Genomic DNA, 56068 nt, shown 5'->3' with positions numbered 1-56068 from the left:
AGCAAAACCGACACGGTGCTTATTCTTGCCCTGTCACCCCATACCAGCGTCACTGGCAAGATCATCGGCAAGCCACAGGTGCAAACCTCGCCCGATCACGCGATGGAGACGTTTATCGACGGGTTTGGCAACGAACTGACACGGTTGCGCGCAGGCAATGAGGTTGTTTCTCTCTGGTCCGATTGCATTGTCGAGGTGGACGGCACCCCAGATCCCTATGACTGGACCGCAAAGCAGCACAATATCGCCGATCTGCCGTTCGAGACTCTGCAATTCCTGACCCCCAGCCGCTATTGCGATTCCGATCTGATCGCAGAGGAAGCCCGCGATCTGTTCGGCAATGTCCCACCCGGCTGGGAATTGGTGCAGACGATCTGCAACCACGTGCATAATCACCTGACCTTTGGCTATGGCTTTGGCCGCAGCACCAAGACAGCCACCGATGCCCAGCGCGAAAAGACCGGGGTCTGCCGTGATTTCGCCCATCTGGCCGTGGCATTCTGCCGGGCGATGAATGTCCCTGCGCGCTATGCCAGCGGCTATCTTGGCGATGTCGGCGTGCCCTACAGCGGTCCGGGCGATTTCTGCGCCTGGTTCGAGGCTTATCTGGGCGGGCGCTGGTACACATTCGACGCGCGCTACAATACCCCCCGGATCGGACGGGTGCTGATGGTGCGCGGCCGCGATGCTGCTGACGGCGCGATGATCACATCTTTCGGGGCCTATGACCTGAAATCCTTTCAGGTCTGGACCGACGAAGTGGATAGCAATGCGCCAGAGGCAGAGCTGGAAGAGATGCTGATGGAGCGCCCCAAGACACCCGCGCTGACGCTTGCGGGCTAGGTCACTTGTGGTCGAAAAAGCCCGGGCCGGCCTGTTCCAGCAGCTTGATCGCCATGGCCCGGCCCATTTCCGCCCCGTCCTCGATCGCCCCGGTCATGTCATCGGTCAGGACCTGACTGCCATCGGTGCGCAGAATCTCACCACGCAGCCGCAAATTGCCGCCATCAAGTTCCGCCAGCCCGCCAATCGGCGTTTCGCAGGACCCGTCGAGATGCGCGAGGAAGGCGCGTTCGGCGGCAAGGCGCTGGCCGGTCGGGCCGTCATGCAACGCTTCCAGCATCGTGGCCGCACGGCTGTCATCACCGCGCCGTTCGATCCCGATGGCCCCTTGGGCGATGGCGGGCAGCATGTCTTCGACCGAGATGGGGGTTCGCGGCACATCATCCATGTTGAGCCGGTTCAAACCTGCCATGGCCAGAAATGTCGCCTCTGCCACCCCATTGCCAAGCTTCATCAGCCTTGTCTGCACATTGCCGCGGAATTCCACGATCTTCAGATCGGGCCGTTTGGCCAGCAATTGCGACCGGCGGCGCAGCGACGATGTACCGACAATGGCACCCTGTTCCAGATCGTCAAAGCCCTTGGCGGTCAGGGATACGAAAGCATCGCGCACATCCTCGCGCGGCAGATAGGTGTCAAGCACCAGACCACCGGGTTGTTCCACCGGCATGTCTTTCATCGAATGGACGGCGATGTCGATGGAACCATCCAGCAGCGCCTCTTCAATCTCACGCGTGAACAGGCCCTTGCCGCCGATATCCTTCAACGCGCGGTCCTGAATGACGTCGCCGGTGACCTTGATCACGCAGATGGCAAAGGCATCTTCGGGCAGATCAAAGGCCGCCATCAGCCTTGCGCGCGTCTCATGCGCTTGAGCGAGGGCGAGGGGCGACCCACGGGTTCCGATGTTGAAGGGCGAGGCGGGTGTGGGCAGATTTATGTTCATGCGGCGATTGTTAGACGTGTCAACCTAGCCTGACAACTCCCTTGACAAGATGTTCTGCAATTGGGACCACAGGCGGGATCAAAAAGGACAGAATATGGCGCAGCAAAAGACGATCCTTCGGGCCCTTGCGGGCGAAACACTCCCTACTCCACCGATCTGGATGATGCGGCAGGCCGGGCGCTATCTGCCCGAGTATCGCGCAACACGGGCGCAGGCGGGGGATTTTCTGAAGCTGTGCTACAATCCCGAACTGGCCGCCGAAGTGACGCTGCAGCCGCTGCGGCGCTATGATTTCGACGCGGCGATTCTCTTTGCCGATATCCTGCTGCTACCGCAGGCGCTTGGCGCTGACCTGTGGTTTGTGACCGGCGAAGGGCCACGCCTGTCCACGATTACCACGGCAGAGGAGTTGGGGCGGCTGAAACCGGTTGAAGACATCCATGACACGCTGAACCCGATCTATGAGACGGTGAAAATCCTGTCCGAGGAATTGCCCAAGGAAACAACGCTGATCGGTTTCGCTGGCGCGCCGTGGACGGTGGCGACCTATATGATCGCGGGCCAAGGGACGCCGGACCAAGGTCCAGCGCACGCGCTGAAAGCGGCTAACCGCCCTGTGTTCGAAGGCATCATGCACCGGATCACCGAAGGCACGATCGCCTATCTGTCAAAACAGATCGAGGCCGGTGCGGAATGTGTGAAGCTGTTCGACAGCTGGGCCGGATCGCTGCAAGGCGATGATTTCACGGAATTTTCAATCAAACCGATGCAACGGATCACCGCGGCTTTGAAGGAAAAGCACCCCGGTATCCCGGTCATCGCCTTTCCGCGTGGCGCAGGCACGAAATATATCGGCACCCATGCGGCGACGGGCGCTGATTGCATCGCGGTCGATGACGGGGTCGATGCCGCATGGGTCGCCAAACACGTGCAGCCTGACGGCTGCGTGCAGGGCAATATGAAGTCATCCCATATGGTCACTGGTGGGCAAGGGCTGATCGACGAGACGCGCCGCATCCGCGACGCTTTGTCGGGCGGGGCGCATATCTTCAACCTTGGCCATGGGATCACACCCGATGCGGACCCGGCCAATGTACAATTGATGATCGATACATTGCGGGGCGCCTGATCCCGGCGCCCCCTCTTCTTTTTTCGAAAAATACTCCGGGGTAAGGGGCGGAGCCCCTTGTTCGGCTCCGCCGAAGCCTCCGGCGGGGATATTTATACTCGGACGATGATGAAGGGCGGTGCATAATTAGCACCGCCGCTTTTCAGACCCATTTGGCCAAAGGTGGCAGGCTCATCAGCACGGCATTCGCGTCATGGCCGGTGGTCAGGCCGAATTTGGTGCCCCGGTCGTAGACAAGGTTGTACTCGGCATAAAGCCCGCGGTGGATCAGCTGGATGTCCTTGTCGGCCTCATCCCAAGGCGTGTTGCGGCGCTTTTCGACCAACGGGAGATAGGCGGGCAGGAAGGCTTTGCCGATATCCTGTGTCAGGGTGAAATCGGCCTGCCAGTCGCCGGTGCAATAATCATCCATGAAGATCCCGCCGACGCCACGCGCGCGGTTGCGGTGCGGGATGTAGAAATATTCATCGGCCCAGGCCTTTAGCTTGGGGTAATGATCTGCGCCATGCGGGTCGAGATGCGCCTTTTGCGTGGCGTGGAAATGCGCTGTATCCTCGGCATATTCGATGCAGGGGTTCAGGTCTGACCCGCCGCCGAACCACCAGGCATGCGGGGTCCAGAACATGCGCGTGTTCATATGGACCGCTGGCGCATGCGGGTTCTGCATATGCGCCACCAGCGAAATCCCCGCCGCCCAGAAGCGCGGATCATCCGCCATCCCCGGCACGCCGCGCGCAGCCATCGCGCGTTGGGCGGCATCGCCCAATTGGCCATAAACGGTGGAGATATTCACGCCGACCTTTTCAAATACCCGGCCCCCGCGCATCACCGACATCAGCCCGCCACCGGCGTCTGATCCGTCATCGGCGTGGCGTGTTGTCTCTGTCACCTCGAATCGCCCGGGCTGTGCGTCGCTGGCATCGCTGTCTTCCAGCCCTTCAAAGGCGGTGACGATCTGATCGCGCAATGTGCGGAACCATGCCGATGCTGTGGCTTTTTCTGCCGCGAATTCTTCTGCCATGACTGCGTCTTGCCCCTGATATTGCATAACCGTTCGTGTTAATGTTCCATAACATAAAGCACAGAACCCGATGTGCCAGATCAAAACCGGAGAAGACGATGCGCCCTGCCCTGATCATTCTGCCCCTGCTGGCGCTTGCCGCCTGCGCCACGCCGCGCGAACAATGTATCAGTCAGGCGACCCGCGATCTGCGCGTCCTGAACAATCTGGTGAGCGAAACCCAGGCCAATCTGGCGCGCGGTTATGCGCTGGACGAACAACAGCAGGTCCGCACGATCCGCAAGACCTGCCGGGGCCAGAACAGCGATGGGACAACCTTCCGCTATCGCTGTGATGAAACGGAAAGCTTTACCACCACCCGCCCGGTGGCGATTGATCTCAATGTCGAACAGGCCAAGATGAATTCGCTGCTGCAACGCCAGCAACAGCAGCGCGCAGCCTCTGACCAGACCGTGCTGCAATGTATCGCGATCCACCCGGAATAATTAATGTGCCGACACGGCGGCAGGATCAATCAGCGTCCGGCCGCCATCGACGGTGACGATCTGCCCGGTGACAAAGCCTGCGGCATCAGAGGCCAGATATTGCACCGCGTCAGAGACTTCACCGGGGCTTGCGATCCGGTGCAGTGGCGTGTTTTCGACAATCGCATCGCGCATCTGGTCGTGGTCTTTCAGCGATCCTTTCAAACTCGCGCTCATCACGCTGCCAAAGGCCACGGCATTGACACGAATGCCATGCGGGGCCAGCGCCACCGCCATCGACCGTGTCATCTGGTCCAGCGCGGCACAGCTGACGGAATAGGCCAAAAGATCCGGGTGCGTGCGCCGCGCGGCGATGGAACTGATGTTCACGATGGAGCCTGCCGCGCCTTTGGTCTTGCCCGCCTGTTTGATCATCCGCCGCGCCACCGCCTGACTGACGCGCATCGCGGTCAGGGTGTTTTGTTGCAGCAATTCATCCATCGTGGTGTCATCAGGGTCCAGCGCATCGGTCGTCAGCACCTGACGCGAGGCATTGACGAGGATATCCACCCTTTCAAACGCATCAATCGTCGCGGCAAGAAGATTGGTGATCGTCAGTTTCTGGCGCAGATCACCGGCAAAAAGCCGGATCGCGGGGGTTTTGTCAGCCTCTTCGCCCATCTGCTGGCGCAGGGCTTTTTCATCCATATCGGCAAAGACGACATTGGCGCCGACTTCCACGAAATGCCGCGCAATCGCGAGGCCGACGCCATTGGCGGCCCCGGTCACGATGGCGGTCTTGCCGCTGATGGAAAAGGACATTTGTTTGCTCCGTGCTGTGGTCAGCGGATCGGTTTGGTCGCGTGAAATACCTTGAAGGCGCCATTGCCGCCGATGATATCGACGTTGCGGAAATGCTCGGCCATCGTGGTTTCATAAGGCAAATGGCGGTTTGCCACCATCCAAAGCTTGCCACCGGGCGTCAGCAGGCGGGCTGCCGCCGCAATGAAGGCGCGGCCCAACCCGGCATCTGCCGCGCGGCCAGTGTGAAACGGCGGGTTCATGACGATGCCGTCATAGGCAGGTTTGGCCGAAAATTGCAGCGCATCGGCCCAATGGAACACGGCGCGCGGGTCGGTCACGTTCAGCCGCGCGCAAGCCAGCGATTGGGCCTCAGCCTCGATCAGATCGAGCGAGACAACGCTGTCGCGGGTCAGTACGGCCTGCGCCAGATAGCCCCAGCCGGCACCCAGATCAGCCATCCTTTTGGGCAATTTGGGTGGCAGGGCGGCGGCCAGCAAGGCGGACCCCGCATCCACCGCGCCATCGGAAAACACGCCGGCGGCGGTGTATAACCCATGCGCGCCTTTTTCGGGTGGGCCAGCGGCCCAATCGGCAAAAGCATCGCTTGCCGGGAACCAGAACATCCGGCCATGCGCCTTGGTCACGCTGGGCAGATCGCCCAGCCGCGCCCGGCAGGATTTGAACAGGCTGTCGACACCATCGGTGCGCTGGCCGTCGACGATGACCAGATCGGCCTTGGCACAAGCCTCCGTGATCAATGCCTGGGCCAGGGCCTTGGCGCGCGGCAGCACGACGATGGCGGTGGTGCAGGCCGTCATGTCCTGACTGACGTCATAGCCAGCAGCGCGCCAATCAGCGACATCGGGGTAGTAGCCATGCATGATATGCACATTTTCGGACGGCAGTTCGGACACATCATAGGTCGCAGGTGGGCGCATGAGCGTGACCATGCCTGCGGGCAGGACAATGAGACCATCCTGAATGGCGGTGGTGAGACGGGATTGGGACATGGTGTTGCGAACAGGGCCGGAGCGCTATTCTTTCTCCATTGTGCATTGCAGCGGGTGCTGATGGCGTTGCGCGAAATCCATCACTTGCGCCACCTTGGTTTCAGCAATTTCATGGCTGAAGACGCCGACAACAGCAACGCCTTTTTTATGAACAGTCAGCATCAGCTCGAACGCCTGCGCATGTGACAGGCCAAAGAACCGTTCCAGCACATGCACGACGAATTCCATCGGGGTAAAATCATCATTCAGGATCAGCACCTTGTACATCGGCGGGCGCTTGGTCTTTGGCTTGGTCTCCAGCGCCACGCCAAGGTTGCCGTCGTCGCTGTCCTTTTTATCTGCCATCATGTGAAACGGTCTGTGCATCAAAAGCCTGTCCTCTTCGCGCCTACATATAACCTAAGCCTGACAAGAAAAAAGGCCATCATTGCAGAAAGAGAAAAGCCGCCCATCGCCTATCTTGCGGCTTGACTGCGCCGCGCTACCAGATGTTCGACGGACGCCTGAGCAACAATGGGAAAGTCTTTGAATTTAAGGTATTTTCGCGAAACGAAACTTGTGTTAGCGTTTTCGGATAATAATAAGACCACCGGAAAAATCCGGGGTCAGAGGCAGCAAGAGGCACACGACATGGCACGTCGTCCGGGACAGGCGGCCCAATTCGGGCTATATCTTTGCGTTTTGATTTTCATTCTAGTGTTGGCGCCGATCCGCGGGGTCGCGGCACCCTATGCGGCTTTGGTCATGGATGCGCGCACGGGCGAGGTGCTGCATGCGGAAAATGCGGATACCCGCCTGCATCCGGCGTCGCTGACCAAGATGATGACGCTTTACGTTGCGTTTCAAGCGATCGAGCGGGGCGAGATCACGCTGGATACCGAAGTCACCGTTACGGCAGCGGCTGCCAATGAGCCGCCTTCGAAACTGGGGCTGCGGGTGGGTCAGAAGATCCGCCTGCGCTATCTCATCCGCGCCTCTGCTGTCAGGTCCACCAATGATGCTGCGACCGCGATTGGCATCGCGATTTCCGGTTCGGAAGAAGCGTTTGCCGAACGGATGAACCGCACCGCAGCCGCGATGGGCATGACCAATACCACCTTCCGCAATGCGCATGGCCTGACCCAATCGGGCCATTTGTCGACAGCACGCGATATGTCCGTTCTTGGGCGCCATGTGATCTATGACTTCCCACAATATTACAATTTGTTTTCGCGCCGGTCCGCCGATGCAGGCATGGCCACGGTGCAGCATACCAACCGCCGCTGGCTTGATTCCTATCCCGGCGGCGACGGGATCAAGACCGGCTTTACCAATGCGGCAGGCTTTACGCTGGTGGCCTCGGCGCAGCGCGGCGATCAACGGATCATCGCAACGGTCTTTGGCGGCGTCTCGCAGGCGGCGCGCAATGCCCGTGTAACGGAATTGATGGATCTGGGGTTCCGCACCGCGCCATCGCGCGCCAATGTGAACCGCCCGACCCCACCTGCGATGGCCGAAGCACCAGCAGCGAACCAGAGCGTCGCGGCGGCGGATGCCGTGCGTGGCTCGGCAGGTCGCACGATCCGCGTCAATGGTCTGGTCACCCGCAGCTACCGCCCCGTGGGCCGTCCCGGCGCGGCAGCGGCAGAACCTGCGGTTGATGTCGCAGCCCTTGTCGTCGATCAGGATATCATCGACGCGATCCTCGCCGAAACGATCAATGGTGCAGTTGCTGCGGCGGTGGCCCCGGAACCGCAAGCGCCTGACCCTGCGCCCGTGCAAGTCGCCGCGGCGCCGCCTGTCGTGACACCACAAGCACGCCCAGAACCAGCAGCGGAAATGCAGGTTGCGGCCGCTGCTGTTGCAGCCCCTGCCCCGGCCCCACAGGTCGAAAGTTTTGATCCTGCAGAACCTGAGGTGGTGACACGGATTTCCACATCCGGTGGGCGGCATTGGGGCGTAAACGTGGGCCGCTACAACAGCCGCTTTGACGCGGAACGGGTGCTCTTGCAGGTCGCACTGAACGAGATGAGCGCGCTGGACGGGTCCTTGCGCCGCGTCGTGCAACGATCCGGTGGGTTTGACGCCAATTTCATGGGGCTGACCCGCGAAGGGGCCGATCTGGCCTGTCGCCGGTTGCAGGCGCGCGGCACGACTTGTTTCATGATCGGCGCGGAAGGGTAACCCGGGTCAAGACCCGGGTTACTTTCTGATTTCGAACATCGGTGTCTGAGGCAAAGACTTTCTGGCCTCCGGCGGGAGTATTTGCAGAAATAAGAAGCTGGGATCAGGCCGAAATGGCGCGCCCTTCGAAGGCGGCGGCCATCAATTGGCGTGTATAGGGGTCTTTGGGCGCGTCAAAGATCGTATCGGCAGTGCCAGCCTCAACCACGTCGCCTTGTTTCATCACCATCACCTTATGTGACAAGGCGCGCACGACCTTCAGATCGTGGCTGATGAAAAGATAGGCCAACCGGTGTTTTTGCTGAAGTTCGCGGAGCAGATGCACGATTTGCACCTGCACCGTCATATCCAGCGCCGAGGTCGGCTCATCCAGCACCAAGAGTTTCGGGCGCAGGATCATTGCCCGCGCGATGGCAATCCGTTGCCGTTGCCCACCAGAGAATTCATGCGGATAGCGGTCCATCATCGCAGGGTCGAGGCCGACCTCGGCCATGATTTCAGCCACCATATCGCGCCGGTTGCGTCCGGGGTCGACGCCATGCACGCCCAGACCTTCACTGATGATCTGTTCCACCGTCATGCGCGGGCTGAGTGAGCCGTAAGGGTCCTGAAATACGATCTGCATCTCGCTGCGCAATGGCCGCATCTGGCGTTGGCTGAACTGATGGATGTCCTGACCGTTGAAGGCGATCCGCCCTTCGGACCGGATCAGCCGCATCACGGCGAGTGCCAGCGTGGTTTTGCCTGAGCCGCTTTCGCCGACAACGCCCAGCGTTTCGCCCGCGCGCAGGGTCAGGCTCGCGCTGTTCACGGCCTTGATATGGCCGACGGTGCGTTTGAGCAGACCCGCATGGATCGGGAACCATATTTTTGCACCTTCGGTTTCCAGCACCACCGGAGCATCCGCAGGCACCGGCACCGGCACGCCGGTCGATTCGGCGGCAAGCAGGGTCTGGGTGTAAGGATGCTGCGGATTGGCGAAAAGATCGGCTGTTGGCCCCTCCTCCACGATCTCGCCGTTCTTCATCACGCAGACGCGGTCGGCGATCTTGCGCACGATGGTCAGGTCATGGGTGATAAACAACATCGACATCTGATCGCGTGTTTTCAGATCGGCGAGCAGGTCGAGGATCTGCGCCTGAATGGTCACGTCCAGTGCGGTGGTCGGTTCATCCGCGATCAGAAGGTCCGGCCCGTTCGCCAGCGCCATCGCAATCATCACCCGTTGCCGTTGCCCACCGGACAACTGATGCGGATAAGCGCCAAGGCGGCTTTCGGGATCGCGGATACCGACGCGGGTCAACAGCTCGATAATCCGCGCCCGCACGGCTGGCCCGCGCAGGCCCTGATGCAATTCGATACTTTCAGCGAGTTGCTTTTCCAGCGTATGCAGCGGGTTCAGCGATGTCATCGGTTCCTGAAAGATGAAACTGATATCGTTGCCGCGTACCTTGCGCAAGGCGGGTTCTTTTGCGCCAACCATCTCTACGCCGTTGTAGGTGATTGACCCCGACATCACCGCGCTGTCGCCCAGCAATTGCACAGTGGAGAGCGCCGTCACCGATTTGCCTGAGCCGCTTTCGCCGACAATCGCGACGGTTTCGCCGCGCCCGACATGGAAGGACACACCGCGCACCGCATGGGTCGTGGCCCCATCCTGCCGGAAGGCGACACGCAGGTCGCGCACTTCAAGAATGGGTTGGGTCATTTCAAGGCGGCCTTTTGGGCGGTGATCATGTCTTGCGGTGCGACAACCGCCACCGACCCGTCGGCGACAAAAGTCTTGCGCGGGTCAAAGGCGTCGCGGATGCCTTCAAAGATGAAGACCAGCAGCGACAACATAATCGCGAAGGTAAAGAAGGCGGTAAAGCCAAGCCATGGGGCCTGCAGGTTCTGTTTGGCTTGCAGCGTGAGTTCGCCCAGGGACGGGGCCGAGGATGGCAGACCGAAGCCCAGAAAATCCAGCGACGCCAACGTGCCGATGGCCCCGGTGACAAGAAACGGCAGCATCGTCACGGTCGCCACCATCGCATTGGGCAGCATGTGGCGGAACATGATCGTGCGGTCGGGCACGCCAAGCGCCTTGGCCGCGCGGACATATTCCAGATTGCGCGCGCGCAGGAATTCCGCGCGGACCACGCCAACCAGCGCGGGCCAGCCAAAGAGAACTGTGAGGAAAACAAGCAGCCAGAAACTTCGCCCCAAGATCGCGAAGACGATGATGATCACGTAAAGCGACGGTGTGCCGGTCCAGATTTCGATGAAACGCTGGAATGTCAGGTCGGTCCAACCACCGAAATAGCCTTGCACCGCCCCTGCCGTGATCCCAATGACCGAAGCCGATACAGTGACCAGCAGCGCAAAAACAATCGACAGCCGGAAGCCATAGATCACCCGCGCGGTGACATCGCGCTTGGTGTCATCGGTGCCGAGCCAATTGGTGGCGGATGGTGCCGCAGGCGCCACGCCCGGCACATCGACGATTGTGTTATAAGAATAGGGGATCACCGGCCAGATCATCCATCCGCGCTGAAACTCCTCACCCAGATCCTCGCCCGCTTGGACGGACGCGATCATCGCTTCAGGTTCGTAGAAACAATCTTCCATCCCGCCGGTGCGGATCAGGCATTGCACTTCGGCGTCTTGATAGCGGGCCTCGGTCGGGAAATCGCCGCCATAATCCTGTTCCGAATAGAATTGCGCGATCGGCATGCGCAATTCGCCCTGATAACTGACGAGGATCGGTTTGTCGTTGGCGATCAGTTCCGCGACCAGCGACAGGCCGAATAGTACGGAAAAGATGATCAACGACCATACCGCCCGCCGGTTGCGTTTGAAATTGCGCCAGCGGCGTTGGTTCAGGGGGGACAGGCGCATCAGTTCCGTGCCTCAAAATCAATGCGCGGATCGATCAGCACATAGGTGATATCGGTCAGGATGCCGACCACCAGCCCGATCAGCGAAAAGGCGAAGAGCGTGCCGAAGACGACCGGATAGTCGCGGGCCACTGCCGCCTCGAACCCCAAGCGCCCGAGCCCGTCGAGCGAGAACAGGGTTTCGATGATCAGCGACCCGCCAAAGAACACGCCGATGAACAGTGCCGGAAAGCCCGAAATCACGATCAGCATCGCATTGCGGAAGACATGGCCGTAAAGCACGCGGGATTCGGATAGCCCTTTGGCCTTGGCGGTGATGACATATTGTTTCTTGATCTCGTCGAGAAAGCTGTTCTTGGTCAGCAAGGTCAGCGTGGCAAAGGCCGAAATCGTGGATGCCAGCACCGGCAGGGTGATGTGCCAAAGATAATCGAGGATTTTGCCGATCAGCGACAGATCCGCGAAATTCGATGAGGTGAGGCCACGCAACGGGAAGATGCGGAAATAGGACCCGCCTGCGAACAGCACGATCAGCAGGATCGCGAAGAGAAAACCGGGGATTGCGTAGCCGATGATGATGGCACCCGATGTCCAGGTATCAAACGGGGTGCCATCGCGGACCGCTTTCTTGATGCCCAAAGGGATCGAGATCAGATAGGCGATCAGCGTGGACCACAGGCCCAGCGTGATCGACACCGGCATCTTTTCCAGCACCAGATCGAACACGCTGATCGAGCGGAAATAGCTGTCGCCGAAATCCAGCCGCATGTAATTCCACATCATGGTGAAAAACCGCTCGACCGGTGGTTTGTCGAAACCGAATTCACGTTCCAACTGGGCGATGAATTCCGGCGGCAGGCCGCGCGCGCCGACATAGTCACTGCTTTCGCCGCCGAAATCGGCATCACCGCCGCCGCCAGCGAAGCTTTGGAACACATCGCCGCGCCCTTCGAGATTGGCGAGGATCTGTTCAATCGGGCCGCCCGGCACGAATTGCACCAGTGCAAAGTTGATGATCATGATCCCGATCAGGGTCGGGATCACCAGCAGCAACCGTCGGAAGATATAAGCGCCCATGTTTACCGCAATGCGCCGGCGGCGATCAGGGCATCGTATTTGTCCTGATTGAACCACCAGTAATCCAGATGGCCGAGGCCAAATTCCGGCAGGTTTTCGGGATAGTCGAACATATCGAAATAGGCGACCCAGTTCTGGCCCAGATACCATGTCGGCACGACGTAATAATCATAGCGCATCACCCGGTCGATGGCGGCGACAGCGGCGGCCATCTCGTCATAATCGCTGGCGTTGATCACGAATTCAGCCAGAGCATCGACTGCGGCAGAACAATAGCCGGCAGGGTTGAACACATCATCACGGTCTTCACAGCCATAGCGTTGAGTGAGCCCGGTGCCTTCTTGTAAACCGGCACTATAGACACCAAAAAGCATGTCGAAATCATTGGACTGGGTGCGCGCCTGATATTGCGACGGATCGACGCGGGTATAGGTGGCATTTACCCCCAGCCTTTGCAGGTTTTCGATATAGGGCGTGATCACCCTGTCAAAGGACTGCCGGGTTTCCAGAAATTCGATATCCAGCGTATTGCCATCGGCATCGCGCAGCAGACCATCAGCACCGGGGGTGAACCCGGCCTGCGCCATCAGATCAAGCGCGCGGCGCAGATTACTGCGGTCCAGTGGACGGTCACCGCTGGTATGAGGCAGAAAGGCGTCTTGGGTAAAAATCTCTTCCGGCAATTGATCGCGCACGGTTTCGAGCAGTTCCAATTCCCGCCCCTGCGGCAGGCCAGTGGCGCGCAGGCGGTCATTTTCCCAGAAACTGGTGCGTTGCCGGAACAGCCCATATTGCAGGTTTTCATTGGTCCATTCGAAATTGAACATCAGCCCGAGCGCCATCCGGACATTGCGGTCCTGAAACTTCTCGCGCCGCAGGTTGAAGACAAAGCCAGTGGAGGCGGGTGGTGTGCCATCCTCAAGCGTGTCCTGCACGACCCAACCATTGCGGATCGCAGGAAAATCGTATGATGTCGCCCAGTTGATCGATGAGGTTTCCTGCCGGAAGGTGAATTCACCGGCCTTGAACGCCTCGAACGCGGCGGAACTGTCGGCGAAATATTCAACACGGATCGAGTCGAAATTGGACCGGCCAACCATCAATGGCACGTCCTGCCCCCAGTAATCAGGGTTACGCTGATAAATGATCTGACGGCCCGGATCGACATTGCCAACCATATAGGGTCCGGTGCCGGGGGATGTCTGCAAGCTGCTTTCGTCCATCCGCGCGCCGGTTTCCTCGAACCATGCCTTGGACATCACAATGGCATTGGCCATCTGGCTGACCCGGCCACGGCGCGGGGAGTCCGGATTGAAGGTGAATTTGACGGTGTAATCGTCCAAGGCTTCCCAACCCGTCACAAGCTGGGTGATGCCCGCGCGGAATGACGGTGTCGCCTGTTCGCGCATGATGCCATGGGTGAAGACCACATCTTCCGCCGTCATCGGCGTGCCATCGGAAAAGGTGACGTCATCGCGCAGATTGAAGATCACCCATGACTGATCAGCGGGATATTCCAACGTGGTGCAAAGCAGACAGTAATAGGACCCGACCTCATCTGCGCTCATATCCATCATCCGTTCATACATGATCGACGAAAGCGCCCCCGGTGTGCCGGACAAAGTGGCAAAAGGGTTCATGCTGTCGAACGAGCCATCGGCAGAGACGCTGATCTCGCCACCCTTGGGCGCCTCGGGGTTCACGTAGTCCAGATGTGCAAAATCGGCGGGATATTTCAGATCGCCATATTCGTTGAAGCCATGCGAGACGATCACGTCATCCTGAGCATCGACCTGCGCGGCGGCGAAGATGGCGGCGATCCCAACAAGCGAACCAGCGACCCAACAGGTCCGCCACCCGGCGGCGCGGGTCTGCGTCTGGGCTGTAGCGTGGACCTTGGGATGCTGTGGCATAGAAATCTCCGCGTTACTGAAATGTAAACTGAAGCTAATTCCCTCAAAGGCAAATGTTCAAGTTGCGAATGCGTGATCGGGCGATGATCCGTGCAATTGCCTATAAAAAAGGCCGCCCCTGACGGGCGGCCCTTGATGCAGTGAAATAGCCGATCAATCGTCGATGGAGTCCAGATAGGCGATCAGATTGGCACGATCCGTGACGCTGCGCATCCCGTTATAGCCCATCGACGTGCCCGGTGCGTAACCGCGGGGGTTCTCCAGAAAGGCGTTCAGCGATTCAGGGTCCCAGACATCGTTCACCTCGATCAAGGCACCGGAATAGGCGAAATCGTCATAAAACTGGACTTGCCGACCCACGACACCATAAAGCGCCGGGCCAGTACCATGCACTCCCGATTCCAGCGCATGGCAGGACCGGCAATTGCGCCACAATGCCTCACCATCCGCGGCAGAGGCAGAGGCCATGACTTCCGCGAAATCAACCTCTTCACCAGCTTCGCCTTCGGCCTCTTCCGCGCTTTCCACTGCAATCGCATAGGCCTGTTCAGCATCACCATGGCCACCGCCGAAATAAATCGACGACGCTAGCCACGCCCCCAGCAGATAAACAAGCAAAGTCGCGCAGAGCGCACCAACGGCTTTTGTAACGGTCATTGTGTCGAACATGTCGCGGTCCATCCAGTTCAAGGTTTGGGGTTATCTATCTGGTTCCCCCCCGCCGTTGCAAGGTATAGTGGCGCGACCAAGTGCCCATTTTTGTCGCTGCCGTCCGGAGAATACAATTTTGTCACCAAAAATCGCTTTCCAAGGAGAGCTTGGCGCCTACGGTCATGAAGCCTGCGCCAGCGCCCGCCCCGACCACCAGCCCCTGCCCTGTGCCACGTTTGAAGATGCGATTGACGCGGTGCGCAGCGGTGCCGCCGATCTGGGCATGATCGCGGTTGAAAACTCCACCTATGGCAGGGTTGCCGATGTCCATGCCCTGCTGCCCGAAAGCGGGCTGCATATCGTCGATGAAACCTTTGTGCGGGTGCATGTGAACCTTTTGGGCAAAAAGGCTGCGCAATTGTCAGATATCACGATTGCCACAGGCCATCCGGTGATCCTGCCGCAATGCGCAGGCTTTCTGCGCGCGCATGGCATCAAAGGCCGCACCAGCAGCGACAATGCCCGCGCCGCGCGTGAAGTTGCCGAAGGCGATGATCTGCATGTCGCCGCCCTTGCCTCGGAACTCGCGGCGGAAATCTATGGCCTGCAGGTGCTGGCGCGCCATATCGAAGACCATGACCGCAACACCACGCGATTCCTGATCATGGCGCGCGAGATGGATGCATCACGGCGCGGCGATCATGGCATGGTCACCAGTTTCGTGTTCCGGGTCCGCAACATTCCCGCCGCCCTGTACAAGGCGATGGGCGGTTTTGCGACCAATGGCATCAACATGACCAAGCTGGAAAGCTATATGGTCGGCGGCGTTTTTACCGCCACACAATTCTATGCCGAGATCGAAGGGCATCCCGATGACGCCAATGTCCAGCGCGCGCTGGAGGAATTGGGTTATTTCACTGACCATCTGCTGATCATGGGCGTGTTTCCCGCCGCCGCCCGTCGCCATGAGACAAATCCGAGTTAACCCGCCTGACGATAAGCCTCTGCAATGCCCTGAGCGTGCCCCCGGATGCGCGATCGCAACTGGTCGGACAGCCGTGTCCTGACCAGTTTCAGCGATTGCAGCACCAGCCGGGCCGATAGCTTGCGTGCCGAAATCTCGATTACCACGCAGGCGCGTGTCTGTTTGGGCGACAGCGCGACAAGGGTAAGCTGCGTCACAAAAACCAGCCCGTCAGTCTCAGTCGTGACAACATAACTGTCGGGTGCATCACAAGCCGTCAGCGTGCAGATGAAATGCCGCATCCGGCCACGAAACATCGCATTGACATCCCAGACTGACCCGACGCCGATCGGCCCCGACTGCCGCCGCGCGACGGTCGCCCCCGCGCGCATGACACGGCGTTCAAAACTTTCAAAATCGCTGGCCTGTGCGAAGACATGCGCAATCGGAGCGGCGATATCTTCGTGCGTGCTCAGTTTCATGCCACGCCCCTGCCATTGCGGTCAGCCAGCCAGTTTTCGATCAAAAAATGCGCGATGGCACCTTTGCGCGCGGGCTTGATGCCGGGATGCAGCCCGGCAAATGACAAAGCCATATCTTCACGGCTGACCCAGCGCGCATCTTCAATCTCGGTCTGATCGATGGTCAGATCCACGCCCAGCGCATCGCCCGCACAGCCAAACATCAAGGATGCCGGAAACGGCCACGGCTGGCTGGCCAGATAACGGACATCGCCCACTGCTATGCCCGCCTCTTCCCAGACTTCACGACGCACCGCAGCCTCGATCGTTTCACCGGGTTCGACAAAACCGGCCAGCAGCGAATACATCCCTTCGGGCCAGCCGGGGGAACGACCGACCAGCACATTATTGCCATGGGTGATCAGCATGATCACCACCGGATCGGTGCGCGGAAAGTGATGCGCGCCACAGGCCGGGCAATTGCGCTGCCAGCCCGCCATGGCCGCCACGCTTTGCGTGCCGCATCTGGCGCAGAACCGGTGCGAATCGTGCCAGCCGATCACCGCCTTGGCGGTCGCGGCCAATTCGGCATCGCGCGATGTCAGCCGCGTCATGATCGCGCGCAACTCAGCGAAACTGGCGGCCTTGGGCATTGCGGGATGTTTTTGTTCGGACGGGTCCAGAAAAGTATCCAGATGCGTGATATCCAGATCCGGCGGCGTCCAGCCGGACAGATCGGCGGCAAAGACAGGGCCAGTGTCGTCGCGTCCCAGCAAGATCAGATCAGGCGAAGTATCGGCCATGACCGGATGATCCAGTGGGACCCGGATCAAAGCATCATCCATCACCATCGGCTTGCCGCGCCACAACAGCACGGTTTGCGCACCGGGCAAGGCCATAGCCGCCGCCGGATCGGCACGCAGCGCCGCAGCCCGGTCCAAGGCGGACCCACCAAAAGTAACAGTTTCCGAGAACATCATGACGTCGAAATGCCACGCCACGGGGTAAAGTTCAATTTTTTCCGACACTTGGGTGTATGCGGCACTCAATTTCCACCTCTGATTGCATTCGGGCTGAGCGGCGCGGCAAAACCGGCCCGCGCCGTGTGACAGACCTTGTCATGGAAATGCTGCCATATGGTTACCAGGACGATCAGACAGCCACATTGCGATCTGATTCGCATGGGGCCGCGATAGCGGTCGATGATGGCGATTTTATGCAGGCCATGTTTGAGCACGACAGATCCCGCTTTTCGCCTTGTCACCGTCAAGCGGCGCCCAGCCCCCATCAATGATCGATTTAATCACATCGGGATTCCGCCCCAAGACCTTGCACTCATCCGGCATCCGCCTTAACTACACTTCCGAGAGGTTGGCGCGGGCGAGTGCCTCGCCAACCTGGTCAGGTCCGGAAGGAAGCAGCCATAACGAGCCCCACTTGGGTCGTTGTCCAACCTCTCACCCACCCTCCGGTCATGAAAGGGAGGACAGAATGACTGCCCTTCCGGTTACGTTTCTCTGATCGCCGCTGTCGGAACCGATCTGGCAAAAGGCCAGATCCCGCTGGCTGAACTGGGCTGGCAGGGTTTTCAGCTATCGCAACTTGCGCCCGATGATGCCGCGCTGATCCCCGCCCGTATCGCCAATGTGCACCGCGACCGTGTCGTCGGCCTGACCGAAACCGGGCCGCTGGAACTGACGCTCGATCCGGGCATCACCACCGCTGCCGTTGCCGTGGGTGATTGGGTGCTTTGCGCGCCTGCGCAATTCCGGCTGATCCGCGTTCTGGACCGCCAGACAGAATTGTCGCGCGGCACAGAATATCACACTGGCGACAAGCAATTGATCGCGGCCAATCTGGACACGTTGTTCATCACCACCTCCTGCAATGCCGATTTCAATCCGGCCCGGCTGGAACGCTATCTGGCATTGGCGCATGATGCGGGCATCACCCCGGTGATCGTGCTGACCAAGGCGGATCAGGCCGATGATCCGGCCAGCTTTGCCGAACAGGCCCGCGCCTTGGGCCGCGATCTGGACGTGCTGGTCGTCAATGCCAAAGGGCCCGATGTGGCAGCGCATTTCGCGCCTTATTGCGGACCGGGCCAGACCGTCGCGCTGGCGGGCACATCAGGTGTCGGCAAAACCACCATCGCCAATGCGCTGACCGGCGGCAATGCCGCAACCCGTGACATCCGCGAAGATGATGCGCGCGGGCGGCATACGACGACGGGGCGATCCCTGCACCGGATGCTGGCCGGTGGCTGGCTGATCGACACGCCCGGGATGCGCGGGCTGGGTCTGGCCGAAGTCGGGTTCGGCATCGACGCGACCTTCCCGGAAATCTCGGAACTGGCCAGCCAGTGCAAATTCCGCAATTGCGCGCATGAGGGGGAACCGGGCTGCATGGTGCAAAAAGCCGTGACGGCGGGACAGATCGACCCTGACAGGCTCGCACGGTTCAAGAAACTGACAACAGAGAACACCCAAGCGACCGAGGCCATCGCCCTTGCCCGCGACAAGGTCCGCAAGCAGGGCCGCACCGGCAAGGGCGGCAAGAAACCGCGGATCAAGTCCTAAGAATGATGGCTGGCGGCGGGATCTAACCCTTGGCCCAGGCCAATTGCGCCTCGGTCTCGACCGCGCAGGCGCGTACTTGTCGCAACCGGGTCAGGGCAGCATCGCTTTCCTCGCCCGCAGCGATCATCAGCCGCAGCGCCATCATCCCGGCCCGGCCACAACCGCCTTTGCAATGGGTCAGCACCTTGCCACCCCCGCGCAGAACGGCGACAGCCGCGTCTTCGATCGCGCGGATATCATCAGAATCGGGCGTGCCATAATCGACAACCGGCAGATGGTGCCAATCTATCCCGGCGTCGCGCAGAACCTGCCCCAGATCACCAGCGCCCAGATCCTCCATCTCGGCCTGCGAGGTCATGGAGACAACAAGATCAGGCTGCCAGTCCAGCAGATCCTGCATCGCTGCCCCACGCGGCACCGGCGATAGCGCCAAAGTGCCACCAGCGGCGGGAAGGGCGAAAATCTCATAATCAGACATGGCAAGGCTCCTTGATTTGCGCGCAGACTGCCCTGTGGCGACACGGGGTGCAATCCCCGTGGTAGACCTCTGCCGCGCAGGAGCCTAGGCTGCACTATCATCCGAATCCCGCCAAAGGCCGCCATGACCGACGAAATCCGCTATCAAGTGCTCGCCCGGAAATACCGGCCTGAAACCTTTGCCGATCTGGTCGGGCAGGATGCGATGGTGCGCACCCTGCGTAACGCCTTTGCCGCCGACCGGATCGCACAGGCCTTTATGATGACAGGCATCCGTGGGACGGGGAAAACCACTACCGCGCGGATCATCGCCAAGGGGATGAATTGCATCGGTCCGGATGGCACAGGCGGACCGACTACCGACCCTTGTGGGGTGTGCGAGCATTGCGTGGCGATCATGGAAGGCCGCCATGTCGATGTGATGGAAATGGATGCCGCGTCGCGGACGGGTGTCGGCGACATCCGCGAGATCATTGATTCGGTGCATTACCGCGCGGCATCAGCCCGCTATAAAATCTACATCATCGACGAAGTGCATATGCTGTCGAAAAACGCCTTCAATGCGCTTTTGAAGACGCTGGAAGAACCGCCCGAGCATGTGAAATTCATCTTTGCGACGACCGAAATCCGGCAAGTCCCGGTGACGGTCCTGTCACGCTGCCAGCGGTTCGACCTGCGCCGGATCGAACCCGAGGTGCAGATCGCCCTGCTGCGCAAGATCGCAAATGCGGAAGGGGCAGAGATCAGCGATGACGCGCTGGCCCTGATCACCCGTGCGGCGGAAGGGTCTGCGCGCGATGCGCAATCCCTGCTCGATCAGGCGATCAGCCATGGCGCGGGGGAAACCAGCGCCGAACAGGTCCGCGCCATGCTGGGGCTGGCGGACCGGGGCCGCGTGCTGGACCTCTTTGACATGATCCTGCATGGCCGTGCGGCAGATGCGCTGACCGAACTGTCAGGCCAATATGCCGATGGTGCGGACCCGATGGCGGTGCTGCGTGATCTGGCCGAGGTCTGCCATTGGGTCAGCGTGGTGAAAATCACGCCTGACGCCGCCAATGACCCCACGATCAGCCCCGATGAACGCGCCCGTGGTCAGGCGATGGCGGATGGTCTGCCGATGCGCGTGCTGTCGCGGATGTGGCAGATGCTGCTCAAAGCATTGGAAGAGGTCGCCATGGCCCCCAACGCCATGATGGCCGCCGAAATGGCGGTGATCCGGCTGACCCATGTCGCTGACCTGCCCAGCCCCGATGATTTGGTGCGCAAGCTGAAAGACGCGACACCGCCGCCGCCCGGCCCGGCACGCACGGCCCCGACCCCGTCAAGCAATGGACCAACGGCACGCAGCATTGTGTCATCCAGCGGTGCGCAGACCGCAACCGCGCTCGCCCCTGATGCCTTGCAGCATTACGCGCGGTTCGAGGATGTGGTCGAACTCATCCGTCGCAACCGCGATGTGAAACTGCTGGTCGAGGTCGAAACCGGGTTGCAACTGGTCGCCTATCAGCCCGGCCGGATCGAGGTGACACTCGCCCCAAATACCGCCAGTGACCTGATCGGTCGCTTGGGCGCGCGGCTGCAACTCTGGACCGGCAATCGCTGGACGATTTCCGTGGTCAGCGAAGGCGGCGCGCCAACGATCGCACAAACCCGCGACGCAGCCGAAACCGCCCTGCGCGATCAGGCCAATGCGCATCCTTTGGTGCAGGCCGTGATCAATGCCTTTCCCAAGGCCCGCATCACCGATATCCGCACCGCCGCCAGCAAGGCACAGGACGCCAGCGAAGACGCCCTGCCCGAGGTCGAAGATGAATGGGACCCGTTCGAAGACGACTGACCCGGTTGCGGGACGGCCCGCAACGCCCTATTTCAGATGAAACCAGATCAGGAGACAGCAATGCTCAAAGGCTTAGGCGGACTTGGCGATATGGCCAAGATGATGAAACAGGCACAGGACATGCAGGGCAAGATGGCCCAGATGCAGGAAGAGCTTGAGAACGTATTGGTTGAAGGCGTCAGCGGCGCCGGACTGGTCAAGGCGACCGCGACCGCCAAGGGCGAGCTGAAAAGCCTCGACATTGATCCATCCATCTTCAACGGCGAAGACAAGGAAGTCGTCGAAGATTTGATCCTCGCCGCGATTAAGGATGCGCAATCCAAAGCGACCGAGCGGGCGCAGGAAGAAATGAGCAAGATGGCCGAAGGTCTGGGCCTGCCACCGGGTATGAAACTACCTTTCTGACCATCGTCAGAGCCGTTGAAATCGCGCAAAGCGCGAATTCAACTACATATCCCCGCCGGAGGCATAAAAGTTCTTTTGGCCCCAACCGCAAAGACCAGCATGTCCAACGGCACCGAAGACCTCGACCACCTGATCGCGATGATGGCGAAACTGCCGGGGCTGGGGCCACGTTCGGCCCGCCGCGCGGTGCTGCATATGATCAAGAAACGCAGCCTCGTGCTGCTGCCCTTGGCGGATGTGCTGCATAAGGTGGGTGCGACAGTCCGCGAATGTCTCAATTGCGGCAATATCTGCACGGCGGATATCTGCGATATCTGCCTGTCGGAAAAACGCGCCACCGGCCAGATCGCGGTGGTCGAGGATGTCGCCGACCTCTGGGCGATGGAACGCTCCGGCGTGTTCAAAGGGCGCTATCATGTGCTGGGCGGCACGCTCTCCGCACTTGATGCGGTGGGTCCAGATGAATTGCGCATCCCCAAATTACTGGACCGGATCGCCGCGGAAAGCATCACCGAAGTCATCATCGCGCTGGGTGCCACAATCGACGGTCTGACCACGGCGCATTATATCGCCGATCAATTGCCCGGCGTGATGGTCACATCGCTCGCGCAAGGCGTTCCCGTGGGAGGCGAGCTTGATTATCTCGACGACGGCACGATTACTGCAGCATTGAATGCGCGCAAGGCATTGTGAAGAAAATCCCGTAAACTTGATTTTGCCACAGAATCATGCAAATTGTTTCCGGTAACGCGTATAATTCCTAAAAAATCCGGGATTACTGCATGCCAGACAACAAAAGTTCGAAAGAATTCGCAGAACGTCTGCGACGTATCGAACAGAAAAGACGGCAGTCCGGTCACAAGGCGCTCTCGCGGCAGACACAACCCGAGCACGAAAATCATGATTGGCGCAATATCTTCATCTGGCTCGCCTTCGGGATCATCCTGGGCACCGGCGGATATATCGCATGGCATGCCTTGTCACCCCACGATCCTGCGGTTGCCGGCGTCTCCCAGCCCGGCCCGTAACCGCCCGGCAAGCGTCTGATATCAATGCAAAACGCGCGCCCCACAGGACACGCGTTTGTCATTCCGCCAAAAGCCGTCTCAGCGGCGATCATCCTCATCATCGTCGTCATCATCGGGCAGGTTGAAAAAGCTGTCCGCGTCAGAAACGTCACGCTTGTCTTCTTCCTCTTCCTCGTCGCGCGGATCGCTGAGGCTGAAGGTTTCCAGCCCGGCCATCGCCGACGGCATCTTGGGTTCAGGCGCCATACCCAAAGATTGTTCGGTGCTGACCAGCTTGCGACGTTCATCATCGCTCATCGCGCCGCCTTCGCGGGCTTTCTTGGCATTGGCTTTTTGCACAGCGGCATCCAGTTCGGATTGCTTGCACAGGCCCAGCGCAACCGGATCAATCGGGTCCAGATTGTTGATGTTCCAATGCGTCCGCTCGCGGATCGCCAGAATGGTGGGCTTGGTCGTGCCGACCAGTTTCGAAATCTGGGCATCGGACAATTCCGGATGGAACTTCACCAGCCAATAGATCGAGGCTGGCCGGTCCTGCCGCTTGGACAAAGGCGTATAGCGCGGACCGCGGCGCTTTTCCTCGCCGGTCGCTGCGGCATAGAATTTCAGCTTCAGCTTATAGGCTGGATCAGCCTCACCTTTGGTGATCTCATCCTGCGTCAGCTGGTTATTGGCAACGGGGTCAAAGCCTTTGACACCGACAGCCACATCACCATCGGCGATGCCCTGCACTTCCAATTCGTGAAAGCCGCAAAATTCGGCGATCTGTTTGAAGGTCAGCGTGGTGTTGTCGCAAAGCCAGACGGCGGTCGCCTTGGCCATAATCGGTTTCTCAGTCATCGTGCTCTCCTGATCTGACAGACAAGCCACACCCGTGCCCTTGCAGGGGCTGACCGCTGGGGCCGGGTTCGCATTGTCGGGGAACTTGGCCCTTGTATACTAATTGCAACGCCAAGAGGAAAGATCAAAAATCCCGCATCGTCCGAGCCCAAATATCCCCGCCGGAGGCATTCATATTCCGCAGGAATGTGAACCCGTTACGCCAGAACCGCGCGGGTCAGGTCGCTGTCAGGCAGTGCCAAACCGTCGATCACATCAAAATGATGCCGCTCTGGCACCGTGACCAGCGGCGCATCCCACGCCTGTGCCAGCAGTCCTGCCTGTTCGATAAACACCGGCCGTTCCGCGCCCCCGACCCAGATTGTCACCGGCACATGTGGCACCGGCAGATGCACCGGGCTTTCGCTGTCCACCACATCCGGCGTGATCGCCAGGTCCGTGTTCATTGAGGTTTGCATCAAGGGCGCGAGATCCGCCACGGGCGAAATCGCCACCACCCGCGCCAACCTGTCCTGCCAGCGCGCGCCCGGACGCGGCGCAGTCATCCGCGCCACCAATTGCCCGCCCGCCGAATGCCCGACCAACCTCACCGGTCCCGGCACACGGTCAGCGATCACCTGCATCGCCTGCGCGATCTGATCGCCGATCTGCGCGATCCCGACATCCGGGCACAGATCATAGGACGGCATCACCACCGCCCAGCCCTGCGCCAAAGGTCCCGCCGCCAGATGCGACCAGAATGATTTGTCAAACCGCAGCCAATAGCCGCCATGGACGAAAATCACGACACCTTTGGCCAGACGGTTGGGGTGAAACAGATCGAACCGCTGCCGCGGGCTTTCGCCATAAGCCAGATCAATCTCGCATCTTGCGCCCGCGCGAAACGCCGCCGCCTGCGCGGCCCAACGGTCAGGATAATCCGCGCCACCCGGGATATAAGCCGCATTCGCATAAGCATCATCCAGCTCCATCGGTCAGACCCCCTTTACCTTTGCCCCTATGAGAGGCCACATTGTGCCAAAGTCAAAGGAGACTACCATGCTTGATGAAACCACCAACCTCAAATCCATGCTGGACCGTCCTGATCTGCTGTGTGACGCGGCCTTTGTCGGTGGCACTTGGGTGCAGGCCAAAAGCGGCAAAACCTTCGACGTGACCAATCCCGCGCGCGGCGATGTGATCGCGCAGATCCCGGACCTTTCCCGCGCCGAAGTCGCGCAGGCGATTGATGCGGCGCAGAAGGCGCAGAAACCCTGGGCCGCGCTTCCTGCCAAAGAACGCTCCAAAGTTCTGCGCAAATGGTTCGACCTGATGATGGCGCATCAGGAAGACCTCGCCATCATCATGACCGCCGAACAGGGCAAACCCTTGGCCGAGGCGCGCGGCGAAGTCGCCTATGGCGCGTCCTTCGTGGAATGGTTCGGGGAAGAGGCGAAACGCGTCTATGGCCAGACCATCCCCGGCCATATGGCCGATAAACGTATCACCGTGATCAAACAGCCCATCGGCGTTGCCGCAGGCATCACGCCGTGGAATTTCCCCAATGCGATGATTGCGCGCAAGGTCGCGCCTGCCTTGGCCGCCGGTTGCGCCTTTGTCGTGCGGCCTGCCTCGCTGACACCTTTGTCAGCGCTGGCCATGGCGAAACTGGCGGAAGAGGCGGGCGTGCCAAAGGGCCTGTTCTCGGTCGTGACCTCGACCTCAGCCTCGGACATCGGCAAGGAATTCTGCGAAAACCCCATCGTGCGCAAACTGACCTTTACCGGGTCCACCGAAGTCGGGCGTATCTTGCTGAAACAGGCCGCCGATCAGGTGATGAAATGTTCGATGGAACTGGGCGGCAATGCGCCTTTCATCGTGTTTGATGATGCTGATCTCGATGCCGCCGTGGAAGGTGCCATCGCCTGCAAATTCCGCAACAACGGCCAGACCTGCGTCTGCGCCAACCGGATTTATGTGCAAAAAGGCGTCTATGACGCGTTTTCCGCCAAGCTGAAGACCGCCGTTGAAAAGCTCCGTGTCGGTGATGGCCTGGCCGATGGCACCACGCTTGGCCCGCTGATCGAACCGGCTGCGGTCAAGAAAGTACAGGAACATCTCGACGATGCCTTGGCCAAGGGCGGCAAGGTCCTGACAGGCGGCAAACCGCATGATCTGGGCGGGCAGTTCTTTGAACCCACAATCGTCACCCATGCGACCAAGGACATGCTGGTCAGCACGGATGAAACCTTCGGCCCCTTCGCGCCGCTCTTCATGTTTGAAGATGAAGATGACGTGATCTTTCAGGCCAATGACACGATCTTCGGTCTGGCGTCCTATTTCTACGCCAAGGATCTGTCCCGCGTCACCAAAGTCGCCGAAGCCTTGGAATATGGCATTGTCGGCGTGAATACCGGCATCATCTCGACCGAAGTGGCGCCCTTTGGTGGGATCAAGCAATCCGGTCTGGGCCGTGAAGGCTCATCGCATGGGATCGATGATTACATGGAACTGAAATACATCTGCACCAGCATCTGACGCGGGTCGGGATGGGTGAAATCACCCATCCTACCCATCGCCGATCCGTAGGGCGGGGCTCGCCCCGCCTTACCCCATCCGGCTGCGCGCCACCGGGATCACGTCACCTTCGATCAACCGCATGATATCGCCGAAATGCCCACCCGACCGTGCCGGCAAATTCGGGTTCGACGTCAGCGCCAGCGTCATCTCCAGCTCTGGCACCGTGCAGATCACCTGCCCGCCATAGCCCCGCGCCAAGGCATAGCCGACCCCGTCCGCCTGCCCCAGAAACCAGCCATAGCCATAGCTGAGCCCGGAAAATTGCGACCGTGTGCGCGTCGCAAACGACTGCGCCACCCAATCAGCGCTCAGCACCTGCACGCCATTGAACTGGCCACCCTGCCGGTACATCTCGCCAAAGCGCGCCATGCCATCCAGCGTCAGCGCCATTTCATTACCGCCCAGATAAAATCCCTGCGGATCGCGGGTCCATGCGGGGATCTCGATCCCCAAAGGCTGGCCCAGACGGGCGCGGGCAAGCTCCAGCAAGCTTTGCCCAGACACTTCGGTCAAGACCGCACCCAACACATGGAACGATCCCGTGGAATAGAGCATCGGCCCGCCCGGTTCCGCCACAAAGGGCCTCCCCAGCGCATTGGCGACCCAATTGCCGCTGCTGACCCAGCCGCCGTAATTGCCACCTGATGTGCGTTCCAACCCGGTCTGCATGGTCACGAGGTTCTCAATCGTGATCCCCGCCACACGCGGATCAGCGCCAGACGGGATCAACCGCGGCGCCACCTCGCCCAAGGTCGCCTGCACCGAGGGCAATTCACCCCGGTCGATGGCCGCCCCCGTCAAAGCCGCGACAATCGTCTTGGATACGGATTTCACCGGCACCGCGCGGCCAAGTGCTGGGCCGCGAAAGGCCTGCGATACGACCTCTGCCCCCGATTGCCGGATCACCAGCGCATGGCATTGATCCAAAGACCGGGCGCGGTCAGCGACACCGGCCCAAGGGTCCGATTGCGCGATCAAGGGCGTGGCGAGGCTTGCGGCAGCCCCTAGCAAAACACTCCGGCGGTGGAAAAATGTCATGGCATATCCTTATTTTTAAACGAAAGGATAAGTCGTGACACCGGACAGACCAGTGACATTCGCGTGTGCGACTATCGTAGGGTGCGTGATATCACGCACCCTACGGCAATTCATCCGCGGGAATGATCGGGAAAAACGCGCCTTTTGACCGCACGCCAAACCAGTGCGCGCCGTCATGCTCCGCCTCTTCACCCATATCGACGAGGCGGTAAAACGACTTGCGATCAATCAATGCCTCCAGATTGGCGCGGACCAGCACATAGGGCGATGGCTCACCCGTCTCATGGTCACGCACCACCCGGATCGGGTTGTCCGGCCCGGCGGTCACCTTGTCGCCGACATTGGTTTCAAAGGTCAGATCGCCGCCCTGCTGGTCCACATCCACCGCCACAAAAGGCGCATCATCGACTGTGATCCCCACCTTTTCCACCGGCGTGACCAGCACATAATCGTCACCATCCCGGCGCAGGATGGTCGAAAACAGCTTGACCAACGCAGGCCGCGCAATCGGCGTGCCCATGTAAAACCAGGTCCCGTCCCGCGCGATCCGCATATCAATCTGCCCGCAATGCGGCGGGTTCCACAGATGCACCGGCGGCAATCCGCCTTTTTGCACCGCCTGCGCGCTAGCCGCGAGACTTTCGGCGCTGGGGCCTACAATCTTTTGTGTGGTCGTGGATTTTGCCATTGGGGTCACCCGGATTATCTGGTCGTATGAGACATATAGCTTATGTGAGGGAAAGTCATGACACAGGATGCTGATCTCGTCGGCCAGATCGAAACGCTGGGCGAAAAACTGGGTCAGGCGCGCGACAGCCTGTCCGCGCGTTTCATCGGCCAGACCCGTGTCGTCGACCTGACCCTGTCAGCCCTGATCTGCGGCGGTCATGCCGTGCTGATCGGCCTGCCCGGTCTGGGCAAGACCAGATTGGTCGAGGCTTTGTCCACCGTCATGGGCCTGCACGGCAACCGCATCCAATTCACGCCGGACCTGATGCCTGCCGATATCCTCGGCTCCGAAGTGCTGGAAACCGCCGCCGATGGCAGCCGCGCCTTCCGGTTTATCGAAGGCCCGGTGTTCTGCCAGTTGCTGATGGCGGATGAGATCAACCGCGCCAGCCCCCGCACGCAATCGGCGCTGTTGCAGGCGATGCAGGAAAAAGAGGTCACCATCGCAGGCCAGCACCGCCCCTTGGGTGTGCCGTTCCACGTGCTGGCCACCCAGAACCCGCTGGAACAGGAAGGCACCTATCCATTGCCAGAGGCGCAGCTGGACCGTTTCCTTGTCCAGATCGACGTGCCCTACCCCGACCGGCAGACAGAACGCGATATCCTGATCGCCACCACCGGCGCGAAAGATGCGCAGGCGACGGCTGTTTTCACCGCACAGGAATTGCTGGCCGCACAGGCGCTGCTGCGCCGGATGCCTGTTGGCGAAACCATCCTCGACATGATCCTTGATCTGGTGCGCGCCTGCCGCCCCGATGATGCGACCGCACCCGACATCATCCGTCAAAGCGTCAGCTGGGGCCCCGGCCCGCGTGCGGCACAGGCGCTGATGCTGACGGTGCGCGCCTCGGCCCTGCTCGATGGCCGTCTGGTGCCTTCGGCAGAGGATGTGCGCAATATGGCCGTGCCTGTGCTGGAACATCGGATGGCTTTGTCCTTTGCCGCCCGCGCGCGCGGCGAAAACGTGCAATCCGTGATCGATCAGGTCGCAGGTCAGATCACTCAGGTCGCAGCGGCGGCATGAATACACCGCTGACGCTCCGGTCGCAGGCGGAAAGCCTCGCGGCGCATCTGCCGCCCTTGCTGGCAGAGGCCGAACATCTGGCCGCGACCGTTCTTCTGGGCGATCACGGGCGCAGGCGGGCAGGTGTCGGCGATACATTCTGGCAATATCGCCCGGCGCAAAGTCATGACGCCGCACGCAGCATCGACTGGCGACGGTCCGCCCGGTCCGATGCGCGGTTTGTGCAGGACAAGGAATGGCAGATCGCGCAATCCATTATTCTGTGGGTCGATCAGGGCGCGTCGATGGGTTTCGCCTCGGATCAGGTGACCAAGGCTGACCGCGCGCGCACCCTCGCGATGGCGCTGGCGATCCTGCTCAACCGTGGCGGTGAACGTGTCGGGCTGACCGGGTTGCGCCTGCCGCCACGAAGGGGGACGGCGCAATTGCAGCAGATGGCCCAGATATTGTCCGAAAATGAGGCGCACGACCACGGCTCCCCCGATGCCGAAGGCATGCTGCCGCATTCCCGCGCGCTTTTCGTCAGCGATTTCCTTGGCAATATCGACGGCGTCACCGCCGCCCTGACCCGTGCTGCCGACCGTGGCGTGCGCGGCGCCTTGTTGCAGGTGCTGGACCCGCAGGAAGAGGCGTTCCCCTTTGACGGACGCACGATTTTCCAATCGATGACCGGCGCTATGCAGCATGAAACTTTGCGCGCGCGCGATCTGAAAACACGCTATCTCGACCGGCTCGCCGCGCGCAAAGATCAGCTACAACACCTCGCCCGCACCACCGGCTGGCAATTTCACAGCCACCACACCGGCCAATCCGCAACCCAAGCCCTGCTGTGGCTCTATGGCGCGCTGGAAAGGCAAGGCTGATGTGGATGCTCGGACCCATCGGCTTTACCGCGCCCCTGCTGTTGATCGCGCTGATCGCGCTGCCCATCCTCTGGGTGCTTTTGCGCGCCGTGCCGCCTGCACCGGTGCAACGTCGGTTCCCGGGTGTGGCGCTGCTCCTGGGTCTGAAGGACGCCGAAAGCCAATCAGACCGCACGCCATGGTGGTTGCTTTTGCTGCGCCTGCTGGCCGTCGCCGCTGTGATCATCGGCTTCGCCGGCCCCACGCTGAACCCGCAACAGGCCCGCGACGGGCGCGGTGATCTGGTGATCGCGATTGACGGCACATGGGCCGGTGCCCCTGCTTGGCAAGCGACGATGGACCGGGTCTCGGCGCTGCTGTCCGAAGCTGCGACCAATGACCGGCGTGTTGCCGTCGTCAATCTGACGGACCTGCCATTGGCGGAATCTTTGCCTTTTGCCGCGCCGAATGCATGGCAGGAACGCCTGCCCAATATCCAGCCGCAGCCTTGGCAACCCGTTGATCCAGCTTCGTATTTCGCTGAACAGGCAGGCAGTCATGAGACCTATTGGATCAGCGACGGGCTGGATTATCCGGGCCGCGAGGATCTGCTGACAGCCTTTGAACAGGCCGGACCTGTGACCGTGTTCCAGACCCCGCGCCAGATCACCGGCCTGCGCCCTGCAAGGTTCGAGGAAGGTGAAGTGCGCGTCAGCGCCACCCGCACACCCATCGGTGCCGCATCCGAAACAACCGTCACCGCCATCGGCCTTGACCCCGCCGGGGTAGAACGTGCGCTGGCCAGTGTGCCGCTGAATTTTGCAGCGGGCGGGGAGGTTGCCGAAACCGCCATGATCCTGCCGCCCGAATTGCGCAACCGTATCACCCGGTTCGAACTGACCGGCACCCGGTCCGCCGCAGCTGTCAGCCTGACCGATGACGCGTTGCGGCGACGTGAGGTCGCGCTGATCTCTGGCCGCGAAGACCGTGAAGGGTTGGAATTGTTGTCGCAGCTTTTCTATCTGCGCGAGGCGTTGGAACCCACCGCCGATCTGATCGATGGCGCGCTGGAGGATATCCTGCTCGCCAATCCTGACGTCATCGTGCTGGCCGATGTCGCAATCCTGACCGATATCGAAGCCCAAGGCATTGCCGAATGGGTCGAGGCGGGTGGTCTGCTGCTGCGTTTCGCAGGCCCGCGTCTGGCAGCATCCGATGTGGGGCGTGGGTCAGAAGACCCGCTGCTGCCCGTGCGTCTGCGCGAAGGTGGCCGTTCTGTCGGCGGCGCAATGAGTTGGGGGGAGCCGAAAACGCTGGCCCCATTCGCCGCCGAAACACCGTTTTTCGGGCTGGACGTGCCGGAAGATGTCACCGTCACCAGTCAGGTGATGGCGCAGCCTGACCCGGCCTTGGCCGAGCGTGTGATCGCGCAATTGACCGATGGCACGCCATTGGTCACCCGCAAATTCAGCGGTGACGGGCAGGTTGTGCTGTTCCATGTCACCGCCAATGCCGAATGGTCGAGCCTGCCCTTGTCCGGCCTTTTCGTGCAGATGCTGGAACGGCTGGCCGTCTCGACCCGCCCTGTCGCCCCCGATGCCGCCGAACTGGAAGGCACAATCTGGCAACCCGACCGGTTGCTGGATGGTTTTGGCCGGTTGCAGGACGGGGGCGATCAGGCCGGTGTGCCGGGCGAGGTTCTGGCGCAGGCTCTGGCAAGCCCCGATCTGCAACCGGGGCTTTACGCTGGACGCGACCGGCAGATCGCGGTGAATGTGATCGGCGCGGATACCACACTGTCAGCCGCCGTCTGGCCCGCGCGGATCAATGTCGAAGGCATGGATGTGCTGCGCGCCACCGCGCTGAAAGGCTGGTTGCTGACCGCCGCACTGGCGCTGCTGCTGGTCGATCTGATCGCCTCGCTCGCCGTGGGGGGCCGGTTGCGCGGACCGCGCGCGGATGTGGCGGCGGCTTTGCTGCTGGCCTTGTTTGTCGCACCGCAAGCCAAGGCGCAGGATGATTTCGCGTTGCAAGCGACGTCAGAGGTGGTTTTGGGCCATGTCCTGACCAGCGATCCCGCCGTGGATGATGTGACTGCAGCAGGCTTGCTGGGTCTGTCGCAGGTTCTGACCCGGCGCACATCGATTGAACCCGCCGCGCCGATGGGTGTCGATCTGGAAACCGACGAACTGGCCTTCTTCCCCTTCCTCTACTGGCCGATCACCGCCGCGACCGAACTTCCCAGCCGTGAAGCCTATGGCAAGCTGAACCGCTATCTGCGATCTGGCGGGATGATCCTGTTCGACACCCGCGATGCCGATACCGCGCGCTTCGGCTCCGGTTCGCCCGAAGGTGCGCGGTTGCAGGCGATTGCCCGCTCGCTCGATATCCCGCCCTTGGAACCGATCCCGCAGGATCACGTGCTGACGCGGACATTTTATCTGTTGCAGGATTTCCCCGGACGCCACGCCAGCCGCGATGTCTGGGTCGAAGCCGCACCGATGCAAGCGGAACCGGGCGAAGGCATGCCGTTCCGCAACCTCAATGACGGGGTCACGCCAGTCGTGATCGGCGGCAACGACTGGGCGCGCGCCTGGGCAGTGACCGAGACAGGCGCGCCGATGTTCCCGGTCGGGCGCGGCACAGCAGGCGAACAGCAGCGCGAGATTTCTTTGCGCTTTGGCGTCAACCTGATCATGCATGTGCTGACCGGGAATTATAAATCCGATCAGGTGCATGTGCCGGATCTGCTGGATCGGTTGGGGCAATGAGTATGGGTTTCATTTTGGTTAATCAGATGTCACGACATCTGATGCCTCCGGCGGAAGTATTTCAAACAAAGCGAGGCAATCTTCCCCGCGGGGAAGGTTTTGCTGTCTTCCCCGCGGGGAAGGTTTTGCGAAGCTGCATGTGGCGGCATGGTCATGAGATGACGCCTCTGGCAGGCGGCAACGGGGACATTTGCCCATGAATGGTACAGTGATTTTTGATCCGCTGATCCCGCTGATCGGGGTCTATGTGCTGGCCGCACTGGTTGTTCTGGCCGTGATCCTGGCGATCTGGCGGCGGTTGCCCGGATGGTGGCTGCGCGGGTTGGCGGGGATCGCCTTGCTCGCGGCCATGGCCAATCCATCGCTGCAACAGGAAGACCGCGCGCCGCTGAGCGATATCGTCATGGTCGTGGTCGACGAAAGCGCCAGCCAGCGCATCGCGGGCAGGCCGGATCAGAATGAAACGGCCTTGGCCAATATAACGGCAGAGCTGGAACGACAGCCCAATACCGAAATGCGCGTGGTGACTTTGGGCGACGCGCCCGGCGATCAGGGCACGGCGCTGATGACCGCCCTGTCGCAGGCTTTGGCCGAAGAACCGCAGGGGCGCATCGCCGGGATCATCCTGATCTCTGACGGTCGCGCCCATGATATGGAAAACGCCCCTGCCCTGCCCGCACCGATGCATCTGCTGCTGACCGGCGAGCCAGACGATTGGGACCGCCGCCTTGTCGTGTCCAATGCGCCCGCCTTTGCCATTCTGGGCGAGACTTTCAACCTGACCCTGCGGATCGAGGATCAGGGCGCAGCACCGCCCACCGAAACCGTCGATCTGTCCGTCTCGGTCGATGGTGACGCGCCGATGGTCCTGCCAGTGCCGGTGGGCCGCGATATCGAAGTGCCGGTGCAATTATCGCATGCGGGAATGAATGTGCTGCAATTCACCATCCCCGAAGCCGAAGGCGAATTGACCAACCGCAACAATGCCGCTGTCGTGCAGATCAACGGCGTGCGCGACCGGCTGCGGGTCTTGCTGGTGTCGGGCGAGCCGCATCCGGGCGAGCGGACATGGCGCAATCTGCTGAAATCTGACGCCGCTGTCGATCTGGTCCATTTCACCATCCTGCGCCCGCCGGACAAGCAGGACGGCGTGCCGGTCGATGAGCTTGCCCTGATCGCCTTTCCGACGCGGGAATTGTTTCTGGAAAAGATCGATGATTTCGATCTGATCATCTTTGACCGCTATCGCAGGCGGGGTATCCTGCCCAATGCCTATTTCGACAATATCCGCAATTATGTGGAGCAAGGCGGCGCTGTGCTGATCTCTTCCGGGTCGGAATATGGCGGGGCGGAAAGCATCTATCGCTCGCCCTTGGGCGCGATCCTGCCCGGCGCGCCGAGCGCGCGGGTGTTTGAAGAAGGCTTTACCCCGCAGATCACCGATCTGGGCGCGCGCCATCCGGTGACGGCGGGGCTGGATGATCTGTCGCCCCCTGCGGCTGACGGCGATGGCCCCGGCTGGGGCCGCTGGTTCCGGCTGGTCGATGTGACCGTGCCGGACACTGCCGATGTCGTGATGTCGGGTCTGGACGACAGGCCGCTGTTGGTGCTGGACCGGGTCGGCGAAGGCCGTGTGGCGCTGATGGCCTCGGATCATTCCTGGCTTTGGGATCGCGGCTATGAAGGCGGCGGGCCGCAACTGGAATTGCTGCGCCGTCTGGCGCATTGGATGATGCGCGAACCGGAGCTGGAGGAAGAAGCCTTGTCCGTGGCCCCCAATGGCCAGCAGATGCGGATTATCCGCCGCACCTTGTCGGACACGACCGGCGATGTGACGGTGACGCATCCCGACGGGAGTGAGACGATTTTAACCTTGGAAGAAACCACACCGGGCCGGTTTGAAACCCTGTGGGATGCGCCCGAAATCGGGCTTTACCGGCTGGGTGACGGGGAAGAAACCGCCGTCGTCGCACTTGGCCCCGCCGCACCGCGCGAATTTGAACAGACGATTGCCACAGGCGATGTGTTGGCAGGGTTGGTCGACAGCACCCGTGGCGGGATCATGCCAGTCTCTGACGGGCCGGTCGATATCCGCAGCGTGCGCGATGGCCGTCTGGCCGCCGGGCGCGGCTGGATCGGGATCACCCCGCGCGGCGCGTTTCAGACCGCTGACATCAGGATCACGCCTTTGGTCCCGGCCTGGCTGTTTTTGCTGCTGGCCGGATTGTTGAGCCTCGGCGCCTGGCTGCGCGAAGGGCGGCGTTAATCGCCCAACAGCACATTGCGCGGCGTGGATGAGAATTCGCGCGCCCAGATCATCCAGGCGGCGGCAAAAGTGGCGATCACCAAGGCCAGCGGCCCCAAAAGCCAGGCCAAGGCCGCCAGTGCGAAATACATCGACCGCAGGCCGCGGTTGAAATTCATCGCAGCGCGGATGTTCAGCTCTGCCGCCTGCGCCGCGCGGGGAAAGGCAATCGGGTCTGTCGCATCATTGGGGACAGAGGCCATGACGACGGCGCAATAGCCGAACACCCGGTTCGCCCATACAAATTTCAGAAAGCCATTGGTCAGAAACAGCGCCACCAGCGCCAGTTTCATCTGCCAGATCAGTTCGGGCACCTGCGTATCACTCACCTCTGCCGCGACACCGCGCAGGGATTCGGTATTGCCAAGCAGCGCCAGCACACCGCCGATGGCAAAAAAGCTGGTCGAGGCGAAAAACGCCGTCGCCTCGCGCAGACCAGCCAGAATCTGGCTGTCGAAGATCCGCGGCTCACGCGTGACGAAAACCTTCATCCAGTCCCGCCGCCGCTGTGACATCAGAACCGTGACAGAGGGGTGTTTGGCGCTGGGATGTTCGATACGCCAGCCGATCACCGCCCAGACCAGCACGATCAGCGCCGCGGCAATGGCGTCAAACAGGCCCAGCAGGGCAAAATGATCAAACAGTGTCATGCAGAATGATTAGCGGGTCATGTTGCGACTTGCCAGATAGCAAAATTGGTCATATATTTTTACCAGTCATCGTGATCGGAGATGTCGTCATGCAAATGCCCACCCCGAATGCCTCTGTGCTGTCGCGCAAGGATGCCATCGTGGCCCGCTTGGCGGCGGTACTGCCCGCCGATGCGCTGATCGCTGACATCGCCGAAACCCGCGCCTATGAATGCGACGCGCTGACCGCCTATCGCTGTCCGCCTTTGGCGGTGGTTCTGCCAGCGACGACCGAGGAAGTCGCGGCAGTATTGAAGATCTGCCACGAGATGGGCGTGCCAGTCGTGCCGCGCGGTTCGGGAACGTCGCTCGCCGGTGGCGCTTTGCCGACGGCGGATTGTGTCATCCTTGGCGTGGCGCGGATGACGGATGTGATCGAAACCAATTACAACGACCGCTATATTCGCGTGCAGACGGGCCGGACCAATCTGTCGGTGACAGGTGCTGTCGAGGCGGATGGGTTTTTCTATGCGCCTGATCCGTCAAGCCAGCTGGCCTGTGCCATCGCAGGCAATATCGCGATGAATTCAGGTGGCGCGCATTGTCTGAAATATGGCGTGACGACGAATAATCTGCTCGGCGTGACGATTGTGACAATGGATGGCAATGTGCTGGAAATCGGTGGCGCGCATCTGGATGCGGGAAACCTCGACCTTCTGGGCGTGATCTGTGGCTCCGAAGGGCAATTGGGTGTCGTGACCGAAGCCATTCTGCGCATTCTGCCCAAGCCCGAAGGGGCGCGGCCCGTTCTGATGGGCTATGACAGTTCCGAAGTCGCCGGACAGGTCGTGACCGATATCATCAAGGCCGGCATCCTGCCCGTCGCCATCGAATTCATGGACCGGCCCTGTATCGAGGCGACCGAGGCTTTCGCGAAGGCGGGTTATCCGATTTGCGAGGCTTTGCTGATCGTCGAAGTCGAAGGGTCCCCCGCCGAAATCGACGCGCAACTGGCGCTGATCATGCAGATCGCCCGCCGCCACAATCCGGTGGAACTGCGCGAGGCGAAGGATGCCGAAGAGGCAGGAAGGATCTGGCTGGGCCGCAAATCCGCATTTGGCGCGATGGGCCAGATTAATGATTATATGTGCCTTGACGGGACGATCCCGGTCTCTGCCCTGCCCTTCGTGCTGCGGCGTATCGGTGAAATGTCAAAGGAATACGGCTTGGCCGTGGGCAATGTGTTCCACGCGGGTGACGGCAATATGCACCCGCTGATCCTGTTCGATGCCAATAAACCCGGCGATCTGGAACTCTGCGAGGCTTTCGGGGCCGATATCCTGCGGCTCTGTGTCGAGGTCGGCGGCTGTCTGACCGGCGAGCATGGTGTCGGCATCGAGAAGCGCGACCTGATGCATGTGCAATTTGCGCCCGCCGATCTAGAGGCGCAGATGGCGGTCAAGGATGTGTTCGACCCTTTATGGCTGCTGAACCCGGCGAAGGTGTTTCCGCTCGATAGCTCTGCGCCGCGACGCGCGGCTTGATGGGGGGCTTTGCCCCCGCCCCGGATTGGGTCCGGGGCTCCCCCAGGATATTTATGCTCGGACGATGATATGATTCCCCAAAGTGAAGAAGAGCTTGCCCGGATCGTGGCAGAGGCGGACAGCCCGCTGCGCATCGTCGGCGGCGGCACGCGGGCTGTGGGGCGGTCCACCGGCGCGGCTTTGTCGCTGGCAGGCATCGCGGGCATCACGCTGTATGAACCCGGCGCGCTGACGCTGGTGGCCAAGGCAGGCACGCCTTTGGCGGAAGTCGAGGCGCGCTTGGCCAAGGAAAACCAGCGGCTGGCCTTTGAGCCGATGGATCACCAGGTTTTGCTGGGCACGTCAGGTGAGCCGACAATCGGCGGGATGGTCGCGGCCAATGTGTCCGGGCCGCGCAGGATATCGGTCGGGGCCTGCCGCGATTTCATGCTGGGGGTGCGGTTTGTCGATGGCACCGGGCAGGTGATCAAGAATGGTGGCCGGGTGATGAAAAATGTCACCGGCTATGATCTGGTCAAGCTGCTGTGTGGCTCCTATGGCACTTTGGGGGTGCTGACCGAAGTGGCGTTGAAGGTGATGCCGAATGTCGAGGCGCAGGTGACGCTTGTGTTGCAGGGCCTTGATGATACCCGCGCCGTGGCCGCGATGGCGGCAGCAATGACGTCGCCTTTCGAGGTGACGGGGGCGGCGCATGATCCGACTTCGGGGCGCACGATGTTGCGGTTGGAAGGTTTCGCCGCCTCAATCGCTTACCGTGCGCAGGCTTTGGCGGGCGTTTTGGCACCGTTTGGCGCGGTGACTGTGGAGGATGATCCCGCGATCTGGGCCGCGATCCGCGATGTCGCCGCTTTTGCCGATCAGCCGGGCGATGTCTGGCGCTTGTCGGTGAAACCTTCCGATGCGCCGGGCTTGGTGGCGCAGGCGGCGGCCAAAGCGGTGCTGTATGATTGGGCCGGTGGACTTGTCTGGTTGCTGACCGATGGCGATCTGCGCGCAAGACTGGGTGATTTCAAAGGCCACGCGACCTTGATCCGGGGCGCGGCGCAGGTGCCGGTGTTTCAGCCGGAACCCGCGCCGATTGCCGCCCTTGCCGCCGGGCTGCGGGCAAAGTTTGATCCGCGCGGCATTCTTAATCCGGGGATGATGGGCTGATGCAGACCAATTTTACAGCCACGCAATTGCAGGACCCCGGCATTCAGCGGGCCAATCAGATATTGCGGTCTTGTGTCCATTGCGGGTTCTGCACCGCGACCTGTCCGACCTATCAGATATTGGGCGATGAACTGGACAGCCCGCGGGGTCGGATTTATCTGATCAAGGATATGTTGGAAAACGACCGCATTCCCGATGCGAAAACGGTCAAACACATCGACCGCTGCCTTTCCTGTCTGGCCTGCATGACCACCTGTCCATCCGGCGTGCATTACATGCATCTGGTCGACCAGGCGCGCGCCTATATTGAGAAAAAATATAACCGCCCTTGGTCGGACCGCGCCTTGCGCTGGGTTCTGGCGCAGATCCTACCCTATCCAATGCGGTTCCGGCTGGCGTTGTTCGGGGCCAAAATCGGGCGCCCTTTTGCCCGGTTCATGCCAGACCCGCGCTTGCGCGCGATGCTGGAGATGGCGCCGCGCCAGATCCCCCCGGTCAGCCGCAATGATGATCCCCAGACCTTTGGTGTGGCGCATAAAAAGATGCGCGTCGCGCTGATGACCGGCTGCGCGCAAAAGGCACTGAATACCGATATCAATGACGCCACGATCCGGTTGCTGACCCGGTTTGGGGCGGAAGTCGTGGTCGCGAAAGGTGCGGGCTGTTGCGGGGCCTTGACCCATCACATGGGCAAGGAAACTGAAAGCCATAGAGCCGCCGCCGCCAATATCCGCGCCTGGGTGCGCGAGATGGATCAGGGGGGCTTAGATGCGATTGTCATCAACACATCCGGCTGCGGCACCACCGTCAAGGATTACGGCCATATGTTCCGCAATGATCCGCTCGCTGCCGATGCAGCACGGGTCAGCGCGATTGCAATGGATGTCTCGGAAGTGCTGATGAAACTTGACCTGCCCGCAGGTGCGGCGAAAGGCACCAAGGTCGCCTATCACGCCGCCTGTTCCTTGCAGCATGGGCAGAAGATCAAGACCTATCCCAAGGATCTGCTGAAAAAGGCCGGTTTCACCGTGCTGGAACCCGCCGACAGCCACCTGTGCTGCGGCTCTGCCGGAACCTATAATCTGATGCAGCCGGTGATTTCCAAGGAACTGAAAGCGCGCAAGGTCAGGACGTTGGAGGCACTGACCCCCGATATCATCGCCGCAGGCAACATCGGCTGCATGATGCAGATCGGCAGCGCCACCGGCCTGCCCATCGTGCATACCGTCGAATTGCTGGATTGGGCGACAGGCGGGCCGCAGCCGCCCGCGCTGACAGCACCCGATAAAACCGCACCGCAAGTGCCGATCCTGCGCTAGCGCAAAGCGACCTGCCTGTGTATCCTGAACCGGTCAGGCAAAGGACAGCAGATGCGCCAGATCTTTCTTGCAGCGGTGATGGCGCTGGCAAGCGCTGTAGCAGCGCTGGCGCAAAGCGATCTGGTCAGCCTGCAGACACGCCAGGCCAGCACCGGCTGGGAGGCTGTCGGCAGGCTCGATATCGCGGGCAAGGGGTTCTGCACCGCCGCCCTGATCCGCGAAAGGCTGATCCTGACGGCGGCGCATTGTCTTTACGACCGTGACGGCACACTGATCGCGCCCGACCGCTTTGCCTTTCGCGCCGGATTGCGCGACGGGCAGGCAGCGGCCACGCGCAATGTGCTGCGCGCTGTCGGGCATCCGGGCTACGTCCATCAAGGCGAGGTGACAGAGACCGCAGCGGTGGCGATGGATATCGCCGTGTTGGAACTCGACCGGCCAATCATGCAAACCCGGCTGCGGCCCTATCTGATCGCGGACCGCCCGTTGCCGGGGGATGAGGTCGGCGTCGTGTCCTACGGCCAGGGGCGCGAGGATGCGCCCAGTTTGCAGGAACTCTGCAACGTGCTGGGCCGCCAGACCGGCGTGATCGTGCTGACCTGCGATGTGGATTTCGGCTCCAGCGGATCGCCCGTTTTCACCATGCGCGATGGCGCGCCGCGCATCGCCTCTGTCGTATCCGCGATGGCACAGGTCGATGGGCAGAAAGTCGCACTTGGCACCTCGCTTGACGGGCCGCTCAATGCGCTGCTGGCACATTTTGCTGTCACAGGTCCGGCACGCCCCGGCGGCACCCAAAGGCTGATCGCGCAGGGCGAGCGCAATGATATCGGGGCGAAATTCATCACCGTCGATTAGGGTCTTGAAACCGCGATATCGCTTTCCAATATAATATCTATCGGGGTGCCAATGATGGGCCCCGGATCACCGGCCTGTCCGATATCGGAAGGCCAGACCATTGTTATCGCTTGCGAAAAAGGATGACCCAAATGCGTAGTTTCGATCTGACCCCACTTTACCGTGCCACTGTCGGCTTTGATCAGATTGCCGAATTGATGGACCGGGCTTTGGCCAGTGATGTCGGCCAGAATTCCTATCCCCCCTATAATATCGAAAAGACCGCCGATGATGGTTGGCGGATTTCGATTGCCGCCGCTGGCTTTGCCGCGGACGAGCTGGCGATCGAGGTGAAAGACCGCGCACTGCATGTCACCGCCCGCAAGGCCGAGTATGAGGCCGAGCGCAAATTCCTACATCGCGGGATTGCGACCCGCGCCTTTGAACGCCGGTTCCATCTGGCCGATCATGTGCAGGTGACAGGTGCGCTGCATGAAAACGGCATGCTGCATATCGACCTGATCCGCGAAGTGCCCGAAGCGCTGAAACCGCGCCGGATTGCGATTGCGGCGGGTGAACGGACGCAGGCCAATCTGGTTGACGCCAAGTCGGTGAACTGATCCGCCGTCACACTGCGCTCCGCGCGGGAGTATTTGCAGAAATAAGAAGTGGGGCGCCGGGTTTCACCGGCGCCTTTTTTAATGCGCTTTGGCCCAGTTCGGGCCTTGGCCTGCATCGACCGCCAGTTTGACGTCGAGTTTCACGGCGGGGTCGCTGGCGTTTTCCATGACCTGACGCGCGGTGTGGATCAGGTCATCGGCAGCCGCCGCATCAACCTCGAAGATCAATTCGTCATGCACCTGCAGCAGCATTTTCGCAGGTAATCCGGCAATGGCATCCGGCATACGGATCATCGCGCGCCGGATCACATCGGCGGCGGTGCCTTGGATCGGCGCATTGATCGCGGCGCGTTTGGCGAAACCGGCCTGCGGGCCCTTGGCGTTGATTTCGGGCGTGTTGATCTTGCGGCCAAACAACGTCTGGACGTAACCGTGGTCTTTCGCAAAAGCCACGGTGTCGTCCATATAATTGCGGATACCGGGGAAACGTTCGAAATAGCGGTCGATGAACCCCTGCGCATCGCCGCGCGGGATGCGCAGATTGCGGGCAAGGCCGAAGCCCGAAATGCCGTAGATCACGCCAAAATTGATCGCCTTGGCCTGACGGCGGATATCGGGCGTCATCTGATCCAGCGGCACGTCGAACATTTCGGACGCCGTCATCGCATGGATGTCGATCCCGTCCAGAAACGCCTGTTTCAGCGCGTCGATCCCGGCGATATGGGCCAGAATTCGCAATTCGATCTGGCTGTAATCGAGGCTGACGATGACATTGCCCTGATCCGCGACAAAGGCTTCACGGATGCGCCGCCCTTCCTCGGACCTTACGGGGATGTTCTGCAGGTTCGGATCGGTGGAGGCGAGCCGCCCGGTGATTGCGCCCGCGATGGAATAGGATGTATGCACCCGGCCCGTGTCCGGGTTGATATGGGTTTGCAGCGCATCGGTATAGGTTGACTTCAGTTTCGAGAGTTGCCGCCAGTCCAGAATCCGGCGCGGCAGATCGTGGATCGTGGCAAGGTCTTCCAGCACATCGGCACCCGTCGAATAGGCCCCGGTTTTGCCCTTCGCAGGTGTCTTGCCATCGGGCATGGCGAGGCTGAGGTCATCGAACAGGATTTCGCCCAGTTGTTTCGGCGATCCGACATTGAACGGGCGGCCCGCCATCTGCTGGATCTCATCCTCCAGCCCGGCCATTTTCTGCGCAAAAGCGTTGGACATCCGCGACAGCGTATCGCGGTCGACCTTGATGCCATGCATTTCCATCTGCGCCAGCACCGGGACCAGCGGCCGTTCGAGGGTTTCATAAACGGTGGTCACACGGCTCTGGTGCAATTGCGGTTTGAACATCTGCCACAGCCGCAGGGTGATATCGGCATCCTCGGCGGCATATTTCACGGCATCATCAACCGGCACGCGGTCAAAGGTGATAGCGGATTTGCCACTGCCCAAAAGCGGCTTGATGGGGATCGGGGTGTGACCCAGATAACGTTCGGATAGCACATCCATGCCGTGATTATGCAGACCCGCATGCATCGCGTAAGACATCAGCATCGTGTCATCAATGGGCGCGACATGAATGTCCAGCAGCGCGAAAATCTTGGCGTCATATTTCATGTTCTGCCCGATTTTCAGGATGCTGGCATCCTCCAGCACGGGTTTGAGCAGGGCAAGGCAGTCGGCCATTGCCATCTGCCCATCGGCACGTTTGTCGGACCCGAACAGATCATCCGATCCCGCCTTATGCGCCAGCGGGATGTAACAGGCTTGCCCCGCGTTCACGCAAAGCGAAATCCCCACCAGATCGGCGCGCATTTCATCCAATGCGGTGGTTTCGGTATCCACCGCGACATGGCCCGCCTCATAAATCCGGTCGATCCAGATTTGCAGGGCCGCGGCATCGCGCACGCATTCATAGCTGTCGGGATCAAACGGCACGACCTCGGGCAAAGCACTGCTGGCCACAGGCGCGCTCGCCTCAATCGCAGGGGCCTCGACCCCCAGCTTGTCAGCGATCCGTTTGGTGACGGTGCGGAATTCCATCTCGGCCAGAAACGCCAGCAGCACCTCGGTCTCTGGCGGGCGGATTTCCAGATCATCCAGCCCGAAATCCAGCGCCATGTCGCAATCAAGCTGCACCAGTTTCTTGGACAGCTCAATCTGCGCGCGGTGATCGATCAACGTCTCGCGCCGTTTAGGCTGCTTGATCTCGCCCGCGCGGTCCAAAAGGCTTTCCAGATCGCCAAATTCGTTGATCAGCAAGGCGGCGGTCTTGATCCCGATGCCCGGCGCGCCCGGCACGTTGTCAACCGAATCGCCTGCCAGCGCCTGTACATCGACCACGCGGTCAGGGAACACGCCGAATTTTTCGAACACGCCGTCGCGGTCGATGCGTTTGTTCTTCATTGGGTCGAGCATTTCGACACCGTCGCCGACCAATTGCATCAGATCCTTGTCAGAACTGACGATGGTGACACGGCCCCCGGCATTACGTGCCTGATGCGCAAGGGTGGCGATGATATCATCCGCCTCGAACCCTTCGACCTCTTCACAGGCGATGTTGAAGGCGCGGGTCGCGGCGCGGGTCAGCGGGATCTGCGGGCGCAGATCCTCTGGCATCGCCTCGCGATTGGCCTTGTATTGGTCAAACATATCATTGCGGAATGTATGGCTGCCCTTGTCGAAAATCACCGCCACATGGGTCGCCGCATCGGCCCCGCTGTTATTTTCGACATAGCGTTGCAGCATATTCACAAAGCCGCTGACCGCGCCGACAGGCAAGCCGTCCGACTTGCGCGTCAGCGGCGGCAAGGCGTGATAGGCGCGAAAGATGAAGGCGGAACCGTCGATCAGATGCAGATGACAGCCTTTGCCGAATGTGGGTGCCATATCTGATCTCCGTGATGATGTGATGGCCTGAGCGGGACTCAGACCTTGCCTTCGAAATCCTTGTGAATCAGCCGCGCATCGCAATAGGGGCATTCGACCCAGCCGCGCTGATCAGGGATTTGCAGCCAGACGCGCGGATGGCCAAGCCCGCCTGCACCGCCATCACAGGCGACGCGCCAGTCGTTCACAATGCGGGTTTCCGGGGCGGGTGTGGTCATGGATCTGGCCTGTCTGATTGCCGCGGGGCGCTGCCCGCCTTATGTAGCACCCTATACCGCAGCCGCGGCAAAGGGGAAAGACCAGCATGACCGACAACGCCATCGAAATCACCGGGCTGAAAAAGACCTATGCCGCCACCAAACGCGCCCCCGCGCATGAGGCGCTGAAAGGCATCGACCTGAATATCCCGCGCGGATCGATCTTTGGCCTGCTCGGCCCGAATGGTGCAGGCAAATCCACCTTGATCAATATTCTGGCGGGGCTGGTGGTGAAATCCGCCGGATCGGTGAAAATCTGGGGCTTTGATCAGGACAAGAACCCGCGCCAGTCGCGCGCCGCCATCGGGATCATGCCGCAGGAACCCAACCTTGATCCGTTCTTCACCCCCGGCGGGTCGTTGGACGTGCAGGCCGGACTTTACGGTGTGCCGAAATCGCAACGGCGGACCAAGGAAATTCTGGAACTGATCGGGCTGGCGGATAAGGCCGATGCCTATGCAAGGTCGCTGTCCGGCGGCATGCGGCGCAGGTTGCTCTTGGGCAAAGCGCTGGTGCATTCACCGCAGATTCTGGTGCTGGATGAACCCACCGCAGGTGTCGATATCGCCTTGCGCAACATGCTTTGGGACAATGTGCGCAAATTGAACGAGGATGGGATGACCATCATCCTGACCACCCATTATCTGGAAGAGGCGCAGGCGATGTGCGACGATATCGCCATCATCAACCATGGTCAGGTGGTGATCCGCGACAGCACGGCCAATCTGCTGGGGCGGCTGGATAGCAAGACGCTGGTGATCACGCCGACTGGCCCCGCCACACTGCCCCCATTGCCGACAGGGATCACCGGCCAGCAGCATGCCGATGGCAAGCTCAGCTTTACCTATAGCGCCGGGGCCACGCCCGCCGATGCGATCCTGTCACTGGTCCGCGAGGCCGGCATCACCATCAAAGACGTGCAAAGCCGCGAGGCGGATCTGGAAGATGTGTTCCTGTCGCTGACGTCTTCGGGGTAATACACCCCGCGCGGCAGGTCAGCCCTGCAGCATCCGGCCCAATTGTTTGCCGCCGATGATATGCAGATGGTAATGCGGCACATCCTGCACGCCATGGCTGCGGGTATTGGCAATCGCGCGAAACCCTTGTGACACATCGGTCAGGCGGCATACCTCTGCCACGGCCTGCATGAATCCGGCCTGTTCCGCGGACGATGCATCCCGCGCGAAATGATCCAGACTGACATAGGCGCCCTTTGGAATCACCAGCACATGCACCGGCGCCTGCGGGTTGATGTCATTGAACGCCAAGGCATGGTCATTTTCATAGATTGTCTGGTTGGGGATTTCCCCGCGCAGGATTTTGGCAAAGATATTCTGGTCGTCATAGGCAAAGTCCATCAGCTTCCTCAATCAACAAATAGGTAAGGGGTGCGCGCCAGGGCCAAGGCTTTTTCCTGATCCACGCTCAGGAATCGGGAAACCGCGACAGCATTTTCAGCGGCGGGGGCTTTTTCGCGCAGGCGGCTGGCATTTTCAAATCCCAGATCACGGATCGCATTCCGCTCATGCACGATGTCACGGCGGATCGTGGGAAGCAAGCGGGCCACCGCAGCGGGGGATGATTGCGGCCCCGCCAGCCCGACACGCACAGCATGGCCCGCCAGATAGTCATCGGTGAAACTGCAATCGACCTCCAGCAGCCTGATCGTGGCCTGATCGGTGAAAAAATCCATGATCAGATCCAGACTGGACGTATCCAGACAGATGATCAGACGATCACTTTGGGTCTGCCCAAACAGCAACCGCATGAAGGCACGGCGATGACGCCCGCGCTTTTCAAGGCTTTTTTCGATCCCGCCCAGATCCGGCAGGCTGCTGTCTTCCTCGTTGAACAGATATTCAAAGGCCGGAATCTCCGTCTGCGCGCGCACGGCGGCGACGAATCTCTTGGCGACATGCCATTTTTTGCACGAGACGATCAGCAATTCGCGGCCCCGACCCAGCGTCGTATCCGCCTCCCACAGGCGCGGTGCAAAGCGGCGGCCTTCGCGTCCCCGCTGCGTAAGAAAGCGAAACAGATTGCGCCCCTCTTGCGAGATCGCAAAATCTGTCCGGTCGCTGGCATAAAGCACCCCCAGCGCCTGTTTCAGCCGATCCGCCTCGGCACTGATCTTGCGCGCGAAAAGCGCATCCTGCCCCAACAGCAATTCCAGATGATCATTGTAGAACGTCAGCGGCATCCCGTAATCGGTGAACATCAAAAACGTCAGCGTCCGGCTTTCAATCTCGCGCCCCGGGATCAGATGGCGCACGAGGGTCTGAAAAAACGTCTCATCCGGGATCCAAGTGGTCCGGAAGAACCGCATCACATCCGGGCGCGCGTCGATGAAATCCATCACCGCCTCAATCGTGCGGCGGCGCAGGCACCACCATTGGCTGCCGATCATGACCTGCAGATCCGCAGGAATGGCCCGGGTCAGCCCCAGACGTTTCTGCACCGCGAAAGAGGCATAAAACCGGCGTTTCTGCGTGCGTTCGTTAAAGTAATGGCGATAGATCAGCCGTTCTTCGCGAAAGCCCGTCTTGATCCAGTAACTGTCAAAGAAATCGAAACTTTCGATATAATCCTTGTCAGAATCGTCCAGAAACTGATGGGCGTAGCGGGCCGATTTGATCGGCATGCAATCACCCGACACCATGTAGAAATGGGTCGCGCGGTCAAAAGCGGCCAGCGCGGCTTCGACCGTGCGCAAAGTGGCTTCGACAAGGCTCCATTCGCCCCAACCGCATTTGACACGGCGTTTGGCAAAGGTGACATTGGGGTTGCCCACGACCCCATCCTTGATCTTGCGGTACTCCTTTGCGCAAGCAGAGGCATCGAAATGGATCGCGACATAATCCCCTGCCGCCGTGAGCTGTGCGACCTGCCGCAGGATCGCGTCAGGGTTTTTGTGGCACAACAAGATAAAAGCAACACGCGCCATGGTAACCAATCAGACCAGAATAAACGACTGCCGCTTTTTAGCGCGAAGAGACATTGAAGTGACAGCACTTCTTTGCTTGTTATAATTCTGTTGCGATGCGGTATCGCGGGTTAGGAGTGTAGCAGTGGTAAATTTTCCCGGAATATGGATGACGACCAGCGAAAGCATGGTCTACAGAGTCGTGCCCAAATGTGCCTGTTCGACCATCGGCCAGATCATGTATTACAGTGATCACGGCAGTTTTTTCGACGGCGACATCCATGATGCAAAAGCCGGGCTGCATAAATGGGCGCTGGACGACAGCCAGCCGGTGATCAGGGACAATGTGCTGGCGCATAAAAGCTTTGCTTTCACCTGCGTGCGCAATCCCTATACGCGCATCCTGTCATCCTTCTTTGACAAGATCTGCGGCGTGCAACGCAACGGCAGCTATTATCGCGGCAGTCTGGTGCCCCAGCTGATCCAGAAATACGGGATCGAGGTGGGTGATCCCGCCAATGGTTTTGAGTTCGACCAGATCAAAAGCTTCCGGCGGTTCCTGCTTTTCGCACGCGACACCATCCGCTGGCGCAAACCGATGGAACCCGACATCCATTGGTCGGCCATGTCAGGCCATATCTCGACCTTCATCGGCAATGGCGGTCGCTACGATCATATTTTCTGGACAGAAAAATTCAACGACGGCATGCAGGTGGTTCTGGACCGCGCCGATACGCCTTATGCGATCGATCTGGCCACAATCCCACGCTTCAATGAAAGCGAAGGGCATGGCCCGAAACGCCTGCACAAGGTCGAGGATTATTTCGACGATCTGTCGATGCATCTGGTCTATGAGATGTATAAACGCGACTTCCGTCTGTTCCGCTATGATTTTGAAAACCCCGCCAACAAGATGCCTGTCGGTGACATTGATCTGGATGAGGTTCATGCCAAGCTTGGCCAATAACTGACAGGGCGGCAGGGGGCTGTCTGCCCCCTCGGCGCTGCGCGCCTCACCCCCGAGGATATTTTTGCTCGGACGATGGGGGCTTTACGGATTATTAAGGTTAAGGCGGTAATCTGGGCTGGCGGTACAGGCAGGGATGCCGATGACCGCCGACGACGATGCCGCCACCTTTTGCGCAGCGCCGGGCGACCACCGCATCAGGTGGCGGTAACTTGTCCATCGTCTGAGTACAAATATCCCCGCCGGAGGCTTCAAAGTTTTTCTTCGACAAGCCCGCGGATCGCGTTACTTCGCTGGTGCAGAAGATGGCTAGGAATGCGGGTATGGCGATTGTTTTGATCCTGGGCAGCGGGCCCAATGTCGTGCAGGCGCGCGCCTGGCCCCGCGCTGCATTTGACCGGATTGTTGTGATCAACAATGCCTGGGCTGTGCGCCCGGATTGGGATGATCTGATCCATCCCGATGATTTTCCTGATATGCGCAAGCCGCAAGAGATCGGGCCGGATCAAAGAATGATCCGTTCGGGCGATTACGTGCCGTTGCAGAATGACTTCGGCGGTTTTGTTTATGCCGGCGGCACGATGGCCTTTACCGCCAGCTATTGGGCGCTGGCCGCGCTGCGACCGCGGGTCATTGCGGTGATGGGCTGCGATATGGTGTATCCCGCCGCCAGTCAGACGCATTTTTACGGCACCGGCACCGCCGATCCATTGCGCAAGGATGTGACGCTGCGATCGTTGGAAGCGAAATCAGCGCGGTTGATGATCTTGGCCGCAAAGCAAGGCTGCGCCATGGTCAACCTGTCACAGGATAACAGCCGTCTGGTGTTTCCGCGCAGCGCGCCGGAGGTTTTGGACCATATCCAGCCGCAGGGCTATGACGTGACAGCCACCGAGGCGGCCTTGGCCGAAGAGGCACGGCTCGGCTATTATGTGCCGTCCGGCAAATATTGGAAAGAAGAAGACAGGTTCGATCCCGCCGCCATTGACGCGCTGGACCAGCTTTGGCTTACAGCAGCCCGTGTGCCGCAAACAGTGCCTTGAGATCGGCCTCGGGCCTTGCACCGATATGGCTGATCACCTCTGACGCGGCCAGATTGCCCATCTTGCCGCAGCTTTCCAGCGCATAGCCTTCGGTCAGCCCCCAGAGGAACCCGGCAGCAAAAAGATCACCCGCGCCGGTCGCATCGACGATCTGCGTCGGCACCGCAGGCACATGCCAGCGCGCGCCATCCGACAGGATATGCACGCCATTGCCGCTGTCGGTGCAGGCAACGATACCGACCTGCGCGGCGGCCTGACCCAATGCCGCCTCGAAATCTTCCGTCTGATACATCGACAGCATTTCAGAGCGGTTGCAGAACAAAAGATCCACATGATCACGGATCATCGCGGCAAAGGCCTCGCGATGCCGTTCGATACAGAAGGGATCGGACAAAGTGATCGACACGCGACCCCCTGCCCCTTTGCAAGCATTGATCGCCTTGGCAAAGGCGGCCTGGCTGTCCGGCCCGTCGAAACGGTAGCCTTCGAGATAGATCCATTCCGCCTGCGCCATCTGGCCTTCATCAATATCGTCAGGCGACAGGAATTCCGTGACCCCTAGATAGGTGTTCATCGACCTCTCGCCATCCGGCGTGACGATGACGATGCAGCGCCCGGTCTCGGCTTCTTCGGTCCGCGGCGCCATGGCGGTCGCATAATCCGCCCCCTGCGCGCGCAGATCATGCGCGAAGATCGCGCCCAATTGGTCGTCCTTGACCTTGCCGACATAGGCGGTGCGCCCGCCCAGATGCGCGATGCCTGCGATCGTGTTGGCCGCCGATCCGCCACTGATTTCCTTGGCAGGCCCGATCCGGTCATAGAGATCAGCCGCGCGGTCCATGTCGATCAATTGCATGATGCCTTTCTGCACCCCGGCCTGCGTCAGAAAATCATCCTCGGCGCGGGCCAGCACATCGACCATGGCATTGCCGATCCCGACAACCTGATAGTTTTTCATAAGTTCTTTTCCTCGAATTGACACAGATCGCGGATGATACAGACACCGCATTTAGGTTTACGTGCGACACAGACATAGCGCCCGTGCAGGATCATCCAATGATGCGCGTGCAGCTGATAATCGGCGGGAATGTGATCTTCAATCGCACGTTCGACCTGATCGACATCCTTGCCCGGGGCCACACCGCTGCGGTTGCCAAAGCGGAAGATATGCGTATCCACCGCCTGCGCAGGCTGGCCCCACCACATATTCAGCACCACATTCGCGGTCTTGCGCCCGACACCGGGCAAGGATTGCAGCGCGGCGCGGGAATTGGGCACCTCGCCGCCGTAATCATCGACCAGAATTTGGCTCATTTTAATGATGTTCTTCGCCTTCTGGCGGAACAGGCCGATGGTCTTGACGTGGTCCGTCACACCGTCCAGCCCCAGCGCCAGCATCTTTTCCGGCGTATCGGCCACAGCGAACAAAGCGCGTGTCGCCTTGTTCACGCCGGCATCGGTAGCCTGCGCCGACAAAGCCACGGCCACGACCAGCGTGTAGACATTGACATGCTCAAGCTCGCCTTTGGGTTCAGGCTCTGCGGCATGAAACCGGGCAAAGATCGCGCGGATCGTGTGATAATCAAGCTGCTTGGCCATGGCGTCTCTATGCCGTGCGGCCACAGACAGGGCAAGTGCGGGATGCGCAATATTCGGGTCGCAGGCGCGGCATCTTGGCTTTAGATTGGCTTTATGGATCAGTCAGACACATATCATTATCACGTCATGCGCCGCGCGATTGCGTTGATCGATGCGGCGGGCGATGCGCCTTTGTCGCTGAACACGCTGGCCGCGCAGATGCAGATGAGCCCGGCGCATTTCCAGCGGCTTTTTTCGACCTGGGTCGGGGTATCGCCAAAGCGCTATCAGCAATATCTGACCCTTGATCACGCCAAGGCGCTGCTGCGCGAGCGGTTCACCACATTGGACACTGCCCATGCTGTCGGGCTGTCGGGATCAGGCCGGTTGCATGATCTGTTCCTGCGCTGGGAGGCGATGAGCCCCGGTGATTATGCCCATGCCGGTGCGGGCCTGCGGATCAACTGGGGCTGGTTCGACAGCGCCTTTGGCCCCGCATTGGTCATGGGCACGGATCGGGGCATCTGCGGGCTAGCCTTTGCCGCCGAAGCGGGCACGGACGCAACGATGCACGATCTGCGCCAGCGCTGGCCCAAGGCCACGTTCAGCGAAAACCCCGATGCTTTGCGGGACTGGGCCACAGCCGCGCTTGGCATGACGGGCCAGGCGCAATTGCATATGATCGGCGCGCCGTTTCAACTGAAGGTCTGGGAGGCGTTGCTGACCATCCCGTCAGGCCATGTCACGACCTATGGCGAAATCGCGCAATCCATCGGCAATCCCAAAGCCGTGCGCGCCGTAGGCACTGCCGTGGGGCGCAATCCGGTCAGCTGGCTGATCCCCTGCCACCGGGCTTTGCGCAAATCGGGCGGATTGGGCGGCTATCACTGGGGTCTGCCAGTCAAACGCGCAATGCTCGCATGGGAATCTGCCCGCGTTGATGCCAGCGGCGCGGATCACGAAAATTTTGTGGAACCTAACCCAATCTAAAAGCGTTATTGGATAGCAGCCCGCATGTTGTCATAACAAAGCGTGTAACCCGCGCATCTTTGCGCATCCTTAATAATGGAATCACTGTCATGATCTTTTCCAAATTCCCGCTCGCGATTGCTGCTGTATCGCTCGTCGCTGTGGCCGCCTGTGATCCGGGCGCGCCGAACAACAGCCAGAACACACGTCAGGGTGCCGTCATCGGCGCGCTGGGTGGTGCCGCTGCTGGTGCTCTGGTCGGCAACGATGGCACCAACCGTGAACGCAATCAGGCAGCCCTGATCGGTGCCGCACTGGGTGCAGGCGTCGGCGCTGGCGTTGGCAACAGCATGGACCGTCAGGCCGAAGAACTGCGCCGCCAGCTGCGCAGCGATGTGGGCGTGTCCAACAACGGCAACAACCTGGTCGTCGTGCTGTCGCAGGACCTGCTGTTTGCCACCAACAGCACACAGGTCGGCGCACAATCGCAGAATGATCTGCTGATCGTCGCGCAATCGCTGAACAACTACCCCAATTCCACCGTCAATGTGATCGGCCATACCGATAACGTCGGTTCGGCTGCCTTCAACCAGGACCTGTCCGAACGCCGTGCGGCCTCAGTCGCTGGTGTGCTGCGCAGCGGTGGCGTGTCGCCTGCGCGGATCCGCTCGATCGGTGCCGGTCTGAACCAGCCTGTGGCTTCCAACGCCACCGAACAAGGCCGTCAGCAGAACCGCCGCGTGGAAATCGTCATCACACCAAACTGATCTTTTCCCGACCAGTTTCAGCAAAGGGCCGCAGCAATGCGGCCCTTTTCGTTTGATCACAGCCGTGACAATGTGGTCATCTGTCCTGACCAAAACCAAAGAGACATTCATGCCATTCGAGCCGGTCCTGCAGGAAAAACTGTCCCACGGCGTCATCCGCCAGATCGAAGGTCTGATCCTGCGCGGCATCCTGCGCCCCGGCGAACGCCTGCCTTCGGAACGTGAACTCAGCGAAACGATGGATGTCTCGCGCCCGTCCCTGCGCGAGGCTTTGGCCGATCTGCAGGACCGTGGCCTGCTGACCTCGCGCGCCGGGTCCGGGGTATTCGTCGCCGATGTGCTGGGGTCTGCTTTCTCGCCCGCTTTGGTGGCGCTGTTTGCAGCGCATGACGAGGCATTGTTCGACTACATCAGCTTTCGCCGCGACATGGAAGGGTTGGCCGCCGAACGCGCGGCCCGGCTCAGCAGCGATACCGACCTCAAGGTGATCGACACGATCTTTCAGAAAATGGAAGCCGCGCATCAGAAACGCAACCCGACCGAAGAGGCCAGCCTTGACGCTGATTTCCACCTCGCCATCATCGAGGCCAGCCATAACATCATCATGCTGCATATGATGCGGTCAATGTATGATCTGCTGCGCGAAGGCGTGTTCTACAACCGCAACATCATGTTCAAACAGCGCACCACCCGCGATGCCTTGCTCGACCAGCATCGCCAGATCAATATCGGCCTACAGGCCCGCGATCCGGTTGCGGCAAAGGCGGCTGTGGTGGCGCATCTGGATTATGTCGAAACCTGCCTGACCAACCAGCAAAAAGCCGACCGGCACGAAGCCTTTGCCGTCAAGCGGTTCCAGCACGAATTGCGACGTTAAGGCGTTTCCGATGGTCCGAAAGCCGTCAGGATTGCCAATTGGCAATTGTCGTTTTTTGTGTTTTATATCAATTCACTAAGCCATAATGCAGCAAACAGGAATATGCTGCGCTTGACAGCTTTCCAAAGGCCGGAATAACAAAAGCCCGGTCACCGATCTGGTGCCCGGGCTTTCGATCCGTCAGCGGCGTGCTGACTTAATGCATTTTCTCGGACACGGTCGTGATCGACTGATCGATCAGCTTGTTGGCGGCAGCGGCATCCATCTGGTTCGCCATCACCTCTTTCGCGACGCTGACCGCGATGGTCACCGCCTGATCGCGGATCTCCTTGATCGCATCCGATTGGGCAGAGGCAATCTGATCTTCAGCCGCCGCCAGACGCCGGGTGATGGATTTGGCGATCTCTTCCTTCGCGGCACTCGCGGCGGCATTCGCCTCTTGCTTGGCCGAGGCGACGATGCGGTCGGCCTGCGCCTGCACATCTTTCTGTTTGCGCTCGTAAGAGGCCAGCAGCGCCTGCGCTTCTTCGCGCAATGCCTTGGCTTCATCCAGTTCCGACCGGATCGTGATGGCGCGCTTATCCAGCAGGCCAGCGATCAGCGCCGGGACTTTGTAGTAAAGCAGGATGCCGATGAAGATGACAAAGGCAATGCTGACGACAAAGTCCGTGTTGCGCAGCGAAAAGAACGGATAATCCGCCGCCATCGCGGGCGAGGCCGCAAGGGCAAGGAAAGCTGTGGTCAGAATACGCATGGCTTATCCTTTCACCCGCGCCGAAACGGCAGCGTTGATCGTCGTGTCATCCGCAGCGCCGCCCATGGCCAGCACCAATTCCTTGGCCGTGTCCTTGGCAACTTCGGTGATGCTGATCACCGATGAATCGCGGATCTGTGCAATCGCGGCTTCGCTTTCCGCAGCTTTCGCAGCGATTTCAGCATCAGCCTTTTGCAATTCGCGATCCAGTTCCACCTGAATATCGGCCTTGGCTTTGGCGATGATCGCCTGTGCCTCGGTCCGTGCATCAGCCAGTGCCTTTTCATAGGCGGCTTCCGCTTCGGCGGCTTTGTTCTTGTAATCTTCGGCAGCAGCGATGTCATTGGTGATCGTGCCGGAGCGTTCCGCCAGAACCGCCCCGATCCGGGGCAAGGCGATGCGCGACAGCACGAAGAAAATGGCGATAAGTGTGATGATCAGCCAGAAAATCTGGTTTGGCATCCAATCGGCGCAAAGCTGCGGCATCCCAAGGGCGTAACCCCCGGCATCAACGCAAACACCTGCGACTTGGTTTGTTTCTGTTTCCATGCTGGCCCCCGAACACCTTGAATTTTTACCGACCGGCGCGCATCAAAGCCGCCGGTCGGTCGTAAGGATATGGGTTCGTTCTTAGACTGCGAACATCAGCAGAAGCGCTGCGAGGAACGAGAAGATCCCCAAAGCTTCTGCGAATGCCAGACCGATGAACAATGTGGCTGTCTGACCAGCCGCAGCGGATGGGTTGCGCAATGCGCCCGACAGATAGCTGCCAGCCACGTTGCCGACGCCGAGTGCGGCAAAGCCTGAACCGAATGCAGCCAGACCAGCCCCGAGATGTGCGAGTTCGCCTTCCATGTGAATTCTCCTTACGATTGGAAGTTGATAGACAGGATGGGTGATGTCACCCAGCCAATTTAGTGATGCGGGTGAAGTGCGTCCTTGAGATAGACACAGATCAGGATCGTGAAGACATAGGCCTGAATGCCGGCAACCAGCACCTCCAGCCCATAGATGGCGACGATGCCAAGGATTGCTGCAGGGCTTGCCACCGCGATGGCGGCAAAACCGGCGAAAACTTTCAGAACGACGTGACCGGCGGCGATGTTGCCGACCAGACGAATAGACAGGCTGACCGGACGCACGAAGTAGGAAATGATCTCGATCAGCGCGATGACCGGGCGCAGGGCCAAAGGTGCGGCAGAGACCCAGAACAGGCTGAGGAACCCCATGCCGTTCTTGACGAAGCCCAGAATGGTGATCGCGATGAAAGCACCGAAACCCAAGGTAGCGGTGACCGCGATCATCGAGGTCGGGCTATAGGACATCGGGATCAGAGCAAGGTAATTCGCAAACAGGATGAACAGGAACAAGGTCATCACATAGGGGAAATACCGCGTCGCGTCTTTGCCGCTGATGTCTTCGATCATCTTGTAGATGAAACCATAGATCATCTCGACAATCGACTGGGTGCGCGACGGGATGATCGCCCGGCCCCGGCTGCCCAGCACGAACAACGCAAAGATGCACAGCAGCGTGATGCCCATCCAGACAGTCACATTCGTCACAGTATACCAATTGACGACGCCGTCACCGAAGGCAGGTTTGACGATGAACTGGTCCAACGGATGGAAGACCAGACCACCACCTTCGGATTGAACTTCAGTCTCCATCTGCGTCACCCTTTTCTGCCGCAGCATTCTGCTGCTTGATCTGCACCTCTGCCGCCGAGCGCATCATCGTCTGCACACCGGCCACGAGGCCCAAAATGATAAACAGCACCAGAAATATCGGCATGGTCCCAAACAGGTGATCCAGCCCGTATCCGATGCCAAAGCCAATCCCAAGACCGGCCACCAGCTCTACCACCATCCGCCAGGCGAGTTGTGCCTGAGAATAATGTTCTTCCGCATGGTCCTTGACCTTTGCCGGTGCTTTCAGCGCCGCAATCTTCGCGTCCAGCGCCTTGAGGCGGTCTGCGTCTTGCGGGTCCGGCATTGGTTTGGCCCCTTTGGAAGGTTGTGCAGGGTTTAGGGGCAGGTCGGCACAGAGTCAAGTTGTGACGTCAGTCTGTTACTGCACTGTTTTTATTGAGTATTTTTGGAAATAAGAAGCGGCAAGGGGGCTGTGATGCGGGCCTTCTGCCCGATATCCATATTCAACCAAGCGGTTGCCTTTTTTCTGCGG

55 protein-coding genes and 1 other RNA gene (1 of these 56 running past the window's edge) are annotated in these 56068 nt (G+C 60.3%); 27 read left to right on the top strand and 29 right to left on the bottom strand.

Annotated elements, in window-relative coordinates:
• Positions 1-843 carry the 3' portion of a transglutaminase family protein gene (locus tag VOY09_RS08385; RefSeq protein WP_322893959.1) on the top strand. The gene continues 36 nt to the left of window position 1, outside the view, so the window shows 843 of its 879 coding nt (coding positions 37-879); its start codon lies beyond the left edge, outside the window; the stop codon is at positions 841-843.
• A gap of 1 nt (position 844) precedes the next feature.
• On the opposite strand, the gene hemC is transcribed toward VOY09_RS08385, so the two are convergent.
• Positions 845-1789 (bottom strand): hydroxymethylbilane synthase, encoded by a 945-nt coding sequence (gene hemC, locus VOY09_RS08380; protein WP_322893960.1) that lies wholly within the window; start codon positions 1787-1789, stop codon positions 845-847.
• A 94-nt stretch (positions 1790-1883) separates the two neighbouring features.
• Between hemC and hemE the strand changes: the two genes are divergently transcribed.
• Positions 1884-2918 carry a uroporphyrinogen decarboxylase gene (gene hemE / locus VOY09_RS08375; protein ID WP_322893961.1) on the top strand — a complete coding sequence of 345 codons (1035 nt, stop codon included), beginning with the start codon at positions 1884-1886 and terminating at the stop codon, positions 2916-2918.
• Between the two features lie 142 nt (positions 2919-3060).
• On the opposite strand, the gene hemF is transcribed toward hemE, so the two are convergent.
• Positions 3061-3939 carry an oxygen-dependent coproporphyrinogen oxidase gene (gene hemF, locus VOY09_RS08370; protein WP_322893962.1) on the bottom strand — a complete coding sequence of 293 codons (879 nt, stop codon included), beginning with the start codon at positions 3937-3939 and terminating at the stop codon, positions 3061-3063.
• A gap of 98 nt (positions 3940-4037) precedes the next feature.
• Between hemF and VOY09_RS08365 the strand changes: the two genes are divergently transcribed.
• A complete protein-coding gene (locus VOY09_RS08365; RefSeq protein WP_322893963.1) occupies positions 4038-4424 on the top strand; it encodes a hypothetical protein in 387 nt (128 codons plus the stop codon).
• On the opposite strand, the gene VOY09_RS08360 is transcribed toward VOY09_RS08365, so the two are convergent.
• Genes VOY09_RS08360 through clpS form a run of 3 tightly spaced genes read right to left on the bottom strand, consistent with a single transcriptional unit; the run spans position 4425 to position 6583 of the window.
• Positions 4425-5225, bottom strand: a complete 801-nt coding sequence (locus VOY09_RS08360; protein ID WP_322893964.1) for an SDR family NAD(P)-dependent oxidoreductase — start codon at positions 5223-5225, stop codon at positions 4425-4427.
• 20 nt (positions 5226-5245) lie between these two features.
• The gene (locus tag VOY09_RS08355) at positions 5246-6217 is read right to left on the bottom strand and encodes a class I SAM-dependent methyltransferase (RefSeq protein WP_322893965.1); all 972 of its coding nucleotides are present in this window, start codon (positions 6215-6217) and stop codon (positions 5246-5248) included.
• A gap of 24 nt (positions 6218-6241) precedes the next feature.
• A complete protein-coding gene (clpS, locus tag VOY09_RS08350; protein ID WP_416236740.1) occupies positions 6242-6583 on the bottom strand; it encodes an ATP-dependent Clp protease adapter ClpS in 342 nt (113 codons plus the stop codon).
• 264 nt (positions 6584-6847) lie between these two features.
• Between clpS and VOY09_RS08345 the strand changes: the two genes are divergently transcribed.
• On the top strand, positions 6848-8380 hold the full coding sequence (locus VOY09_RS08345) for a D-alanyl-D-alanine carboxypeptidase family protein (protein WP_322893967.1): 1533 nt from the start codon (positions 6848-6850) through the stop codon (positions 8378-8380).
• A 103-nt stretch (positions 8381-8483) separates the two neighbouring features.
• Here VOY09_RS08345 and VOY09_RS08340 read toward each other — a convergent pair whose 3' ends face one another.
• The 5 genes from VOY09_RS08340 to VOY09_RS08320 form a co-directional block, all read right to left on the bottom strand.
• Positions 8484-10088 carry an ABC transporter ATP-binding protein gene (locus tag VOY09_RS08340; RefSeq protein WP_322893968.1) on the bottom strand — a complete coding sequence of 535 codons (1605 nt, stop codon included), beginning with the start codon at positions 10086-10088 and terminating at the stop codon, positions 8484-8486.
• Complete coding sequence (locus VOY09_RS08335; protein WP_322893969.1) at positions 10085-11257, bottom strand: ABC transporter permease; 1173 nt, start codon at positions 11255-11257, stop codon at positions 10085-10087. The genes VOY09_RS08340 and VOY09_RS08335 overlap by 4 nt, the downstream gene beginning before the upstream one ends.
• The gene (locus VOY09_RS08330; RefSeq protein WP_322893970.1) at positions 11257-12333 is read right to left on the bottom strand and encodes a microcin C ABC transporter permease YejB; all 1077 of its coding nucleotides are present in this window, start codon (positions 12331-12333) and stop codon (positions 11257-11259) included. Before VOY09_RS08330 ends, VOY09_RS08335 begins: the two co-directional genes overlap by 1 nt.
• Positions 12334-12335: 2 nt before the next feature.
• On the bottom strand, positions 12336-14246 hold the full coding sequence (locus tag VOY09_RS08325; RefSeq protein ID WP_322893971.1) for an extracellular solute-binding protein: 1911 nt from the start codon (positions 14244-14246) through the stop codon (positions 12336-12338).
• A gap of 153 nt (positions 14247-14399) precedes the next feature.
• The gene (locus VOY09_RS08320) at positions 14400-14915 is read right to left on the bottom strand and encodes a c-type cytochrome (RefSeq protein ID WP_322893972.1); all 516 of its coding nucleotides are present in this window, start codon (positions 14913-14915) and stop codon (positions 14400-14402) included.
• Positions 14916-15033: 118 nt separating this feature from the next.
• Here VOY09_RS08320 and VOY09_RS08315 point away from each other — a divergent pair, with 118 nt between their 5' ends.
• Entirely contained in the window at positions 15034-15882 is an 849-nt protein-coding gene (locus VOY09_RS08315; RefSeq protein WP_322893973.1) for a prephenate dehydratase, read from the top strand.
• Here the strand turns inward: VOY09_RS08315 and VOY09_RS08310 are convergent.
• On the bottom strand, positions 15879-16343 hold the full coding sequence (locus tag VOY09_RS08310) for an SRPBCC family protein (RefSeq protein WP_322893974.1): 465 nt from the start codon (positions 16341-16343) through the stop codon (positions 15879-15881). The two genes, VOY09_RS08315 and VOY09_RS08310, sit on opposite strands and share 4 nt — an antisense overlap.
• Complete coding sequence (nudC, locus tag VOY09_RS08305; protein ID WP_322894144.1) at positions 16340-17302, bottom strand: NAD(+) diphosphatase; 963 nt, start codon at positions 17300-17302, stop codon at positions 16340-16342. Before nudC ends, VOY09_RS08310 begins: the two co-directional genes overlap by 4 nt.
• A gap of 384 nt (positions 17303-17686) precedes the next feature.
• Between nudC and ffs the strand changes: the two genes are divergently transcribed.
• Both ffs and rsgA read left to right on the top strand, forming a co-directional pair.
• Positions 17687-17785, top strand: an RNA gene (gene ffs / locus VOY09_RS08300) — signal recognition particle sRNA small type.
• 93 nt (positions 17786-17878) lie between these two features.
• On the top strand, positions 17879-18901 hold the full coding sequence (rsgA, locus tag VOY09_RS08295; protein ID WP_416236742.1) for a ribosome small subunit-dependent GTPase A: 1023 nt from the start codon (positions 17879-17881) through the stop codon (positions 18899-18901).
• A gap of 22 nt (positions 18902-18923) precedes the next feature.
• On the opposite strand, the gene VOY09_RS08290 is transcribed toward rsgA, so the two are convergent.
• Positions 18924-19379 (bottom strand): protein phosphatase, encoded by a 456-nt coding sequence (locus VOY09_RS08290; RefSeq protein WP_322893976.1) that lies wholly within the window; start codon positions 19377-19379, stop codon positions 18924-18926.
• A gap of 123 nt (positions 19380-19502) precedes the next feature.
• Between VOY09_RS08290 and VOY09_RS08285 the strand changes: the two genes are divergently transcribed.
• The 4 genes from VOY09_RS08285 (at position 19503) to VOY09_RS08270 (ending at position 22651) form a co-directional block, all read left to right on the top strand.
• Positions 19503-21218, top strand: a complete 1716-nt coding sequence (locus VOY09_RS08285; RefSeq protein ID WP_322893977.1) for a DNA polymerase III subunit gamma/tau — start codon at positions 19503-19505, stop codon at positions 21216-21218.
• 60 nt (positions 21219-21278) lie between these two features.
• Entirely contained in the window at positions 21279-21623 is a 345-nt protein-coding gene (locus tag VOY09_RS08280; protein WP_322893978.1) for a YbaB/EbfC family nucleoid-associated protein, read from the top strand.
• Between the two features lie 99 nt (positions 21624-21722).
• Complete coding sequence (gene recR, locus VOY09_RS08275; RefSeq protein ID WP_322893979.1) at positions 21723-22316, top strand: recombination mediator RecR; 594 nt, start codon at positions 21723-21725, stop codon at positions 22314-22316.
• Between the two features lie 89 nt (positions 22317-22405).
• Positions 22406-22651, top strand: a complete 246-nt coding sequence (locus VOY09_RS08270; RefSeq protein WP_322893980.1) for a hypothetical protein — start codon at positions 22406-22408, stop codon at positions 22649-22651.
• Positions 22652-22729: 78 nt separating this feature from the next.
• Here VOY09_RS08270 and VOY09_RS08265 read toward each other — a convergent pair whose 3' ends face one another.
• A complete protein-coding gene (locus VOY09_RS08265; RefSeq protein ID WP_322893981.1) occupies positions 22730-23491 on the bottom strand; it encodes a DUF1013 domain-containing protein in 762 nt (253 codons plus the stop codon).
• Positions 23492-23688: 197 nt separating this feature from the next.
• The gene (locus tag VOY09_RS08260; RefSeq protein WP_322893983.1) at positions 23689-24462 is read right to left on the bottom strand and encodes an alpha/beta hydrolase; all 774 of its coding nucleotides are present in this window, start codon (positions 24460-24462) and stop codon (positions 23689-23691) included.
• Positions 24463-24529: 67 nt separating this feature from the next.
• On the opposite strand from VOY09_RS08260, the gene VOY09_RS08255 reads away from it, so the two are divergent.
• Positions 24530-26008 carry an NAD-dependent succinate-semialdehyde dehydrogenase gene (locus tag VOY09_RS08255; RefSeq protein ID WP_322893984.1) on the top strand — a complete coding sequence of 493 codons (1479 nt, stop codon included), beginning with the start codon at positions 24530-24532 and terminating at the stop codon, positions 26006-26008.
• A 69-nt stretch (positions 26009-26077) separates the two neighbouring features.
• Here VOY09_RS08255 and VOY09_RS08250 read toward each other — a convergent pair whose 3' ends face one another.
• Both VOY09_RS08250 and VOY09_RS08245 read right to left on the bottom strand, forming a co-directional pair.
• Complete coding sequence (locus VOY09_RS08250; protein WP_322893985.1) at positions 26078-27088, bottom strand: serine hydrolase; 1011 nt, start codon at positions 27086-27088, stop codon at positions 26078-26080.
• A 100-nt stretch (positions 27089-27188) separates the two neighbouring features.
• The gene (locus VOY09_RS08245; RefSeq protein ID WP_322893986.1) at positions 27189-27776 is read right to left on the bottom strand and encodes a DUF1285 domain-containing protein; all 588 of its coding nucleotides are present in this window, start codon (positions 27774-27776) and stop codon (positions 27189-27191) included.
• 57 nt (positions 27777-27833) lie between these two features.
• On the opposite strand from VOY09_RS08245, the gene VOY09_RS08240 reads away from it, so the two are divergent.
• From VOY09_RS08240 to VOY09_RS08225, 4 genes are all read left to right on the top strand, one after another.
• Positions 27834-28841 carry a MoxR family ATPase gene (locus tag VOY09_RS08240; protein ID WP_322893987.1) on the top strand — a complete coding sequence of 336 codons (1008 nt, stop codon included), beginning with the start codon at positions 27834-27836 and terminating at the stop codon, positions 28839-28841.
• Positions 28838-29704: a DUF58 domain-containing protein gene (locus tag VOY09_RS08235; protein WP_322893988.1), complete on the top strand. Its 867-nt coding sequence runs from the start codon at positions 28838-28840 to the stop codon at positions 29702-29704. The genes VOY09_RS08240 and VOY09_RS08235 overlap by 4 nt, the downstream gene beginning before the upstream one ends.
• A complete protein-coding gene (locus VOY09_RS08230) occupies positions 29704-32454 on the top strand; it encodes a DUF4159 domain-containing protein (RefSeq protein ID WP_322893990.1) in 2751 nt (916 codons plus the stop codon). The genes VOY09_RS08235 and VOY09_RS08230 overlap by 1 nt, the downstream gene beginning before the upstream one ends.
• Before the next feature lie 196 nt (positions 32455-32650).
• Positions 32651-34720 (top strand): hypothetical protein, encoded by a 2070-nt coding sequence (locus VOY09_RS08225; RefSeq protein WP_322893991.1) that lies wholly within the window; start codon positions 32651-32653, stop codon positions 34718-34720.
• Here VOY09_RS08225 and VOY09_RS08220 read toward each other — a convergent pair.
• Positions 34717-35409, bottom strand: coding sequence for a DUF599 domain-containing protein (locus tag VOY09_RS08220; RefSeq protein WP_322893992.1), 693 nt, complete (start codon positions 35407-35409; stop codon positions 34717-34719). The genes VOY09_RS08225 and VOY09_RS08220 overlap by 4 nt on opposite strands.
• 89 nt (positions 35410-35498) lie before the next feature.
• Between VOY09_RS08220 and VOY09_RS08215 the strand changes: the two genes are divergently transcribed.
• From VOY09_RS08215 to VOY09_RS08195, 5 genes are all read left to right on the top strand, one after another.
• Positions 35499-36932: an FAD-linked oxidase C-terminal domain-containing protein gene (locus VOY09_RS08215; RefSeq protein ID WP_322893994.1), complete on the top strand. Its 1434-nt coding sequence runs from the start codon at positions 35499-35501 to the stop codon at positions 36930-36932.
• A gap of 69 nt (positions 36933-37001) precedes the next feature.
• The gene (locus VOY09_RS08210) at positions 37002-38084 is read left to right on the top strand and encodes an FAD-binding protein (protein ID WP_322893996.1); all 1083 of its coding nucleotides are present in this window, start codon (positions 37002-37004) and stop codon (positions 38082-38084) included.
• A complete protein-coding gene (gene glcF / locus VOY09_RS08205; RefSeq protein ID WP_322893998.1) occupies positions 38084-39403 on the top strand; it encodes a glycolate oxidase subunit GlcF in 1320 nt (439 codons plus the stop codon). Before VOY09_RS08210 ends, glcF begins: the two co-directional genes overlap by 1 nt.
• Before the next feature lie 51 nt (positions 39404-39454).
• Positions 39455-40261, top strand: coding sequence for a trypsin-like serine peptidase (locus tag VOY09_RS08200; protein WP_322893999.1), 807 nt, complete (start codon positions 39455-39457; stop codon positions 40259-40261).
• Positions 40262-40392: 131 nt separating this feature from the next.
• A complete protein-coding gene (locus VOY09_RS08195; RefSeq protein ID WP_322894000.1) occupies positions 40393-40860 on the top strand; it encodes an Hsp20 family protein in 468 nt (155 codons plus the stop codon).
• A 78-nt stretch (positions 40861-40938) separates the two neighbouring features.
• Here the strand turns inward: VOY09_RS08195 and polA are convergent, their stop codons facing one another.
• Positions 40939-43749, bottom strand: coding sequence for a DNA polymerase I (gene polA, locus VOY09_RS08190; RefSeq protein WP_322894001.1), 2811 nt, complete (start codon positions 43747-43749; stop codon positions 40939-40941).
• Between the two features lie 38 nt (positions 43750-43787).
• Positions 43788-43967: a zinc-finger domain-containing protein gene (locus VOY09_RS08185; RefSeq protein WP_322894002.1), complete on the bottom strand. Its 180-nt coding sequence runs from the start codon at positions 43965-43967 to the stop codon at positions 43788-43790.
• Positions 43968-44053: 86 nt separating this feature from the next.
• On the opposite strand from VOY09_RS08185, the gene VOY09_RS08180 reads away from it, so the two are divergent.
• On the top strand, positions 44054-44983 hold the full coding sequence (locus tag VOY09_RS08180) for an ABC transporter ATP-binding protein (RefSeq protein WP_322894004.1): 930 nt from the start codon (positions 44054-44056) through the stop codon (positions 44981-44983).
• Between the two features lie 18 nt (positions 44984-45001).
• Here VOY09_RS08180 and VOY09_RS08175 read toward each other — a convergent pair whose 3' ends face one another.
• Positions 45002-45364 (bottom strand): HIT domain-containing protein, encoded by a 363-nt coding sequence (locus VOY09_RS08175; RefSeq protein ID WP_322894005.1) that lies wholly within the window; start codon positions 45362-45364, stop codon positions 45002-45004.
• Between the two features lie 8 nt (positions 45365-45372).
• A complete protein-coding gene (locus tag VOY09_RS08170; RefSeq protein ID WP_322894006.1) occupies positions 45373-46950 on the bottom strand; it encodes a DUF5928 domain-containing protein in 1578 nt (525 codons plus the stop codon).
• A 148-nt stretch (positions 46951-47098) separates the two neighbouring features.
• Between VOY09_RS08170 and VOY09_RS08165 the strand changes: the two genes are divergently transcribed.
• Positions 47099-47896, top strand: coding sequence for a sulfotransferase family protein (locus VOY09_RS08165; RefSeq protein ID WP_322894007.1), 798 nt, complete (start codon positions 47099-47101; stop codon positions 47894-47896).
• Between the two features lie 323 nt (positions 47897-48219).
• Complete coding sequence (locus VOY09_RS08160) at positions 48220-48939, top strand: hypothetical protein (RefSeq protein WP_322894008.1); 720 nt, start codon at positions 48220-48222, stop codon at positions 48937-48939.
• Here the strand turns inward: VOY09_RS08160 and VOY09_RS08155 are convergent.
• A complete protein-coding gene (locus tag VOY09_RS08155; protein ID WP_322894009.1) occupies positions 48905-49897 on the bottom strand; it encodes an adenosine kinase in 993 nt (330 codons plus the stop codon). The two genes, VOY09_RS08160 and VOY09_RS08155, sit on opposite strands and share 35 nt — an antisense overlap.
• Positions 49894-50538: an endonuclease III gene (gene nth, locus VOY09_RS08150; RefSeq protein ID WP_322894010.1), complete on the bottom strand. Its 645-nt coding sequence runs from the start codon at positions 50536-50538 to the stop codon at positions 49894-49896. Before nth ends, VOY09_RS08155 begins: the two co-directional genes overlap by 4 nt.
• A gap of 93 nt (positions 50539-50631) precedes the next feature.
• Here nth and VOY09_RS08145 point away from each other — a divergent pair, with 93 nt between their 5' ends.
• The 3 genes from VOY09_RS08145 to VOY09_RS08135 all read left to right on the top strand — a co-directional run bounded on the left by VOY09_RS08145 (position 50632) and on the right by VOY09_RS08135 (position 53130).
• Positions 50632-51507 carry a methylated-DNA--[protein]-cysteine S-methyltransferase gene (locus tag VOY09_RS08145; RefSeq protein ID WP_322894012.1) on the top strand — a complete coding sequence of 292 codons (876 nt, stop codon included), beginning with the start codon at positions 50632-50634 and terminating at the stop codon, positions 51505-51507.
• 89 nt (positions 51508-51596) lie between these two features.
• A complete protein-coding gene (locus tag VOY09_RS08140; RefSeq protein WP_322894013.1) occupies positions 51597-52253 on the top strand; it encodes an OmpA family protein in 657 nt (218 codons plus the stop codon).
• A 109-nt stretch (positions 52254-52362) separates the two neighbouring features.
• On the top strand, positions 52363-53130 hold the full coding sequence (locus VOY09_RS08135; protein WP_322894145.1) for a FadR/GntR family transcriptional regulator: 768 nt from the start codon (positions 52363-52365) through the stop codon (positions 53128-53130).
• Positions 53131-53326: 196 nt separating this feature from the next.
• On the opposite strand, the gene VOY09_RS08130 is transcribed toward VOY09_RS08135, so the two are convergent.
• The 5 genes from VOY09_RS08130 to VOY09_RS08110 form a co-directional block, all read right to left on the bottom strand.
• On the bottom strand, positions 53327-53884 hold the full coding sequence (locus VOY09_RS08130) for a F0F1 ATP synthase subunit B (RefSeq protein WP_322894014.1): 558 nt from the start codon (positions 53882-53884) through the stop codon (positions 53327-53329).
• A gap of 3 nt (positions 53885-53887) precedes the next feature.
• Positions 53888-54433 carry a F0F1 ATP synthase subunit B' gene (locus VOY09_RS08125; protein ID WP_322894015.1) on the bottom strand — a complete coding sequence of 182 codons (546 nt, stop codon included), beginning with the start codon at positions 54431-54433 and terminating at the stop codon, positions 53888-53890.
• An 81-nt stretch (positions 54434-54514) separates the two neighbouring features.
• Positions 54515-54739: a F0F1 ATP synthase subunit C gene (locus VOY09_RS08120; RefSeq protein ID WP_322890151.1), complete on the bottom strand. Its 225-nt coding sequence runs from the start codon at positions 54737-54739 to the stop codon at positions 54515-54517.
• Between the two features lie 59 nt (positions 54740-54798).
• The gene (locus VOY09_RS08115; protein WP_322894016.1) at positions 54799-55554 is read right to left on the bottom strand and encodes a F0F1 ATP synthase subunit A; all 756 of its coding nucleotides are present in this window, start codon (positions 55552-55554) and stop codon (positions 54799-54801) included.
• On the bottom strand, positions 55544-55879 hold the full coding sequence (locus VOY09_RS08110; protein WP_322894017.1) for an AtpZ/AtpI family protein: 336 nt from the start codon (positions 55877-55879) through the stop codon (positions 55544-55546). The genes VOY09_RS08115 and VOY09_RS08110 overlap by 11 nt, the downstream gene beginning before the upstream one ends.
• Positions 55880-56068 lie beyond the last annotated feature (189 nt).

The organism is Yoonia sp. 67-2, assembly GCF_035117555.1.
In the GTDB taxonomy this organism is placed as follows: domain Bacteria; phylum Pseudomonadota; class Alphaproteobacteria; order Rhodobacterales; family Rhodobacteraceae; genus Yoonia.
This window is presented reverse-complemented; position numbering and strand designations above follow the sequence as displayed.

Excerpts from the sequence above, each read along its gene's own strand:
- hemC (WP_322893960.1), bottom strand. The coding sequence starts at position 1,789 with ATGAACATAAATCTGCCCACACCCGCCTCGCCCTTCAACATCGGAACC.
- hemE (WP_322893961.1), top strand. The coding sequence starts at position 1,884 with ATGGCGCAGCAAAAGACGATCCTTCGGGCCCTTGCGGGCGAAACACTC.
- hemF (WP_322893962.1), bottom strand. The coding sequence starts at position 3,939 with ATGGCAGAAGAATTCGCGGCAGAAAAAGCCACAGCATCGGCATGGTTC.
- VOY09_RS08365 (WP_322893963.1), top strand. The coding sequence starts at position 4,038 with ATGCGCCCTGCCCTGATCATTCTGCCCCTGCTGGCGCTTGCCGCCTGC.
- VOY09_RS08360 (WP_322893964.1), bottom strand. The coding sequence starts at position 5,225 with ATGTCCTTTTCCATCAGCGGCAAGACCGCCATCGTGACCGGGGCCGCC.
- VOY09_RS08355 (WP_322893965.1), bottom strand. The coding sequence starts at position 6,217 with ATGTCCCAATCCCGTCTCACCACCGCCATTCAGGATGGTCTCATTGTC.
- clpS (WP_416236740.1), bottom strand. The coding sequence starts at position 6,583 with ATGCACAGACCGTTTCACATGATGGCAGATAAAAAGGACAGCGACGAC.
- VOY09_RS08345 (WP_322893967.1), top strand. The coding sequence starts at position 6,848 with ATGGCACGTCGTCCGGGACAGGCGGCCCAATTCGGGCTATATCTTTGC.
- VOY09_RS08340 (WP_322893968.1), bottom strand. The coding sequence starts at position 10,088 with ATGACCCAACCCATTCTTGAAGTGCGCGACCTGCGTGTCGCCTTCCGG.
- VOY09_RS08335 (WP_322893969.1), bottom strand. The coding sequence starts at position 11,257 with ATGCGCCTGTCCCCCCTGAACCAACGCCGCTGGCGCAATTTCAAACGC.
- VOY09_RS08330 (WP_322893970.1), bottom strand. The coding sequence starts at position 12,333 with ATGGGCGCTTATATCTTCCGACGGTTGCTGCTGGTGATCCCGACCCTG.
- VOY09_RS08325 (WP_322893971.1), bottom strand. The coding sequence starts at position 14,246 with ATGCCACAGCATCCCAAGGTCCACGCTACAGCCCAGACGCAGACCCGC.
- VOY09_RS08320 (WP_322893972.1), bottom strand. The coding sequence starts at position 14,915 with ATGTTCGACACAATGACCGTTACAAAAGCCGTTGGTGCGCTCTGCGCG.
- VOY09_RS08310 (WP_322893974.1), bottom strand. The coding sequence starts at position 16,343 with ATGAAACTGAGCACGCACGAAGATATCGCCGCTCCGATTGCGCATGTC.
- nudC (WP_322894144.1), bottom strand. The coding sequence starts at position 17,302 with ATGATGTTCTCGGAAACTGTTACTTTTGGTGGGTCCGCCTTGGACCGG.
- VOY09_RS08290 (WP_322893976.1), bottom strand. The coding sequence starts at position 19,379 with ATGTCTGATTATGAGATTTTCGCCCTTCCCGCCGCTGGTGGCACTTTG.
- VOY09_RS08285 (WP_322893977.1), top strand. The coding sequence starts at position 19,503 with ATGACCGACGAAATCCGCTATCAAGTGCTCGCCCGGAAATACCGGCCT.
- VOY09_RS08280 (WP_322893978.1), top strand. The coding sequence starts at position 21,279 with ATGCTCAAAGGCTTAGGCGGACTTGGCGATATGGCCAAGATGATGAAA.
- recR (WP_322893979.1), top strand. The coding sequence starts at position 21,723 with ATGTCCAACGGCACCGAAGACCTCGACCACCTGATCGCGATGATGGCG.
- VOY09_RS08270 (WP_322893980.1), top strand. The coding sequence starts at position 22,406 with ATGCCAGACAACAAAAGTTCGAAAGAATTCGCAGAACGTCTGCGACGT.
- VOY09_RS08265 (WP_322893981.1), bottom strand. The coding sequence starts at position 23,491 with ATGACTGAGAAACCGATTATGGCCAAGGCGACCGCCGTCTGGCTTTGC.
- VOY09_RS08260 (WP_322893983.1), bottom strand. The coding sequence starts at position 24,462 with ATGGAGCTGGATGATGCTTATGCGAATGCGGCTTATATCCCGGGTGGC.
- VOY09_RS08255 (WP_322893984.1), top strand. The coding sequence starts at position 24,530 with ATGCTTGATGAAACCACCAACCTCAAATCCATGCTGGACCGTCCTGAT.
- VOY09_RS08250 (WP_322893985.1), bottom strand. The coding sequence starts at position 27,088 with ATGACATTTTTCCACCGCCGGAGTGTTTTGCTAGGGGCTGCCGCAAGC.
- VOY09_RS08245 (WP_322893986.1), bottom strand. The coding sequence starts at position 27,776 with ATGGCAAAATCCACGACCACACAAAAGATTGTAGGCCCCAGCGCCGAA.
- VOY09_RS08240 (WP_322893987.1), top strand. The coding sequence starts at position 27,834 with ATGACACAGGATGCTGATCTCGTCGGCCAGATCGAAACGCTGGGCGAA.
- VOY09_RS08235 (WP_322893988.1), top strand. The coding sequence starts at position 28,838 with ATGAATACACCGCTGACGCTCCGGTCGCAGGCGGAAAGCCTCGCGGCG.
- VOY09_RS08230 (WP_322893990.1), top strand. The coding sequence starts at position 29,704 with ATGTGGATGCTCGGACCCATCGGCTTTACCGCGCCCCTGCTGTTGATC.
- VOY09_RS08225 (WP_322893991.1), top strand. The coding sequence starts at position 32,651 with ATGAATGGTACAGTGATTTTTGATCCGCTGATCCCGCTGATCGGGGTC.
- VOY09_RS08220 (WP_322893992.1), bottom strand. The coding sequence starts at position 35,409 with ATGACACTGTTTGATCATTTTGCCCTGCTGGGCCTGTTTGACGCCATT.
- VOY09_RS08215 (WP_322893994.1), top strand. The coding sequence starts at position 35,499 with ATGCAAATGCCCACCCCGAATGCCTCTGTGCTGTCGCGCAAGGATGCC.
- VOY09_RS08210 (WP_322893996.1), top strand. The coding sequence starts at position 37,002 with ATGATTCCCCAAAGTGAAGAAGAGCTTGCCCGGATCGTGGCAGAGGCG.
- glcF (WP_322893998.1), top strand. The coding sequence starts at position 38,084 with ATGCAGACCAATTTTACAGCCACGCAATTGCAGGACCCCGGCATTCAG.
- VOY09_RS08200 (WP_322893999.1), top strand. The coding sequence starts at position 39,455 with ATGCGCCAGATCTTTCTTGCAGCGGTGATGGCGCTGGCAAGCGCTGTA.
- VOY09_RS08195 (WP_322894000.1), top strand. The coding sequence starts at position 40,393 with ATGCGTAGTTTCGATCTGACCCCACTTTACCGTGCCACTGTCGGCTTT.
- polA (WP_322894001.1), bottom strand. The coding sequence starts at position 43,749 with ATGGCACCCACATTCGGCAAAGGCTGTCATCTGCATCTGATCGACGGT.
- VOY09_RS08185 (WP_322894002.1), bottom strand. The coding sequence starts at position 43,967 with ATGACCACACCCGCCCCGGAAACCCGCATTGTGAACGACTGGCGCGTC.
- VOY09_RS08180 (WP_322894004.1), top strand. The coding sequence starts at position 44,054 with ATGACCGACAACGCCATCGAAATCACCGGGCTGAAAAAGACCTATGCC.
- VOY09_RS08175 (WP_322894005.1), bottom strand. The coding sequence starts at position 45,364 with ATGGACTTTGCCTATGACGACCAGAATATCTTTGCCAAAATCCTGCGC.
- VOY09_RS08170 (WP_322894006.1), bottom strand. The coding sequence starts at position 46,950 with ATGGCGCGTGTTGCTTTTATCTTGTTGTGCCACAAAAACCCTGACGCG.
- VOY09_RS08165 (WP_322894007.1), top strand. The coding sequence starts at position 47,099 with ATGACGACCAGCGAAAGCATGGTCTACAGAGTCGTGCCCAAATGTGCC.
- VOY09_RS08160 (WP_322894008.1), top strand. The coding sequence starts at position 48,220 with ATGGCGATTGTTTTGATCCTGGGCAGCGGGCCCAATGTCGTGCAGGCG.
- VOY09_RS08155 (WP_322894009.1), bottom strand. The coding sequence starts at position 49,897 with ATGAAAAACTATCAGGTTGTCGGGATCGGCAATGCCATGGTCGATGTG.
- nth (WP_322894010.1), bottom strand. The coding sequence starts at position 50,538 with ATGGCCAAGCAGCTTGATTATCACACGATCCGCGCGATCTTTGCCCGG.
- VOY09_RS08145 (WP_322894012.1), top strand. The coding sequence starts at position 50,632 with ATGGATCAGTCAGACACATATCATTATCACGTCATGCGCCGCGCGATT.
- VOY09_RS08140 (WP_322894013.1), top strand. The coding sequence starts at position 51,597 with ATGATCTTTTCCAAATTCCCGCTCGCGATTGCTGCTGTATCGCTCGTC.
- VOY09_RS08135 (WP_322894145.1), top strand. The coding sequence starts at position 52,363 with ATGCCATTCGAGCCGGTCCTGCAGGAAAAACTGTCCCACGGCGTCATC.
- VOY09_RS08130 (WP_322894014.1), bottom strand. The coding sequence starts at position 53,884 with ATGCGTATTCTGACCACAGCTTTCCTTGCCCTTGCGGCCTCGCCCGCG.
- VOY09_RS08125 (WP_322894015.1), bottom strand. The coding sequence starts at position 54,433 with ATGGAAACAGAAACAAACCAAGTCGCAGGTGTTTGCGTTGATGCCGGG.
- VOY09_RS08120 (WP_322890151.1), bottom strand. The coding sequence starts at position 54,739 with ATGGAAGGCGAACTCGCACATCTCGGGGCTGGTCTGGCTGCATTCGGT.
- VOY09_RS08115 (WP_322894016.1), bottom strand. The coding sequence starts at position 55,554 with ATGGAGACTGAAGTTCAATCCGAAGGTGGTGGTCTGGTCTTCCATCCG.
- VOY09_RS08110 (WP_322894017.1), bottom strand. The coding sequence starts at position 55,879 with ATGCCGGACCCGCAAGACGCAGACCGCCTCAAGGCGCTGGACGCGAAG.